Consider the following 55,710-nt stretch of genomic DNA (forward strand, 5'->3'; position numbering starts at 1 on the left):
GAAACCCCAATTGCGAAAGCAGTTGGGGTTTTGTTTTTCCGCGCGAAAAAACCAGCCCCCTCACTCCCGCGCGATCTTTGTTCAGATAAACCCGAGAAACTTCACCGATCCCTTCAAGGGATCGCCCTATCCGGCCGATAACCCGATGGACGGTAGTCTCGTGCGATGCCAAACCGGGTAGCGAAGTCGAGCGCGCCCCAGTGGTTCATCTTTTTAATTGCCTGGAATCTTCGATGCTGGCGTACCACCAAAAGAGCTTTTTGATCGTCGATGATTTTTCGGATTTCCGTAGTTCGGTCCGGTCGATGTTGCGCGAGTTGGGTGTGAAAGAAGTCGATACGGCCGACACGGGCGAGGTCGCGCTGCGCATGTGCTCGCAGAAGCGCTACGACTTCATCCTGCAGGACTACCACCTGGGCGACGGCAAGAAGAACGGCCAACAGGTACTCGAAGACCTGATGATCGAAAAGCTGATCAGCCACGAAAGTATCTTCGTCATGGTCACTGCCGAGAGCAGCCAGGCCATGGTGCTAAGTGCCCTGGAACATGAGCCGGATGCCTATCTGACCAAACCGTTCAACCGCGCCGGCCTGGCCCAGCGCCTGGAGCGGTTGCAGCAGCGCAAGACCTTGCTCAAGCCAATCATGCAGGCGCTGGATCGCGGCAAACCGGTGGAGGTCCTCAACGCCTGCATCGCCCTGTGCAGGCAGGACCCGCGTTACTCGCCGCTGTGCCTGCGCTACCGCGCCGACGCCCTGCGCGACATGAATCAGAACGAAGTGCTCGAACGGTTGTACAACAGCATCCTCGCCGACCGTCCGCTGCCTTGGGCCTATGTGGGGCTGGGGCGCCTGCTGTTCAAGCGCGGCCAGGTCGCCCAGGCCAAGGCGCTGTACGAAAAGGCACTGAAGGTCTTCCCGATGATGCCGGGCCTGTACGACGGGCTGGCTGACGTGCTGGTGGCGCAAGGCAATAGCAAGTCGGCACAACGGGTGCTTGAAGAGGCGGTGCGTCTTTCCCCCCTGGCGGTCCGTCGACAATCGTTGCTGGGCAAGTTGGCCATGAGCAACGAAGACTTCGACACCGCTGCCAAAGCTTATCGCCAGGCTGTCTCGCAAGGTGCGCAGTCGCGCTTCAAGGATCCGGAGAGCAACCTCGGCCTGGCCCATGCGCTGATCAGCAAGGGCAGCGAAAGAGGCCTGGACACCCGTGCCCGCCTGGAGATCAACCAGACCTTGAGCGCGGTCGCCAAGGAAAACCCCAGCGACCCCGGTCTGCAGATTCGCGCGCGGCTGATGAAAGCCACCAGTTTGCTGATCAACGATGCGGAAACGGCTGACAAACTCACCGAGCAGGCCCTGACTCGCCTCGACGGCATGGAGCAGTTCATGAGCGCCGATGCGGCCTTGCTGGTGGCCAAGCAGTTGAAGATGCTGGGGCAGGCCCAGGCCAGCGACTCGATGCTCAAGAACTGTGCGGAAATCTACGGCGATGACCCGGCGGTAATGCGCGGGATCGCCAAGCAGACCGATGATCCGGCGATTCTCAATTCGGGTACGGCCGCCGCAGACCTCAACCGCCAAGGCGTGCGCAGCTACAAGGCCGGCGCCCTGACTGAAGCCCGCGAGCTGTTCCGCGGTGCCCTGTTACTGCAACCGAAAAACATCAGCATCGCCCTGAACATGGCGCAGGCGCTGTTGCACGGGGCCACGGCCGACCTCGATCCGGGATTGCTCGAGGAGTGTCGCAAGTGTTTGAAGATGGTCGGCTTGATGCCAGAGAGCGACTCGCGGTATCCGCGTTATCAGAAGCTGCAGAACAAGGCGTTTGAGCAATGAGTGAGATTGATCAGGGGCTGGATTTCTCCACGGTGATTGCCTCCACCGTACACGACATGAAGAATTCCCTGACGGTGCTGATGCAAGCGCACGGCCAGTGGCTTGCCCGGCTGCCCAGCGCCCAACAGCAAACCGACGAGCAGGGCGTGATCGACTTCGAATTCGCCCACCTGAACGGCATGCTGGTCCAGTTACTGGGACTGTACAAACTCGGCGTCAACCAGTTGCCGGTACGCCCGGACTACCATGAACTGGACGATTTCATCGAGGCCCAGTTGGCCGCGCATCAAGAGGTGTTCAAGAGCCGGGGGATTCTCGTCACCTACGAAGTCGATCCCTTGAGCCCGCTGGGCTTTTTCGACCGAGAGTTGATCGGCACGGTGCTGGCCAATGCCATCAACAACGCGATCCGTTATGCCCGTCAGTCGCTGCTGATCAGTGTCGGTGAAGAAACCGGGCAGTTGGTGCTGACCATCAATGACGACGGCGAAGGCTACCCGGCCCAGATGATCGAGCGCCAGGAGCAGTATGTGCAGGGCATCAACCCGGCCAGCGGCAGTACCGGCCTGGGTCTGTACTTTGCCGCGCGCATCGCCCAGTTGCACCAGCGCAACGGCGTGCCCGGGCGGACCGAAATCAGTAATGGCGGGCCCTTGGGTGGCGGCTTGTTCCGTCTTTATCTGCCGTGAGGCCTGTCAGAGCCAGCGTGCACAACGTCTGACAGAGCTTTTCAGCGGTTGTGCTTGATATTCCGAACGGCTGATGCCTATTTTGTGCGGACCGCCGTTAACGGCCCTCACACTACCAAGGATAGCGTCATGATGACCGATGGCCTGGGTTCTCTCGCACAGCGATTGACCGGCATTGATGAAGTTGAATGTGTCACCCCGGACATCAATGGGGTGCCGCGCGGCAAGGTGATGACTGCCGAAGGATTTCTCGAGGGGCGACGGCTGCAAATGGCTCGGGGGGTGTTGCTGCAATGCATCATGGGCGGTTATCCACCGGCGCGTTTTTACGGCAGCGACGACGGTGACCTCGCGCTCAACGCCGATCCGCAACAGATCCATCGTTTGCCCTGGAGTGCCCAACCTCGCGCGTTGGCGATCTGTGATGCCGACGAATTGAGCGGCGAAAATTCCCGGCTGTCCACCCGCGGCCAGCTCAAGGCCGTGATCGCCCGTTATGCTGCGCAGGGCCTGGCGCCCGTGGTGGCGACCGAGATGGAGTTTTTTGTCTTCGCCCCCAATACCGACCCGACCCAACCCTTCCTGCCGCCCATTGGCCTGGACGGGCGCCGCGAAGACGGCCTTTCGGCGTTCAGTATCAGTTCCAACAATGGCTTGCGCCCGTTCTTCAATGAGGTCTACGCCTCTATGGCGGCGTTGGGGTTGCCGCGGGACACCTTCATGCACGAAATGGGCGTCAGCCAGTTCGAGATCAACCTGCTGCACGGCGATCCCCTGTTGCTGGCTGACCAGACCTTCCTGTTCAAGCACCTGCTCAAGGAAGTGGCACTCAAGCACGGCTTGACCGTGGTCTGCATGGCCAAGCCTCTGGCCCACACGGCTGGCAGCTCGATGCACATTCACCAGAGCGTGGTCGAGCTCGGTACCGGTCGCAACGTGTTCAGTGACGAGTCTGGCGAGCCTACGGCGACGTTCCGTCACTTCATCGGCGGCCAGCAGGCCGGCATGGCCGACTTCACCGCGCTGTTCGCGCCGAACGTCAATTCCTACCAGCGCCTGTGCCATCCCTACGCATCCCCCAACAATGCCTGCTGGTCCCATGACAACCGCGCCGCCGGATTGCGTATTCCCGCCAGTTCGCCAGCGGCGCGCCGGGTCGAAAATCGTCTGCCGGGCGCCGACGCCAACCCCTACCTGGCGATCGCCGCCAGCCTGGCCGCGGGGCTGCACGGCATCGAGCAGCAACTGGAGCCGACACCGGCCATCCAGGGCGAATTCAGCGTGCCGGAAAGTTTGTCTTTGCCATGTACCTTGCATGCGGCTCTGGAACGTCTGAAACGTAGCCAATTGGCGAAGGAACTGTTCGGCATGGAATTCATCGAAGGCTACATCGCTTCGAAGTCCATGGAGTTGACCAGCTTCTTAGATGAAATCACTCCCTGGGAACGGCGCGTTTTAGCTGCCCAGGCCTAACCGACCCGCCGCTGTCGGGCTATCGTTGAAGGTAGCCCGATCCTCACCGCAAGGAGCCGCTCGGAACGCCGATGCGCCAAATCTGGAAATCCTTTCGAGCGCTGTATTTTGCCTCGCTGATGATGTTGATCGGCTCGGGCTTGCTCAGCACCTACCTGGCCCTGCGCCTGGCCGCCGACCAGGTCGACGGCCTGTGGGTCGGTGCGTTGATGGCAGCCAACTATTTCGGCCTGGTCCTGGGCGGCAAGATCGGCCACCGGTTGATTGCCCGGGTCGGGCATATCCGGGCCTATTCCGCCTGTGCCGGGATAGTCGGGGCCGCCGTGCTCGGGCATGGACTGGTGGACTGGCTGCCCGCCTGGCTGATTCTGCGGATGGTGGTGGGCCTGGGCATGATGTGCCAGTACATGGTCATCGAGAGCTGGCTCAACGAACAGGCCGACGCCAAGCAGCGGGGCCTGGTGTTCAGCGGCTACATGATCGCCTCCTACCTGGGCCTGGTGCTCGGCCAGTTGATTCTGGTCATGCACCCGTCCCTGGGGCCTGAATTGCTGATGCTGGTGGCCTTGTGCTTTGCCCTGTGCCTGGTGCCCGTGACCCTGACCCGGCGCATTCACCCGGCCCCCTTGCATCCGGCCCCGATGGAGCCACGCTTCTTCATGAAGCGGGTGCCACAGTCCCTCAGCACGGTGCTGGGGGCGGGGCTGATCGTCGGCTCGTTCTATGGCCTGGCGCCGCTGTATGCCTCCCAGCAAGGGCTGTCCACCGAGCAGGTCGGTCTGTTCATGGGTAGCTGCATCTTTGCCGGCCTGGTGGTGCAGTGGCCGTTGGGCTGGCTATCGGACCGCTATGACCGGGCAGTGCTGATCCGCAGCTTCGCCATTTGCCTGGCGTTGGCCGCGTTGCCTCTGGCGATCATGCCCAAGGTGCCGTTGGAAGTATTGTTCATCGCCGGATTTGCCTGTTCGCTGGTGCAGTTCTGCCTGTACCCGCTGGCGGTAGCGTTCTCCAACGACCACGTCGAGAGCGATCGGCGGGTGTCACTGACCGCGATGTTGCTGGTGACGTACGGAGTCGGGGCAAGCATCGGGCCGTTGGTGGCGGGTGTGCTGATGAAGTTTTTCGGCAGCCAGATGCTCTACGCGTTTTTCAGCTTCTTTGCCCTGGTCCTGGTCTGGCGCATCCGGCCCAAAGCGGTGACCAACCTGCATCAGGTCGATGACGCGCCGCTGCACCACGTGGCAATGCCGGACAGCATGTCCAGTTCGCCACTGGTGGCGGCGCTCGATCCACGGGTCGACGAGCAGGTGGTGCAGGACCAGATGCAGAACGGTGCCAGCCCGGAACCCGAGCCAGAGGAGACCGCAGCGGATACCGAGGCCGAACAGACCCCTACCGACCCGCCGCCGGACGATGAGCATCCCCACACCTTCACTGGGGCCAGGCCTTGATCTGAAGGCAAAAAAAAACGGGCAGTCACCGCAAGGGGCTGCCCGTTTTTTTGCCTGGCGAATCAGAAATCGTCTTTGTCGAAACGCCGGGCTTCACGCTGCAGTTGGTAGACAAAGCGCTCGACCTGACGTTGTACCAGGCCGCTCATGTTGTGAAACCGCACGCCGGCGAAGGTGGTGTCGATCCGCTCTTCGTGATGCAGGTAACGCAGCTCCACCGAGGTGGTCATGCTGCCGAAGGGCAGGGCGGCCAGGAAGCGGTCGTAGACCTGGCCCAATTGCAGCCCGCTGGTGATGTCGCCGTCAAAGCGCAGTTTGCAGCCGGTGGCGGAGATGTCCAGCAGCTTGCCGCTCAGGGGCACCTTGAGCTTCTCGCCCGCCAGTTCGATATTGACCAGCTGCGCCAGCTTCAGGGCCGCGCGAAAGGCATTGCGACGCTGGTGGTAGACCACCTCGTCGGGCAGCGTGCCGCGGTAGCAGCGGCCACCGTTGGATTCGTCGATGGCCAGGGTGCCGTTGCTCTCCCAGGCGATGCGCACGCCTTCGTGAAAGCCTTCGATCCGGAACGGTTCGCCGGCCAGCAGGAAACGCTCGCCATCGCGCGGGATCATCTCGTCGAGGGCAATCATGTTGCTTTCCCGATCGATGTCCACCAGGTAGCTCTGGAAACGCTGGCTGCGCTCATGGAACGTGATGATCAGGGGATCATGGCTCTCTTGCAGCATGCGCAGGGTGCTGACGATTTCCAGAGGTGTCGTGAGCACTTTCGGTGGCTGCGGAGCATCTTCCGCGCTTGAGGCATTGAACACGGTTTATCACTCTCCAGACAGAATACGGTCACACGCAAGAGCCGGCATTCTGCCAGCATGTTTCGCGCCTTGATAGAGCGCGCTGAGGGTCGAGGTCAAGCCTGGCTGAGTGGGCGCGGCTTCACGAGCATCGCGGTTGAGCCGCGTGCGTCATAAAGGGTGGGAGACTCGCCGCCATTGAGGATTCTCAATTGATGGGCAGTGGAGGCTTGTTGCACCTGAATCGAACGGCCGTTGTGCGCGTTGGCGCTCTGGCACTCGTTCAGCAACTGATTCAGCGCCTCGCTCTGGGCCAGCAGTTGCTCGCCCAGGCTGGACTGCGCGGCGAGCTGTTGCAGGCCGCTGCTATCGGTGGGCAGATTGAGGCTGGCGAGTATTTCGCTGCGCCGGCGACCATGCTGATCCAGCAGGACGATCAGGCCTTGCTTGCTGGCCAGGATCTGCTCCAGCCGTTGCATGTCGCGACCGTGCAATGCCAGGGATTCTTGCCCCAGCAAATCGAGCAACTGTTGAGCTGGCTCAAGGTCGTCGGTAATCAGTTGCAGTAAATTGTTATCGTGCATGGCTGGCCTTGGGTTTTAAGCGTCCAAAAGCCTGGCGCAAGCCTGGGGCTAGCGCTGGGCTTCGAAGTTGAGCAGTTTGCTGGCGACGCGGTTGCTGTCGACTTTATAGCTGCCATCGGCAATCGCGGCTTTCAACTCGGCCACACGGGCCTTGTCGACTGCGGGCTGATCGCGCAGCGTGTCGCTGATCTTCTGCAACTGCTGAGCCTCGTTGCTGAAGTGAACCGATTCCCCGCTCTGGCTGGCCGCGACCTGTTGGGTCTCGGTCGACAGCGGCGCGTTTTGCGCGGCGTCAGCAGATTCCTGGCTGGCACTGGTGCGCGTGCTGGTGAGCGTGGGGGCGCTGTTCAAACGGCTGAAATCGATAACCATGATGCAAAAAACCTCTGGGAATTTGGACGCTTGCCATGTTTTCGGCCAAATGGCGAAAAACTTTAGGCTCATTTCTCGATGAGCACGGGCGCGTCGGCATTTGCCCTGCGTGAGGCACAGTTTAGGGAATGGCTGGCAGCTGCGCCAGTTATCTACATGGCCACTTCAACCTGACCGGGGGCCATCACCTGGGCCTTGATCACCCGTTGGGAGTTGAGGTTCTTGACCCGGATCTGTTGATTGAGACCGCCATTGGCCAGGGCTTCCCCGGGCATCCGCACGCTGAGCGTGCCGCTGCGGGCAGTGATCACCACCTGGTCGCCCTTGCGCACCACTTCGGCCTGCTCCAGGTGCACCAGGGTAATGACCTGGTCGTTGACCATTGGTCGGACAATTTTTTGCCCGATCGCCTGGTCGACACTGGTCAGGTAACCCTGGTTGATCAAGCTGATGTCGCGCTCACGCAGGATCACGTCAGCCGGCTCAATGATTCCGGCACGCTTGAGCGGGCGGGTGCTGGTCACGACTTCGCGGAACAGCCGGACTTGCGCGGGCACGAACACGGTCCAGGGCGAGGTGCCGTCGCAACGGACCTTCACCGTCACCCGGCCCACCGGCCTGGCCGGGCTCTCGAGGGACGCTGTCAATTCCTTGTCGCACGTCGGCAGGCGCAGGCGGGGATCGAGCTGCTTGACCTCGATCTCATAACGGCCTTCGGTTTGGCTGGAGGCCAAATAGTCTTCAACAGTGAATTCAAGAAAGCCCTGAGTGACGCCGATAAGTAGATCAGGCAAGGTAAGCGGATCTGCAAGGGCAGGGCTGCCAGCGTTGAAAAGGCACGCCGCCGCAGCCGCGCCGAGCAATCGGCGGCAGGTTGAGGTCAGGCGTCGGAAAAATGTCGTGTTCGCGTTCATAGCGGTTAAAAAGCAAGCGCCGTGCCGTTTAGTGATGAATGTGCGTCGCAACACACTTAGCGTTGGTGTAGGGGGCTGGGCATGGCTGGTGTAATGGATTCGGTAAACCAGCGCACACAACTGGTAGGGCAGAATCGCCTGGAGCTGTTGTTGTTCCGTCTAGACGGTCCGCAGCTCTATGGCATCAATGTGTTCAAGGTTCGGGAGGTGCTGCAATGCCCGAAACTGACGCTGATGCCCAAATCCAATCCTGTCGTGTGCGGTGTGGCAAGTATTCGGGGCGCAACCATTCCGATCATGGACCTGGCAATGGCCACGGGGTCGGGCGGGTTGCAGGACCAGAGCAATCCCTTTGTGATCATCACCGAGTACAACACCAAGACCCAAGGGTTCCTGGTGCGCTCGGTCGAGCGGATCGTCAACATGAACTGGGAGGAGATCCATCCGCCACCCAAGGGCACCGGCCACGATCACTACCTGACGGCGGTGACGCGGGTCGACAATCAGTTGGTGGAAATCATCGACGTCGAGAAGGTCCTGGCCGAAGTGGCACCGGCACCGGAAGCGATTTCCGCCGGGGTGGTGGATGACGAGACGCAGCACAAGGCGCTGTCGTTGCGGGTGCTGACGGTCGATGACTCGTCGGTGGCGCGCAAGCAGGTTTCTCGTTGCCTGCAGACGGTGGGGGTCGAGGTCGTGGCGTTGAACGACGGCCGGCAAGCGCTGGACTACCTGCGCAAGCTGGTGGACGAGGGCAAGAAGCCGGAAGAGGAATTCCTGATGATGATTTCCGACATCGAGATGCCGGAAATGGACGGCTACACCCTCACGGCCGAGATCCGCAACGACCCGCGCATGCAAAAGCTGCACATCATCCTGCATACTTCGTTGTCAGGCGTGTTCAATCAGGCGATGGTCAAGAAAGTCGGTGCCGATGACTTCCTGGCCAAGTTCCGTCCTGATGACCTGGCATCCCGGGTAGTCGACCGGATCAAAGCAGCAGATATCAGCTAGGTGGCCTTTGCCCCTGGCGATCAACACGATTTAAGAGGCGGCATCTTTGTCTACGGGTAATTTGGATTTCGAACAGTTCCGGGTCTTCCTGGAAAAAGCCTGTGGCATTTTGCTCGGTGAAAACAAACAGTATCTGGTCTCGAGCCGTCTCAACAAACTGATGGAACAGCAAGGCATCAAGTCGTTGGGTGAACTGGTCCAGCGCATCCAGGTCCAGCCGCGCGGTGGGTTGCGCGAGATGGTTGTGGATGCGATGACCACCAACGAAACCCTCTGGTTTCGTGACACCTACCCGTTTGAAGTGCTGAAGAACAAGGTCTTGCCCGAGGCGATCAAGGCCAGTCCCGGCCAGCGCCTGCGCATCTGGTCGGCGGCCTGTTCGTCGGGGCAGGAACCCTATTCGCTGTCGATGTCGATTGACGAGTTCGAGCGGAGCAACATGGGCCAGTTGCGGATGGGGGTGCAGATTGTTGCCACCGACCTTTCCGGGACCATGCTGACCAACTGCAAGTCCGGCGAGTACGACAGCCTGGCGATCGGTCGCGGTCTTTCGCCCGAGCGCCTGCAGCGTTACTTCGACCCGAAAGGGCCGGGGCGCTGGGCGGTCAAGGCGCCGATCAAGAGCCGGGTGGAGTTCCGCTCGTTCAACCTGCTGGACAGCTATGCCAGCCTGGGCAAATTCGACATCGTGTTCTGCCGCAACGTGCTGATCTACTTCTCTGCCGAAGTGAAGAAGGACATCCTGTTGCGCATTCACAGTACGCTCAAGCCGGGTGGTTACTTGTTCCTCGGTGCATCCGAAGCCCTCAACGGCCTGCCGGATCACTACCAGATGGTCCAGTGCAGTCCGGGGATCATCTACCAGGCCAAGTGATGGTCAGGTGGTAAAAAAAGCGGGAGTCCTCAGGGGCTCCCGTTTTTTATCGTGCTGCATAATCCTTGTTGCAAGCCTGTCGAGCCGCCCAGGGCGGCAGAAAAGCGGCAGGTGCCGGAAGACGCTTGCCGCTTTTCTGGCATTGCCGCCTTGCCGCTTCCGGCCAGGGCCCCTGTTTGCGGGGGCTGGCAAGCTGGCACGGGGCTTGCTTTGAGCCTGTTACGAAAAATCAGGTCACCCAAAGGTTTCCGACATGAGCATCAGCTTCGATAAAGCGCTCGGTATCCACCAACAAGCCCTCAGCTTCCGCGCCCAGCGCGCCGAAGTGCTGGCCAACAACATCACCAACGCCGACACCCCGAACTACAAGGCGCGGGACCTGGATTTCTCGGCGGTCCTGGCCGCCCAGGCCGACAAGAGCAAGAACGGCAGCTTCGCCTTGAACAAGACCAATAGCCGTCATATCGAAGCCCAGGGCCTGAGCAGTGCTGACGAGTCGTTGCTGTACCGCACGCCGATGCAGCCCTCGATCGACCAGAACACCGTGGACGCCCAGCTGGAACAGGCCAGCTACGCCGAGAACTCGGTGAACTTCCAGGCCAGCTTCACCTTGCTCAATAGCAAATTCAAAGGGCTGGTAGCAGCCCTGCGCGGAGAATAATCCATGTCCCTGTCGAGTGTTTTTAATATTGCCGGTAGTGGCATGAGTGCCCAGACCACGCGCCTGAATACCGTGGCCAGTAACATCGCCAACGCCGAGACCGTCTCCTCGAGCATCGACCAGACCTACCGTGCCCGGCACCCGGTGTTTGCCACCATGTTCCAGGGCGGCCAGGCGGGCGGCGGCGACTCGCTGTTCCAGAATCAGGATGCGGCCGGCCAGGGCGTGCAAGTGCTGGGCGTGGTCGAGGACCAGAGCAATCTGGAAGCCCGCTACTTGCCCAACCACCCGGCAGCTGACGCCAAGGGGTACGTCTACTACCCCAACGTCAACGTGGTTGAAGAGATGGCCGACATGATTTCCGCCAGCCGTTCGTTCCAGACCAACGCGGAAATGATGAACACCGCCAAGACCATGATGCAGAAGGTCCTGACCCTCGGTCAGTGATAAGGGGCAGCTTCGATGAGTGTTACCGATTCCACCAGTGGCCCGAGTCTCAACGACATTCTTGCGAACTCCAAGACCACCGTCACCAAGACCAGCAATGATGGCCTGGCGGCCGCTGCTGGCAGCAAGACTGGCAAGAACGAGCTGGGCAAGGACGCGTTCCTGCAACTGCTGGTGACTCAACTGAAGAACCAGAACCCCCTCGACCCGCAGGACAACAGCGAGTTCGTTGCCCAGTTGGCGCAGTTCAGCAGCCTGGAAGGCATCACCACCCTGAACTCCTCGGTGAACAACATATCGAGCTCGTTCAAATCGTCCCAGGCCCTGCAGGCGTCCTCGCTGGTGGGCCGTTCGGTGGTGGTCCAGACCGGCTCGGCCTATGTCGACAGCACCAAGAGCATGACCGGCTCGGTGGTCATTCCGGCCTCGGTGGCCGGCACCACGGTGACCATCAGCGACAAGGACGGCAAGGCGGTGAAAACCATCGAGCTGGGCAGCCAGGGCCAGGGCAATGCCAGTTTCGTCTGGGACGGCACCAACACCGCGGGCGAGAAAGTCGACCCGGGTACCTACACCTTCAAGGCCAGTGCGCAGATCGACGGCAAGGCCACTGACCTGATCACCTACCTGCCGGCGACCGTCAACAGCGTGACCCTGAGCCAGACCGGCGGCGAGATGATGTTGAACCTCGCCAACATGGGCTCCATCGCCCTGTCCAAAGTACAGACCATCGGTCTATAGAGCCGGCTAGCGCGGCAACAAGGAGTGGAATATGTCTTTTAATATCGGCCTTAGCGGTCTCTATGCGGCCAACAAACAACTCGACGTTACCGGCAACAACATTGCCAACGTCGCCACCACCGGCTTCAAATCCTCCCGGGTGGAGTTCGAAGACGTGTACGCGGCAAGCAAGCTGGGTAACGGCAACAAGTCCATCGGCAGCGGCGTGAGCCTGGCCAACGTCTCCCAGCAATTTCGCCAGGGTGATGTGACCAACACCGGCAACGTGCTGGACATGGCCATCCGCGGTTCGGGCTTCTTCGTGCTCAATGACGGCGGCTCGCTGACCTACACCCGCGCCGGTACCTTCAATGTCGACAAGGACGGCTTCATCACCAACAGTGCCGGCACCGCGCGCTTGCAGGGTTATGCGGTCGATGAGAACGGCAAAATCCTCAAGGATGTGATCGGCGACCTGAAAATCGACCAGTCGAACCTGCAGCCGAAAACCACCGGCAACATTTCCTCGAGCATCAACCTGAACTCCAGCAAGCCGATCATCGATCCGGCGGTCACCCCGTTCGACCCGACCAAGATCGACACCTACACCGACATGTTCACCACCCCGATCTACGACAGCCAGGGCAACCAGCACAACCTGGACCAGTACGTGGTCAAGACCGGCGCCAACACCTGGCAGACCTACACCCTGGTAGGGGGACGCAACCCGGACGGCTCGGCCTTCGTCCCGGCCAGCCTCGGTTCGCCGGCAACGCCGAGCAACCAGGCGGCCATGACCATGAACTTCGGTTCCGACGGCAAGCTGCTGGACATCGACGCACCGGCCAGCGGCAGCCCGTACACCGTCAGCGGCAACTCGATTGTCATGGGGGCGGGCGTCTGGACCCCGGGTACGGTCAAGGATGGCGTGTGGACGGCCAACGGTGCGGTGGGCAATGCCACGGGGGTCACCAACGACCTGGCCCTGACCACCCAGTACAACTCGGCGACCATCCGCAACCTGCCAACCCAGGACGGCTACGCCACCGGCCAGATCACCAACCTGACCATCGACGGTACCGGTACGCTGTTCGCCAACTTCAGCAACAGCAAGTCCAAGGCGATCGGCCAGGTCACCCTGGCCAGCTTCAACAACGAGCAGGGCTTGCAGGCCGCCGGCGGCACGAGCTGGAAGGAGACCTACCTGTCCGGTTTCGCCGCATACGACGCCGGCCAGACGGGCACCCTGGGCTCGGTGGTGTCCAACTCCCTGGAAGACTCCAACGTCAACCTGACCAATGAGCTGGTGGACCTGATCAAGGGCCAGAGCAACTACCAGGCCAACGCCAAGACCATCTCCACCCAGAGCACCATCATGCAGACCATCATTCAGATGGCCTGATGCCGGTGGGTTAAACCTGCGGTACAAAAAAGCCCCTCATCGAGGGGCTTTTTCGTGGGGGCGGGAAGGGTCAGCCCATCATGTCCTTGATCATCCGCTCCTGTTCCATGAGCTCGCGTTGCCGCGCATCGATCCGCGACGACAGCGGGAAATTGCTGCCGGCGCGCCGCTTGGCGAAGTCCAGTTGCTGAATGGCCTGGCGGTAGTCGCCGACCAGCGCGAAATACTCGGCGCGTGCCTGGTGCAGGCCAATGATGTTGCCGGACAGGCCGCGGGTTTCGGCAACCATGTACCAGACATCCGGGTCGTCCGGCCGCGTCTTGAGCAGGGCTTCCAGGGCCTTTTCGGCATCGGCTGGGCGATTCTGCTTGAGCAGCAGGTCAACCCGCACCTGGTTGAGCGGGTAGTTGCGCGGGAACTGGCTGAGCATCCGGTCGACCCGGCTTTGCGCGTCGGGCAGGCGATTGCTGGCCATGTCCAGGTCGACCTGGGCCAGGTTGTAGATGATTTCGTTCGGTGCCTTGGCCAGGAGCGGTTTCAGGCTCTCGCGGGCATCGCTGAGCTGGCCGGCCTTGATCTGGGCAATGGCCAGGCCGTAACGCGCCACGTCGTTTTTCGGGTTTTCGTCCAGCTGCGCGCGAAAACGCTTGGCGGCCAGGCCCGGGGTTTCTTCGTAGTGCAACTGTACGCGGGCGCGAATCAGCTGATAGGTCTGGGTGTCTTCCTTGCCACCGATGGGAGCCTGTTCAGCGCGGTTGCGGGTGTCGGCGATCCGCGATTCGGTCACCGGGTGCGTCAGGAGGAATTCCGGCGGCTTGGCATCGAAGCGGTACTGGCGCCCCAGCCGTTCGAACATGCTCGGCATCGAGCGCGGGTCGTAGCCTGCTTTCTCCAGGTTGACGATGCCGATGCGGTCGGCCTCCTGCTCGTTCTGCCGGGAGAAGCGCCGTTGCTCCTGGATCGCGGCAGCCTGGGTCCCGGCAATTGCCGCGATCCCGGCGTCACCGGCGCCAGCCGCGGCCACGATGATCCCGGCGAGCAGGGCGGCCATCATCGGCACTTGCATGCGTTGCTGGGCTTCTACGCCGCGGGCGAAGTGGCGTTGCGACAAGTGCGCCAATTCGTGGGCCAGTACCGAGGCGTACTCGCCTTCGGTCTGGGCGTTGAGAAACAGGCCACCGTTGACCCCGACAATCCCGCCTGGCGCAGCGAAGGCGTTGAGCTGCGGGCTGTTGATCAGGATGAACTCAAGACGCCGGTCGTTCAACTGACTGGTTTCCACCAGGCGATAGACACTGGTTTCCACGTAGTTTTTCAGTTGGGGGTCATTGAGTTGTGACACCTGGCTGCGCAGCATGGCCAGCCAGGCGCGCCCCAGGTCATGCTCCTGCTGGGGCGAGACGATGGCAGAACTGGCGTCGCCAAGTGACGGCAAGTCGTCGGCGAAGCCTGGTGAGGCAAGCAGGCAAGCGAGCGTCAGCAGCGTGGGGCGCAGAAAATTCATGCACAAAGCCTTAGTCGACAAAGAGCTTACTGTAGCCGGACACTTGCCTCGGGACCAGATATTCTAGGCGGCTCAATCACCTGTGCGGAGTGAAGTCATGACCGACGCTGTAGCCCATGATGCCGAACTGGACGCCAGTGGGCTCAATTGCCCGTTGCCGCTGCTCAAGGCCAAGATGGCGCTCAATGGCCTGCCCAGTGGCGCCGTGCTCAAGGTGATCGCCACCGATGCCGGCTCGCAGCGCGACTTTCGCACCTTTGCCCGTTTGGCCGGTCATACCCTGCTGCGCGAAGAAGACCAAGCCGGTGTCTATCGCTACTGGCTGAAAAAAGCCTGACTGGCTGCCTACCCTTAAGGATCATTGATGTTCAAAGTGCTACGCGACTGGATTCAGCGCTACTTCTCCGACGAAGAAGCGGTGGTACTGGCCGTCCTCCTGATCCTGGCCTTCACCGCCGTGCTGACTCTGGGCGGCATGCTTGCGCCCGTGTTGGCGGGCATGGTCCTGGCGTACCTGATGCAGGGCCTGGTCAGCACCCTGGAGCGCCTGCGCCTGCCTGGCGGGGTCGCGGTGGGGCTGGTGTTCGCGCTGTTCATGGGGGTGTTGCTGGTGTTCATCGTGGTGGTGGTGCCCTTGCTCTGGCATCAGCTCATCACCCTGTTCAACGAACTGCCCGGGATGCTCGCCAAATGGCAGTCGTTGCTGCTGTTGCTGCCTGAGCGATATCCGCACCTGGTGTCGGACGAGCAGGTGCTGCGGGCCATCGAAGTGGCGCGCAGCGAAATCGGCAAGTTCGGCCAGTGGGCGTTGACCTTCTCGCTGTCGAGCCTGCCCCTGCTGGTCAACATCATGATCTACCTGGTGCTGGTGCCGATCCTGGTGTTCTTCTTCCTCAAGGACCGGGCCATGATCGGCCGCTGGGTACTCGGCTACCTGCCGCGTGAGCGGGCGCTGATGACTCGGGTCGGTCAGGAAATGAACCGGCAGATCGCCAACTACATTCGCGGCAAGGTCATGGAAATGGCCATCTGCGGCGGGGTGACCTACATCGGTTTTGTCGCCATGGGCCTCAACTACTCGGCGCTGCTGGCGCTGTTGGTCGGGGTGTCCGTGGTGGTGCCCTATGTCGGCGCGGTGGTGGTGACCGTGCCGGTGATGCTGATTGCCTTGTTCCAGTGGGGCTGGAGCGATCAGTTCATCTACCTGATGGCGGTCTACGGGATCATCCAGATCCTGGATGGCAACGTGCTGGTGCCGTTGCTGTTCTCCGAAGCGGTCAACCTGCACCCGGTGGCGATTATCTGCGCGGTGCTGCTGTTCGGTGGGCTGTGGGGGTTCTGGGGCGTGTTCTTCGCGATTCCCCTGGCGACGCTGTTCAAGGCCGTGCTGGATGCCTGGCCGCGCAAGGAACCGGTGGTTTCGCCGCTGTTGTAGCGTCGGGCCCATCGCGAGCAGGGTTTACACCGATCCTGCTCGCAGTGGCGTCATCCCAGGCGCCGAACAAATCAGCCCTTGGCCAGCGCCTGGGCCGCCGCCAATACGGCATCCACATGCCCCGGCACTTTCACCCCGCGCCATTCCTGACGCAGCACGCCGTGCTGGTCGATCAGGAAGGTGCTGCGATCAACCCCCATGTACTCCTTGCCATACAGCTTCTTCAACTTGATCACGTCGAACAGCTGGCACAGGGCTTCGTCCTTGTCGCTGATCAGCTCGAAGGGGAACTGCTGCTTGCACTTGAAGTTCTCGTGGGACTTCAGGCTGTCGCGGGAAACGCCGAACACTTCGGTGTTGGCCGCGACAAACTGCGGGTACTGGTCACGAAAACCCTGGCCCTCGGTGGTGCAGCCCGGCGTGCTGTCCTTGGGGTAGAAGTAGATCACCACCTGCTTGCCCTTGAGGGCGGCCAGGCTGACGGTCTGCCCGCTGGTAGCGGGGACTTCGAAGTCGGCGACCGGTTGGTCGATAGCGACGGCCATGAAAGCTTCCTTACATTGGGTTCTGTGGGCGCCACGGTTCGATCAGCGCGTCCAGGTTCAGCGCGTCGGCGAAATCGAGGAACTGATCGCGCAACCAACTGATCTGCACACCGGCCGGCAGGGTCACGGTGAAGGTGGCGTTGAGCATGGTGCCGCCAGTCTGGGGGGCCTGATAGGTGTCGCAGGTCAGGTTTTCCAGCTCGACGTTATGGTCGATGAAGAACTGGCACAGCTCATTGACGATGTCCGAGCGGTAGGCGGAACTGACGTAGGCCACATACGGCAGGGCCTGCGGGCGGTTTTCCAGCGCTGCGCTGCGCACCACGTTGACGGTGAAGGCGTGTTTCTTGGCCAGGCTCGGAAGACCGGCTTCCAGGCGCGCCAGGGCGTCCCAGGAACCGGAAATCTCCAGAATGAGTGCACTGCACTCGCCATGGCGAGTCAGGCGGGAGGTGACCACGGCGCAGCGATTTTCATGGCTGGCGCGGCACAGGACGTTAGTCAGCTCCATGGGGTTGGCGCCGAGGGCACTGATGACAAGGAATTGTTCGCGAACTGTGGGGGTGGACATGCAGCATTCCTAAAGCGATGAGCGGTCGGTACGTTTATAGGCTGATTCGTCGGGTGTGGGTCCGGATGCGCTATCAACAAAGCCTGAGCCAGAGGGTTGCTTCGAGCTCAAACAAGGTGAGTTCGGGTAGATGGCAACGCAGGGGCGGGGCTTGTGGAGCCGAAAATGGAGGCTTGAACCCGGCGCACGAGCCTGTCGGTACTGATCAAAGTCTGAAGGGTAGCGAAAAGCGGCGCCAAGGGGAATGGCATGAGCGCAGTACTTCGCTTGTGCAAGCATCTTGGCGCCAGTACCATTACCGCTCTCTTTTTCCGGCAGGAGCGGTTGCATGATTGCGGGCAGTATGGTGGCACTGGTCACACCCATGGATGCACAGGGTCGTCTGGACTGGGACAGCCTCAGCAAACTGGTAGACTTTCACCTGCAAAACGGCACCCACGCCATCGTGGCCGTCGGTACCACGGGTGAGTCGGCAACCCTCGACGTAAACGAACATATCGAAGTGATTCGTTATGTGGTCAAGCAGGTAGCCGGGCGTATCCCGGTGATCGCCGGTACCGGCGCCAACTCGACGCGTGAAGCGATCGAGCTGACCTCCAATGCCAAGACCGCCGGCGCCGATGCCTGCCTGCTGGTGACGCCGTACTACAACAAGCCGACGCAAGAAGGCCTGTACCAGCACTTCAAGGCCATCGCCGAAGCCGTCGACATCCCGCAGATCCTCTACAACGTACCGGGCCGCACGGCGTGCGACATGCAGGCCGAGACCGTGATCCGCCTGTCGACCGTGAACAACATCATCGGGATCAAGGAAGCCACAGGCGACCTGTCCCGCGCCAAGGCCATCCTCGATGGCGTGAGCGAGGACTTCCTGGTGTTCTCCGGTGACGACGCCACTGCCGTGGAACTGATCCTGCTGGGCGGCAAAGGCAACATCTCGGTGACCGCCAACGTTGCCCCGCGCGACATGGCCGACCTGTGCAACGCCGCCCTCAAGGGTGACGCCGTGACCGCACGGGCGATCCACGAAAAACTGATGCCACTCAATAAAACCCTGTTTATCGAGTCCAACCCTATCCCCGTGAAATGGGCGCTGCATGAGATGGGCCTGATGCCGGACGGTATCCGTCTGCCGCTCACCTGGCTCAGCGAAGCCTGTCACGAACCGCTGCGACAGGCCCTGCGCCAGTCCGGCGTATTGGTTTAATTGAGGAAGTAATACGCATGAAGCGACTGGCCGGACTTTCCGCACTTGCCTTGATTATCTCCAGCACCAGTGGCTGTGGATGGGTCTGGGGCCCGGAAGGTTATTTCCGTGACCGTGGTAGCGATTACCTCGAAGCGCAACAGACTGCCCCGATGCAACTGCCGCCGGATGTCCAGACCGCCAAGCGCCTGGACCCACTGCTGCCGATCCCGCGCAACGTGGCCGACGACACCGTCAAGGGCGAGTACGTGGTGCCACGTCCGCAGCCGTTGACGGCAATTGCCGAGGCCAGCGACTACAGCCTGCAGAAAAGCGGCGACTCGCGCTGGGTGATGGCGCAGCGTCCACCGGCCGAAGTCTGGCCAGTGGCGGTGCAGTTCTTCCAGGACAACGGTTTCCGCCTGGACCAGCAGCGTCCGCAAACCGGCGAATTCACCACCACCTGGCAGCGTTCCGACGAACTGTCGGCAACCATGACCAAACGCCTGGCCAGCGCCGGCGTGGCCTCCGATGCCGAAACCCGCGTACGGGTGCGCATCGAGCCAGGCGTGCAGCGCAACACCAGTGAAGTCTACGTGGTCAGCGCCGAGCGTCCTGCCGGCAGCAGCGACGACGTGGCCTTCACCAACCGTTCGGTCAACACTGGCCTGGACGCTGCGCTGGTCGACGACATGCTGGTCAGCATGAGCCGCATCTCCGAGAAGGGCGGTTCGGTGTCGATGCTCGCTTCCCGTGATTTCGATACCCCAAGCCGTGTCAGCCTGATCGAAGACGGCAGCGGCAACCCGGTGCTCAACGTCGGCAACGATCTGGACCGTGCCTGGTCGAGCGTGGGTCGCGCGCTGGAGCAAGGCGAATGGCGCGTCGAAGACATCAACCGCAGCCTGGGCCTGTACTACATCAACCTGGCCGAAAAAGCCGAGCGCAAAGACGAGAAGCCTGGCTTCTTCGCCAGCCTGTTCGGCAGCTCTCCGGTCAAGGAAGAAGTCGAGGCCCGCGCCGAGCGTTACCAGGTGCGCCTGAGCAAGGTCGGCGAGAACGTCCAGGTGACCGTCGAGAAAGACATCAACACCGTTGCGCCGGCTGAAGTGGCGCGCAAAGTGTTGGGCGTGATTCAGGACAACCTGGGCTGATCTGATGCGTTTTGCCGTTCTCGGCAGCGGTAGCCAAGGGAACGGCACGCTGATAGCCAGTGACGACACCGTCGTGCTGGTCGATTGTGGTTTCTCCCTGCGAGAAACCGAAAAACGCCTGCTGCGCCTGGGGATAAACCCGGCGCAACTGAGCGCGATACTGGTGACCCACGAACATGCCGACCACGTGCATGGCGTGGGTTTGCTGTCTCGGCGCTACAATATTCCGGTTTACCTCAGTCGTGGCACCTTGCGCGGGATGCGCAAGCCGGTTGATCCGGCAGGGTTCGTGGCCGGGGGAGACCATCTGCAGATCGGCGGGCTGGACATTGGCGTGATCGCCGTGGCCCACGACGCGCAGGAGCCGACGCAGTACGTCTTCAGTGACGGCACCCGGCGTTTTGGTCTGCTGACCGACCTGGGTTCGTACTGCGCCACCGTGCTGGACGGCTACAAGGACCTCGATGCGTTGATGATCGAGTCCAACCACTGCCGCGACCGTTTGGCTCGTGGTCACTACCCGACCTTTCTCAAGCAGCGGGTGGGGGGTGAGCTGGGACATTTGAACAACCACCAGGCGGCATTCCTGGTGTCCGAGTTGGGCTGGAAAGACCTGCAACACCTGGTACTGGCCCATCTGAGCAGCAAGAACAACCTGCCGCAGCTGGCCCGGCAATGTTTTGTCGACACCCTCGGGTGCGACCCGGACTGGCTGCAACTGGCCGATCAAGATTCAGGGCTCGACTGGCGACATATCGCCTAGCCCATCTACTTAGCAAGCGGAGCCCATCATGGAAAAACGTGAAGAACTCTACCGCGGCAAAGCCAAGTCGGTTTACCAGACCGACGACGCTAACCGTTTGATCCTGCTGTTTCGCAACGACACCTCGGCGTTCGACGGCAAGCGCATCGAACAGCTTGACCGCAAAGGCATGGTGAACAACAAGTTCAACGCCTTCATCATGCAGAAACTCGAAGCCGCCGGCGTGCCGACCCAATTCGACAAACTGCTGGGCGACAACGAGTGCCTGGTGAAGAAGCTGGACATGATCCCGGTTGAATGCGTCGTGCGTAACTACGCCGCCGGCAGCCTGGTCAAGCGCCTGGGTGTGGAGGAGGGCATGAAGCTCAACCCTTACACCTTCGAACTGTTCCTCAAGGACGACGCCAAGGGCGACCCGTTCATCAACGAATCCCACGTCGTGGCGTTCGGTTGGGGCACTGCCGAGCAACTGGTTCGCATGAAAGAACTGTCGCTCAAGGTCAACGAAGTGCTGAGCAAACTGTTCGACGACGCCGGCCTGCTGCTGGTCGACTTCAAGCTCGAATTCGGCGTATTCCATGACGGCAGCATCGTCCTGGGCGACGAATTCAGCCCGGACGGCTGCCGCCTGTGGGACAAAGCCACCGGCAAGAAAATGGACAAGGACCGCTTCCGCCAGGGTCTGGGCGACGTCATCGAAGCCTACGAAGAAGTCGCCAACCGCCTTGGCGTACCGCTGTAATCGACGCAAGCATCTGATAGCACGGAAAAAAATTCACTTTAGGGTTTGCATTCGGTGAAGCTGCTGTTATGATGCGCGCCGTTGGAGAGATGCCAGAGTGGCCGAATGGGACGGATTCGAAATCCGTTGTACCTTCACCGGTACCTAGGGTTCGAATCCCTATCTCTCCGCCATTACATAGAAAAAGCCCCCGTCGCTGAAAAGCACGGGGGCTTTTTCGTTCTGTGTTTTTTATCTTCGGGACGCTGCCAGCGTAGTTAAGGACTACTCATCACTGAATGAGCGAGCTTGCTCGCGATGGTCCCAAGAGCGCCACGTTTCACCGGTGAGCAGGGGGTTATGCTCGCGGCCATAGCAAGCAGACGGCTCTCACATAAGACTCGAGGTGACTCAGTGCTTTCTTGGCATACCGATCACGCCGAAACCACCACCCCACCCGCCAACGGCACCGCTCCCGCCACCTTGCACAACTCCACTCCCGCCGCGGCAAAGCGGATGGCGCTGCGCATGTACATCACCCCACTCGTGGTGCTGCACACCACCTGGGTCGTGCCGCTGATGGGGTCAATGATGTGGACCAACGGTTGATCGCGCTCGATCCAGGCGCCCGGGCTGTGCAGGAACACCACCAGCCCGGCGCACGGGGCGCGCAGGGTCAGGGAGCCGTCGAAGGGGGTGATGGGCTGGAGCAGGGCGGGTAGTGGCGGCGGGGTGCCGGCGAGCAGGCCCCGGTGTTGAAGGAAGGCGTAGAGCGCGGCGGCGTCCTGGCGGGCCAGTGGGTGTTCGACTTGTGCTTCGCCGCGCAACTCGACGGTGGCGGCGACGCAGCCGGAGGGGATCGGGAAGCGGCCGGCGAACTGTTGTGCCAGACGCCACCAGGGTTGACCGCAGGCTTCGTCGAACGAGCCGGCACCGGTGCCGCTGGCCAGCAGGGTGGCCTGGGCGCCGATGTAGCGGGCCAGCGGTTCGAGTTGGGCCTGATAGGGGGTTTCGCCGTACAGGTGGACCACCGCCTGGGCGTCGCAATGCAGGTCGAGGACGAAATCGGCGTCGTGGGCCAGCAGCAGTTGGGCCTGGCGCAGGGAGTCGAGCTCGCTGCCCGGCAACATTCGCTTCAAGGCTGCGGCCATGGCGCGGCGAATGAGCTGCTGGTTGTGTTGCGGGTCGTCGTTCAGCTCAGCGCCAAGCTGCGCCTGGATCATCTGCGCCAGGTCCGGGTAACGCCGGTTGAAGTTCTCGCCGCTGTTGAAGTCAAAACGACCCATGGCATCGTGCATCAGGGTCTGTTCCAGGCCGATCGGGTTGGCGATCGGCACCAGCACGATTTCCCCGAGGACCTCGCCACGGGCCTCAGCCTCGTCCAGCAGCAAACGCAAATGATGCAGCGCCAGCATGCCGGGCAACTCGTCGGCGTGCAGGCTGGCTTGCAGGTACACCTTGCCGGCGCCCCCGGGCTGACCGTAATGCAGGCTGATCAGCTGGCGCTGGGTGCAGGGATTGCGGGTCAAGAGGGGGTGGTGCCGGACGTGCATGGGGTCTTCCTTATGGGGGCCGTCGCAGCATCTTTATGAAAAACACCGACCCCCACAATCGAATAATTTGCCCGCCACTGGTGAGCAATATGATCCTTTCGCCCCGTCATCGACGGCCGCTCTGTTCAATTAAATTGGACAAAGACGCAAATTTATTTCGATTGATGTAATTGTTTTGTCACCAATACTAGAGCCCTCGAATCAGGCCGCGCATGCCTGACATAACCATAACAATACAGAGGTGCTCGCATGACCAGTTGTGCCCAGGCGCTCGTCCAGTTACTCGAAGGCTACGGCGTGGAGTCGGTGTTCGGCATTCCCGGCGTGCACACGGTCGAGCTGTATCGCGGATTGCACGGCAGTTCGCTGCGCCACATCAGCCCACGGCACGAGCAGGGTGCCGGGTTCATGGCCGACGGTTATGCCCGCGCCAGCGGCAAGCCGGGAGTGTGCTTCATCATTACCGGCCCCGGCATGACCAATATCCTCACCGCCATGGGCCAGGCCTACGCCGACTCGGTGCCGATGCTGGTGATCTCCACCACCAGCCGCCGCGAGCACCAGCGCCTGGGCCACGGCTACCTGCATGAAATGCCCGACCAGCGTGCCGTCGTCTCCGGGGTCTGCGCCTTCAGCCATACCCTGCAGCGCCCACAGGAATTGCCCGAACTGCTGGCCCGCGCCTTTGCGCTGTTCAGTTGTGCGCGGCCGCGGCCGGTGCACATCGAAATCCCCCTCGACGTGCTGGAGATGCCAGCTGATGGCCTCGACCTGCGCCCGCGCACCTTGCCGCAAGCCCCGGCTCCGGCCGCGGTGAATATCGACGCGGCGGTGCAACTGCTGGCCGCCGCGCGCAAGCCATTGATCCTCGCAGGTGGCGGCGCCCGACGTGCCGGCCCGGTGCTGCAAGCGCTGGCCGAGCGGCTGCAGGCCCCCGTCGCCCTGACCACCAATGCCCGTGGCCTGCTGGCGCCGGAGCATCCGTTGCTGCTCGATGGCGTGCAGTCGTCGGCCCATGGCCGGGCGTTGTTTGCCGAGGCCGATGTGGTCCTGGCGGTCGGCACCGAGCTGGGCGAAACCGACTACGACTTCTTTGGCCTCGGGCCGCTGGTCTTGAATGCGCCGCTGATTCGCCTGGACATCGACCCGCTGCAGATTCTCGGCGCGGCCCGTGCCGATGTCGGTTTGCTGGGCGACGCCGGGCAAGGTCTGCAGGCGCTCCTCAATGCCGTGCCTGAACGCTCCGCCTGCGACTGGGCCGGCCTCAGCGTGGCGCGGGTCAATGCCGCCGAGCGGGCGAGCTGGAGCCCCAAGCAAAACGTTATGCAGCACATGCTCGACACCCTGCGCGACAGCCTGCCGGCACCGATTGTGGTCGGCGACTCGACCCAGCCGGTGTACCAGGGCGCGCTCGGCTACCGGGCGCCGCAAGCCAACAGCTGGTTCAACGCCGGCACCGGTTTCGGCACCCTGGGCTACGGCTTGCCGGCGGCGATCGGCGCCAAGCTGGCGATGCCCGAGCGCCCGGTGCTGGCGGTGGTGGGGGACGGCGGGGTGCAGTTCTCCAGCGCCGAGCTGATCGCTGCGCGTGAGGCCGAGGCGGGGGTGATCGTGGTGCTGTGGAACAACCATTGCTACGCCGAGATCCGCGACTACATGACCGCCCGCGAAATCCCGCCGCTGGGTGTCGACATCCTGCCGCCGGACTTCGCCGCGCTGGCCAAGTCCTGCCACGTCCAGCACCAGTCGGTGAGCAGCCGCGAGCAGTTGCGCGAAGCACTGATCCGCCTGGCCGACACCCGCCAGCCGGTCCTGCTGGAACTGGACGCCGCAGCCTTCCTGTCTGCCTGAGCACCCCTTTGCCGAATCCCTTGGGAGAGAGCCGCATGGAATTGCAGAAACGATTTGCCCGTAAATGGATCGACCAGCACCGCCAGCAGTTGTCCGATTGGCACCAGATCATCTGGCACTACGCGGAACCGGCGTTTCGCGAGTACAAGTCCTGCGCCTGGTATGTAGAGCTGCTGCGCAAGGAAGGCTTCACCGTGGAAGAGGGCAGTGGCGGCATGCCGACCGCCTTCTGCGCCACCTTCAGCAACGGCAATGGCCCGGTGTTGGCGACCTACGCCGAGTACGACGCGGTCCCCGGCAATTGCCAGGCGGCGACCACCCGCAAGATGCCGCGTGAGGGTCTGTCGCGGTTTGCCCCCGGGCACACCGATCCGCATTCGGCGCTGGGCATCAGTGCCCTGGGTGGGGTGCTGGCGGCCAAGGCGGCGATGCTCGAGTTCGGCATCCAGGGCACCATCCGCTTCTTCGGCGAGCCGGCCGAAAAGCTGCGCGCCTCCAAGCCGGTGCACGCCGCCAAGGGGTACTACGACAACCTGGATGCGGCCATCAGCTTTCACCCCACCTATATGTTGCCGCTGAACAACACCACCACCTGGGATACCCATTGCGGGATCGCCTACGCCTACATCTACAGCTTCACCTGCGAAGATCCCGAGAACTGGATCGCCGCCGACCGCTACAGCCCCATCCCGCAGAACCACCTGGCCGCCCGCGCGCCCGGGGCCAACGATGCGCTGATGCACTTCTACAACCTCAACGAAAGCCTGCGTCGTTCGACCCTGCCGTTCACCGGCCTGTGGAGCTACAACGAAGCCATCCTCACCGCCGGCCAGGCCACCGCCGATAACCTGCCGCCGCATCTGTCGCAGATCCAGTACCTGCTGCGCTGCGATTCGATCGAGCAGGCCGAAACCATCTCCTCGGTGATGGACAACAATGCCGCCGCCGCTGCGATGGCCACCGGTTGCCAGTGGAAAAAGACCTGGGTGTGCAAGTCCCGTGGTGGCCTGGCCAACCATGTACTGGCCCAGGCCACCTACGACAACCTGGCCGCCATCGGCGCGCCGCAATGGGGCCTGGAAGCCTGCGAGATCGCCCGGGAAATCCAGCGCAACCTGGGCCTGGAACCGATGGCCGAACCCTTCCTGCCGGCCATCGAACAATTGATCGAGCCGCAGGAATGCGAACGTCAGATGCGCCTGCAAATGCCGGCCTGGCAGAAGTACCTGACCTCCGACGACTACCCCGAATACACCTGGCATTGCCCGACCGTGCGCCTGCTCGTCGCGCGGCCGATGCTCGCCGCGCCCGCCGGCCATGTCTACCCGGACTGGGTCTCGAACGCCCTGGGCGGCATTCCGCAGACCATCGACCCGATGATCGACGTGGCGGCCAAAACCATCGCCAGCACTTTGCTCGACCTGTTCTGCAACGACGACCTGCTGGCGGCGGCCAAGGCCGAGTTCGACCAGCGCACCGGCGGTGGCATCGGTGGCGAACACTGGCAGGCGCCCCTGCTGCCCGCCGACTTCCAGGCGCCGCACCGTTTCCGCTGGCCGGAGTACATCACCACCGTGCGCGGCGAGGAGTGGTGGATCCCGGCGCGCGAGGACGAGTAATGCCCCGCCGCCCTGCGTACCGCAACCCCCAGTCTTCGAGGAGCCAGACGTGCAAGCACTCACCAACGTGAACATCCCGCAGCCGGCAGCAGACACCTCGGTCGTCGCCATTGACGACCTGCATAAAAGCTACGCCGACCACCACGTGCTCAAGGGCATTTCGATGCGCGCCAAGGAGGGCGAGGTGGTCTCGCTGATCGGCTCCAGCGGCTCGGGCAAGAGCACGCTGCTGCGCTGCATCAACCTGCTGGAAATCCCCTGCAGTGGCAGCCTGCGCATCAATGGCGAGGAAGTGCGCCTCAAGACCGGGCGCCACGGGGTCGCGCAGGTCGCCGATCCGCGTCAGGTCGAGCGCCTGCGCACCCGCCTGAGCATGGTGTTCCAGAGCTTCAACCTGTGGCCCCACCGCACGGTGCTGGAGAACGTCATCGAAGCCCCGGTCTATGTGCTCGGCGAGGACCGCAAGGAAGCCACCGCCCACGCCGAGCAACTGCTGGAAAAGGTCGGCCTGATCGACAAACGCAATGTCTACCCGGCGTTTTTGTCCGGTGGCCAGCAACAGCGCGTGGCCATCGCCCGGGCCCTGGCCATGCGCCCGCAAGTGATGCTGTTCGATGAACCAACCTCGGCCCTCGACCCGGAACTGGTGGGCGAAGTGTTGCGGGTGATCCAGGGCATCGCCGAGGAAGGCCGCACGATGATTCTGGTGACCCACGAAATGGCCTTTGCCCGTGATGTGTCGAGCAAGGTGATTTACCTGCACCAGGGCCGGGTCGAGGAAGAAGGCCCGCCGCAACAGGTACTGCTGGATCCGCGCAGCGAACGCTGCCGGCAATTTGTCATGGCCCAGGACAACCGCGGGTAATCACCTCGGTTTTTTCAACCTCGATAACAACAACCTGAAAGAGGCACCCTGCATGAAAAAAACTCTGTTGGTTACCCTGCAAGCCTGCTTGCTGGCCGGCATCGCGAGCAGCGCGATGGCCGCGGACAAACTGGTGTTCGGCATCGCCCTGGAACCCTATCCGCCGTTCTCGTTCAAGAGCGGCAAGGGCGACTGGAGCGGCTTCGAGCCGGAGATGATCACCGCCGTCTGCGCCCGTATGCAGGCCGAATGCACCCTCAATGAAATGTCCTGGGACGGTCTGATCCCGGCGCTCAAGTCGCAGCAGGTCGACGTGGTGCTCAACTCCCTGTCGATCACCCCCGAGCGCCAGCAGGTGATCGACTTCACCCAGCCGTACTTCTTCACCCGCGCCCTGTGGATCGGCGAGCGCAACCTGGAACTGGACCCAACCCCGGCCGGCCTCAAGGGCAAGATCATCGGCGTGCAGGGTTCCACCACCCACGCCGCCTTCGTCAAGAAGTACTACGCCGAGGACTCGACCATCCGTTACTACAACGACCAGGACGACCTGCTCGCCGACCTGCGCAGCGGGCGTGTCGATATCATGCTGGCCGACCAGTTGGTGGTCGAGCCGCTGCTCGAACTGCCGGACAACGCCATGCTCGCGAGCAAAGGCGTGGCTCCGCTCGACCCCTTGTTCGGTGACGGCGTGGGGGCGGGTGTGCGCAAGGGCAACGATGCGCTGCGTGAGCGCCTGAACGTCGCCCTGCAAGCGCTGCGTACCGACGGCAGCTACGAAAAAATTCGTGAGCGCTACTTCAAGACCGACATCTCGGCCCTCGAGTAAGCCGGTACTTCAAGCAAACCCAGCGAAGGTGTGCTCATGACTGTTTCTGAAATTTCCCGGCTGTTTTTTACCGACGGCTGGCTCCAGGCCCTGGCGCAGGGCATGGTGAAAACCCTGGGTATTTCCCTGGGCGCCTTTGTCCTGGGCCTGTCGATCGGCTTGATCGTGGCCATGGTCAAACTCAAGGGACCACGCTGGATGGTGGTCTGCGCCAATTGCTACACCACCTTGTACCGCGCGGTGCCGGAGCTGTTGCTGATCCTGCTGCTGTATTACGCCGGTGCCGACCTGATCAACCTGACGATGGCGGCGCTCGGTCAACCGAGTGTCGAAATCAACGGCTTCATGGCCGCCGTGGTGGTGCTGGGCATTGTGCAGGGCGCGTACTCGGGGGAGATCATCCGCGGGGCGATCGAGTCGATTCCCCACGGCCAGATCGAAGCCGCGCGCTCCTATGGCATCAACCGCTTGATGCTGGTACGCCGGGTGATCCTGCCGAGCATGCTGCCGTTCGCCATCGCCGGGCTGTCCAATCTGTGGCTGGTGCTGGTCAAGGAAAGCGCGCTGATCAGCGTGGTCGGCTACAGCGAACTGCTGACCGCCGGGCGCCAGGCCGCGGCCTCGACCAAACACTACTTGCTGTTCTACCTCGCGGTCGCGGCGTTCTATTACCTGATCACGCTGGTTTCCAGTTCGGTGTTCCGGCAGGTCGAAGTTCGCTTCGAACGCTGGATGCCACGGCACTCATAGGGAAGGGCAGGCATGGACTTTCAGTGGTTGAGCAGTTTTTACAACGAGTTGGTCAAGGGGGCAGGGCTGACCCTGCAACTGTTGCTGATCTCGGGTTTTTTCGGGTTCCTGATGGCGGTGGGCGTGGCCCTGGGGCGCTTGTCGAAGAACCGCTTCCTGGCCAACGGCCTGCGGTTCTACACCAGCGTCCTGCGGGGCACGCCCTTGCTGGTGCAGATCTACGTGCTTTACTACGGCGTGGGTAGCCTGTTCGCCACCTTCCCGTTGATTCGCGGCAGCATGTTCTGGCCGTACTTGCGTGAAGGTTTCTGGTACGTTGCGTTCGCCCTGACCCTGAGCGTTTCGGCCTATGTCGGCGAAGTGCTGCGCGGTGGCTTGCGCGCGGTTCCGCGTGGCGAGCTGGAAGCGGGGCGGGCCTATGGCATGCGGCCCTGGCTGGTACTGCGGCGAGTGTGGATGCCGCGTGCCTTGCAGATGCTGCGCCCGACCCTGGCGGGGGAGAGCGTGATGCTGCTCAAGGCCACGGCGCTGGCCTCCACCGTCGCGGTCACCGACTTGCTCGGTGCAGCCAACCTGGTGCGTGCGCAAACGTTGCGGGTTTATGAGCCGCTGCTGGTGGTAGCGGTGATTTACATCATTCTGGCGATCTTGATCGAACAAGGCTTTGCCCGTATCGGCAAAACGCCCCAACGACAGGCCTGACTTCACACTGTGTTGATACGTCGGCCCGAGGGCTCACAAGGAGTTATTCATGAAATATTCGTCCATGGTCCAGCGCATCAGCGGTGAGACGGTCAGTGCCTGGGACATTCACTACGCCGCGTGTGATGCGCAGGCCCGGGGTGAAGATGCCATCGTCCTGAGTATCGGCGATCCGGACTTCGCCACCGCCGACGAGATCTGCGCGGCGGCGATCCAGGCCTTGAACGAAGGCGACACCCACTACTGCCACGTGATCGGCCGCCCGGCCCTGCGCGAGGCGATTGCCGCCAAGCAGACGGCCTTGCTCGGCCAGCCGGTGTCCGCCGCCAACGTGGCCCTGGTGGCCGGTGCGCAGAATGGTTTGTACGCCACCGCCATGTGCCTGTTCGAAACCGGCGATGAAGTGCTGGTGCCGGCGCCGATGTACCTGACCTACGAGGCCAGCATCCAGGCCAGCGGTGCCCGCCTGGTGCCGATTGCCCAGCCGGCGGAAAACGATTTCCGCTTGACCCTGGCCGCCATCGAGGCGGTGGTGACCGACAAGACCCGCGGCATCGCCCTGGCCACGCCCAACAACCCCACCGGCAACGTCTACACCCGCGAGGAACTGGAGGCGGTGGCCCTGGTCGCCCAGCGGCACAACCTGTGGGTGATCAGTGATGAGGTCTACGGCCAGCTCACCTACGATCGAGAACACCAGAGCGTGGCGACCCTGGAAGGCATGGGCGAGCGCACCGTGGTGCTCAACAGCCTGTCCAAATCCCATGCCATGACCGGTTGGCGGGTCGGCTGGGTGGTGGGGCCACAGGAACTGATCGGCCACCTGGATAACCTGCTGCTGTGCATGCTCTATGGCTTGCCGGGCTTCATCCAGGCCGCCGCGTTGAAGGCGCTGGAACTGGATGAGCAGGTGGTCGGCCAGGCACGTGAGTTGTATCGCCGTCGGCGTGACCTGGTGGTCGCCGAGTTGCGCAACGTGCCGCTGCTCAAGTGCAAGGTGCCCGAGGCTGGCATGTTCATGCTGGTGGATGTGCGGGATACCGGCCTGTCGAGCACCGATTTCGCCTGGCAGCTGTTCCGCGCCACCGGTGTCTCGGTCCTCGATGCCAGCGCCTTCGGGGCCAGCACCGCCGGCTTCGTGCGCATTTCCTTCACTGTCTCAGATGCCGCGTTGAGCGACGCCTGTGGGCGAATCGCCGGCTTTATCGAAGGGCTTCAAGCCCGCAACTGACGGTGGCTCATGGCACCCGGCGCCCCGAGTGAAGGGGCCGCCGGGCGTCATTCGTCTCAAGCCTGTTTGTAGCCCAACTGCTTGTCGATCAGGTCATACACCTGCTGGTGGGTGGCGTTGTTCAGCAGCTTGGTGCGGCAAGCCCGTTCCAGGAAATCTTTGACTTCTTTCTTCGCGGTCGCGGGGTAAAGCCCTGCCACATACTCGGCTTCATGGTCCTGGGTGCAGTTGAAGTACAGGTCGTCTTTAGCTTTGTCTCTGGCCACGGGTAGCTCCTTGATGGATGACGGTTTCGCGCAGAGGCGGCGAAACTCCCTTGAGGGTAACCAGGTTTTTTCTGTGGACCAGCCCTGCTGGCGAAAAAGGAAAAGGCTGTACGACGTGGGTGGACTCGCGCGATTTATTAAACGCGGGTGTGCAATCAATCGTCGATGCCGATGGACGGCGCTCCCCACGGCTTCATAAACTGTCGCCAGGCTTGGGGACTGGGGGCGGTAGATGAATCGCAATGAACTGCGCAAGGCCGACATCAACCTGATGGTGGTGTTTGAAACGCTGATGCTCGAACGCAACGTGACACGCGCGGCGGAAAAGCTGTTTCTCGGCCAGCCCACAATCAGCTCGGCCCTCAACCGCCTGCGAACCATGCTCAACGACCCGCTGTTTATCCGGGTCGGTCACCGCATGGAACCCACGGCGCGGGCCGAAGAGCTGATCCAGCACCTGTCTCCGGCGCTCGACGCCTTGTCGTCGGCCCTGAGCCTGACCCGCGAGTTCGATCCCGCCAGCAGCACCATGACCTTTCGCATCGGCCTGTCCGATGACGTCGAGTTTGGCCTGCTGCCCCCGCTGTTGCGCGCCTTGCGCCAGGAAGCGCCGCAGGTGGTGTTCGTGGTCCAGCATGTCGACTACTGGCGGATTCCCGACTTGCTCGCCTCAGGCGATATCACCGTGGGCATCAGCCAGACCCGTGGCCTGCCGGCCAACGCCAAGCGCAAATTACTGCGCCACATCCAGCCCAGCATCCTGCGCGCCGACGCCTCGGACACGCCGTTGACCCTCGACGAATACTGCGCCCGGCCCCACGTGCTGGTCTCGCACACAGCCAACGTCAGCGGCTTTGCCGATGAGTGGCTGGCCGAGATTGGCCGGACCCGCCAGGTGGTGTTGTCGGTGCCGCAATACAGTGCCTTGCCGGCCTTGCTGGCGGGCACCGACCTGATCGCCAGCCTGCCGGACTACACCGCCGCAGCCATGGCCGCCTCGGGGCAATTGTTCAAGGAGCCGTTCCCGTTCCACACCCCGACCCTGGACCTGTCCATGGTCTGGCTCAGCCACGTCGACACCGACCCGGCCGAACGCTGGCTGCGCGCGCGCCTGGAAACCTTCATGAGTGACCGCAGCGCACCGCAGATCTAGGCTTATGTCGCAGAGGGTGGCAGGAGCGGTCTGTGCTATATGTAGGCACTTTGATCGACACCCCAAGGAGCACAGTAATGCCTCACCTGCACATGGAATACACCGACAACCTGCCAGGGCTCAACGCGGACGTGGCGCTGCTGCGTTTCAACCACGCGCTGGCCGGTTCCGGGCAGTTTGCCGACGAGTTCGACATCAAGAGTCGGGCCGTGCAGGTGGGCGCATTCCGCGTGGGGACCGGCATGGGTGAGCGGGGCTTTGTGGCGGTGCGGCTGGCGATACTCAGCGGCCGTTCACCGGCGATCAAGAAGCAATTGTCCGATAGCCTGCTGGCGGTCCTGCAGGACGTGTGCGAATGGCCGGCCGGGGTCGAGGTGCAGCTGTGCGTCGAGGTCCTGGACATCGACCGCGAGTCCTACACCAAGACCGCCATCGGTCGCTGAGACCCGCCGCACACGTCAATCCAGCGCTTGCGCGGCGCAGGCCTTGGTCACCTGCTCGCGCAGCCAGGTATTGGCGCTGTCCAAATCGCTGGCCTCGCTCCACAGCATATCCAGGCTGAACCCCGGCAACCCCTGGGGCGCCTCGTAATGGCTGAAGCCGGGTTCGTTGGCCAGCAACTGCTGGATACGCCGTGGCATGGCCAGCAGGTAATCAGTGCCGACAATCAACTTCAGCGCCGCACTGTAGCTATTGGCCCGCGCGACAACCTGCCGTTTATGGGCCTGTTGCGCGAGCCAGCCATCGACCATGTTGGTACTGGACGTCCAGGGCGTGGGAAAGACATGCCGGCGCTGGGCGAAATCCTGCAGGCTGAAGCGCGGCGTCGGGTGGGGCGCGTGGTGGTCGACCACGCACACCAGGTCATCGGTGAGCAGCACCTGGGACTTGAAGTCACGGTGGTTCTGATGAAAGTTCGGGCCGAAGCCGATCACCAGGTCGATGCGCCCGGCGCGCAGGTCCTCGGCGGGAATGTCACTTTCGAGTTTGTGCACATTGATGGTCACCGGCAGGTCGACCTGGGCGAAGCGTTGCAGCAGGCGCGGCAGGATCAACTGTTCGAAATACTCCGGGGCGCAGAGGTTGAAGGTCACGGCCCGGCGAGTCGGGTCGAACGCCTGGACCCCGGCATGGCACAGGTTAATGCTCTCGATGATCTGCAGCACATGGGGGTACATGCTGCTGGCCCTGTCGGTCGCCCGCATGCCGGTCCGGGTGTTGATGAACAGCTCGTCCTCGAAGCTGGTGCGCAGTTTCTTCAGGCAGTAACTCACGGTGGATTGGCTGACGCACAGGGCGTCGGACACGCCGCTGACATTGCACTGTTCATACACCGCGATGAACACCATGAGGTCCTGCATATCGAGCTTGCGCAGCAAGTTACTGTTGAGCATCCATCGCATCCGTTCAGCGGCGTGCGCAGGTTGCGCACACGCCTGAACCGGGAATGCTAACGGAAGGCGCCGCTCAGGACCATGCGCCGCGGATCCGCTTGCTCAGTCGATGTGCCTGGCGTAGTGGCGCGGGTCAAAGCGCAGGACCATCACCATCATGACCAGCACCACCGCCGTCAGCGCCCACCAGGCCCATTCGAAACTGCCCAGTTGGTCGCGGATCATCCCGGCAATCAGCGGCGAAACACCGGCAATCAGGTAGCCGATACCTTGCACGAAGGCCGTCAGGCCGCCGGCGCGCTGGGGATGGTCGAGGTGGTCCAGCGAGACGATCAGGCTCATTGGAAACAGCCCGCCGATGCCCAGTCCCAACAGGCACGGCCAGAGCAGGCTCAGGGACTCGGGGCTGAGGATCAACCCGCAGAAACCGGCGACGATCAGGCCCAGCAACACCATCAGCACCAGGCGTTTGTCGCGGCTGCGGTTGGCCAGGGCCGGGGCCAGCAGGCCGGAGATCACTTCCATAGCCGTCAGGAACCCCAGCAGCAGGCCGGCGTTCTGTTCGCTCCAGCCTTTCTCCACGTAATACGGTGCCAGCCATGCCAGCACGCAGGTGTAGGAGGCCGTGCCCAGGCCGAAGAAAATGGCCAGCAACCAGGCGCGGGGATTGCCGGCAAAAGCTGGGTTGTTGACGGTTGGGCGGGCCTGGGGGGCGATGGCTGAACGTTGCGCGTACCAGAACAGCAAGGCGACTACCGCCAGTGCCGCCCAGATCGCCAGGCCGATGCGCCAATTGCCGGTGCGCACCATCACCAGGGGCGCGAATGACGCGGCAATGGCTGCACCGGCCATGATCGAGGTGACGTACAGGCCCATGAACAGCGAGACGTTATCGCTGAAGCGGGACTTGATCAGTGCCGGCAGCAGTGCCTGGATCAGGGCGATGCCGATGCCGGCCAGGACGGCGCTCAAGATCAGTTCGGCGGCCGAGTCGAGGAACAGCCTCGAGGCGGTGGCCAGGCCGATGATGATCAGCGACAGGACCACGGTGCGATGTTCACCCAGGTGGTGGCTGATGCGCATGCCGAAGAACATTGCCAGCCCCATGGCCATGACGGGCAGCATGGTGAGCAGGGCGGCGAGGCTGAAGCTCAGGGGGATGTCGCTGCGGATGCCGGTCAGCAGCGGGCCGATGGCGGCCATGGACGGGCGCAGGTTCAGGGCGACCAGGACGACGGCGAGTATCAGCCAGATGGCGGGGCGGGCGGTGGCGCGTACGGTTTGCATAATCGGACCTTTGAGGGGGCGTGGGTTGGATTAGGCGGGTAGGGGGTGGGCGGCGGCAAATCAGAAAGTCTGGGGGGGGATTTAGAAATTAAATGTGTTGGGGGGGCAGTTCGTTGCTTCGCTGCGCCTCCCCCCCCAGATGCATATCTTCGCTCAGCCTGCCGTACCTGGAAGAATGCGCCGCCCGCAAGATTATCGCTGGCAGGCTGCAAGCGGGCGCCAGCTCCCACAGGTTCGGCGTGCCCCTGCACAAATTCTGTGGGAGCGGGCTTGCCCGCGATGGCGATCTGCGCCACACCACAGATCTCAGCAATACCCCAATCTCCCGTAGCAGCTGTCGAGCCTGCGAGGCTGCGTTCGAGGACGCAGTCCTCGCAGGATTGCAGTGAGGGAATGTTTAGCCAGTCTGCAACCAAGGTTCTTCAAGTGTGGATTTAACGACTTATTGCCCCGTGTGACGCTGTTCGCCCTCTGTGTTCTGCGGTTTACCTTATGGACGGTTGCTCGATCGACACTCACCCCGCGGCTGTGCCTGGCGCTAGTGCGTCATGCCGTCAGCCTCGGCGTCGATTCTTGCCCGCCAGCGCATTGAACCTGTCTGCCCTGCCTTCGGAATTGGCCTTTTGGGCGCTATGGCACTGCCGCCATGCGCGCCCACCGGATGTGCGTATTTCCCGTTGAAGCATTTCAACGGCCCTGGTGTTGCGCCGGGGCCTGACTGGTGGTGCCTGCGCGCCGCCTGACCCGGACATACGAGCGTTCCCATGAGTGTTGCCACGAGCCCCTTTGCCTCTCTGCAAGAAGCCAGCGATTTTCTGCAAGGCAACCCGGATATCGAGATGTTCGAGCTGTTCATTGTCGACAACAACGGCGTGCCCCGGGGCAAGTTGTTGCACCGCGATGAGTTGCTGGCGGTCTACCAGAGCGGGCGGCCGCTGCCGAGCACCATTTTGGGCCTGACCATCAATGGCGACGACGTGGAAAACTCCGGGCTGGTCTGGGAAGTCGGCGACATCGACTGCCGCGCTTACCCGGTCAGTGGCAGTTTGCAGCGCATGCCATGGCGCCAGATTCCGACGGCGGCGGTGCAGGTCAGCATGCATCCGCAAGAAGGCATGCCGGCGACCGTGGCCGATCCCCGGCATTTGCTCGCCAACGTGATCGACGGACTCAAGGCCGATGGTTATTACCCGGTGATGGCCGCGGAGCTGGAGTTCTACTTGCTCGACCAGCAGCGTGACAGCCAGGGTCGCCCGCAACCGGCGCGGGACGTCGACGGCGGGCGTCCACGTTCGACCCAGGTCTACGGTTTGCGCGAGCTGGAGCAGATCGAGCCATTTCTCGCCGACCTCTACGCCGCCTGCAAGCTGCAGGGGATTCCGGCGCGCACGGCGATTTCCGAATACGCGCCGGGCCAGGTCGAGATCACCCTGGAGCATCGCGCAGATGCCCTGCAGGCCATGGACGAGGCGGTGCGCTACAAGCGCCTGGTCAAGGGCGTGGCCCACAAGCATGGGATGAGTGCGTGTTTCATGGCCAAGCCATTCGATGACCTGGCCGGCACGGGCATGCACATGCACGTCAGCATCGCCGACAAGGACGGCAACAACCTGTTTGCCAGTGAGGCCCCCGATGGCACGCCGCTGCTGCGCCAGGCGGTCGGTGGCATGCTCAGCACCTTGCTCGACTCCCTGCTGTTGTTCTGCCCCAACGCCAACTCCTATCGCCGCTTCCAGACCAACAGCTACGCGCCGCTGGCCGCCACCTGGGGCGTCGACAACCGCACCGTGAGCCTGCGGGTGCCCGGTGGGCCGGCGTTCTCGCGGCATATCGAGCACCGCATCTGCGGCGCCGATGCCAACCCCTATCTCGCCGCTGCGGCGATCCTGGCGGGCATTCATCGCGGCATTCGCGAGCAGCGCGACCCGGGAGCGCCGGTCGAGGGCAACGGTTACGCCCAGGCCAAGGAATTGCTGCCCACCGACTGGCTGACCACCCTGCGTGCACTGGAAAGTTCGGCCTGGGCCCGGGATGCCTTTGGCGCGCCGTTCCTCGGGGTCTACCTGGCAGTCAAGCGCGCCGAGTACCGCCAGTTCATGGGCGAAGTTGGCGAGCAGGACTGGCGCTGGTATTTGCATCAGGCGTGAGATAGGAATAATTAACAAACAGGACGCCAACAAATAGTGGTTAATCCACTATTTGTTGGCGTCTTTTTCACGAAACATTGATGCCGGGCTGCTTAGAGTTTGTGCTGTGTTCAGGAAAGAATAGTTCGTTCTTTGCTGGCGGCACTGACTTCAGGAACAAGCAGACCTCCCATGTTTAAAATTAAAGCCGTGCGCCCGGAATGGGTGACGTTGATTGCCAGTGTATTGCTGTTGGCGGGCTACAACGCTGTCCTCTGGCAACACCTGTTCGACATTACCGCCAGCGATGCCCGGGGTATCGGCATGCGGGTGGCGTTCGGCGTAATGATTGCCTGTGCTTTCAACTTGATCCTGACCCTGCTGGCCTTCCGTCCTTTGTTCAAACCCTTGCTGACCCTGATCTTCATGATCAGTGCCGGTGTCGCGTATTTCATGAGTCAGTATGGTGTGCTGATCGATGCCGCCATGTTACGCAACTTCGCCGAGACCAATGCCACCGAAGTGCGCGATCTATTGTCGCTGAAGTTACTGGCGTACAACTTGTTATTGGGTGTACTGCCGTCGTTTATTCTGTGGAAAACCCCAATTAGTTATCGTCGCTGGCACCGTGAGTTGTTCAGCAAAGTGTTGGTTGTTGGCGCCTCTGCCGTGGTGATCGGTGGCGTGGCACTGCTTAACTATCAAGGCCTGTCTTCGTTGTTTCGCAATCACCACGAATTGCGCTTGATGGTGGTGCCGAGCAATTACATCGGCGCCTCCTTCGGTTATGTGCGCGAACAAGTGAAGTCGGCGCAGCAACCGTTCGCCAAACTCGGCGAAGATGCCCAGCGTAATCCGAGCTGGCAAACCCACGGGCGCAAATCCCTGACAGTACTGGTGGTGGGCGAAAGTGCCCGCGCCGAGAACTTCGGCATTCTTGGCTATGGGCGTGACACCACGCCAAAACTGGACAAGGAAGCGGGGCTGATCGCCTTCACCGACGTGCATTCCTGCGGCACGGAAACCGCGGTCTCGGTGCCTTGCATGTTCTCCAACATGGGCCGCAAGGACTACGACGCCAGCAAGGCGAAGAATGAAGAAGGCCTGCTGGATGTGCTCAAGCATGCCGGGCTGGACGTGATCTGGCGGGACAACCAGTCGGGCTGCAAGGGCACCTGCGACCGGGTGACCCTGGAAGATGTCAGCAACTTCAAGGACCCGGTGCTCTGCGCCAACAGTGAGTGCCGCGATGAAATCCTCCTGCAGGGCCTGCAGCACTTCATCGACACCCTGGACAAGGACACGGTGCTGGTCCTGCACCAGATGGGCAGCCACGGTCCCGAGTACTTCAAGCGTTATCCCAAGGAATACGAGCGCTTCACCCCGGTGTGCGAGAGCAACGCGCTGAACACGTGCAGCCGGGAAAGCATCGTCAATGGCTACGACAACACCCTGGTCTACACCGACCATGTGCTGTCGACCCTGATCGACCTGTTGCGCAACAACCAGGACAAAGTCGACACGGCCATGCTGTACCTGTCGGACCACGGCGAATCCCTGGGCGAGTACAACCTGTTCCTGCATGGCACGCCCTACATGCTTGCCCCCGATCAGCAAAAGCATGTGGCGATGCTCGCCTGGTTCTCCGACAGCTATCAGAAGGCCTTCTCGGTCGACACCCACTGCTTGCAACTGAGTCGGGAAAAACCCTTGAGCCAGGACAACCTGTTTCATTCGATGCTGGGGTTGCTGGAGGTCAACAGCAAGGTCTACAACCCTGACCTGGACTTGTTCACCGGCTGCCGAGGGGCCGTGGTCGACGGCGTTCTGGCCAAGGATTGAACGCCAGCCACCTGATCACTACGCCAGCCCCCAGGCTGGCCCCAGCTGACACCTTATAAGAGTCGCCCCCATGTCCGCCCACCCCCCATCTTCCATCGAGCGCGAATCCGCTGAGCGCCATGGCCAGCAGTACGCCTGTGCCTGTGTCGAGCCCCAGCCACCGGGCTGGCGCCAGCGCCTGGCGCAGTGGCGCCGCGAGCAGTTGCTGCGCAACGCGCTCAACAAGGCCGGGGAGCCTGGCCTGGTGTTGGATGTGGCCTGTGGCGTCGGGCGTTACTGGCCGGTACTGGGGGAACACAGCAACCGGGTGATCCTGGCGGCCGACCCGTCCCCGGACACGCTCAAGCATGGCCGTACGCACCAGTCGGCGAGCCTGCTGGCGCGTATCCGGACCTTCCAGAGTTCGGCCTTCTCCATCGGCCTGTCGGCCAACGCGGTGGATTGCATCGTCTGTTCGACGCTGTTCCAGCAGCTGCCGAGCGCCGAGCACCGCATGGCGCTGCTCCAGGAGTTCCAGCGGGTGAGCCGGGACACCCTGATTGTGGTCGTGCGCCTGGCGGGTCGCGGCAACTGGACGGCCGCCCTGACGGCGCAAGTGGAACCCGGGGTAGGCAAAAGCCAGCTGGAGACCGAGTTCAAGGCGGCCGGCTTCGAGGTCCTCATGCACCAGGATGTGTTGCCGGGCATTGCGGCAACCCGGGTGTACGTGCTGCGCAAACTCAACCAGGACTGATCCGGCGAGCGCCTGGCCGCGTGCCGTAGATCATTTCGCCTACGCTCTTGCTCAGTGGATGCGCGGAAATCGCCGGGGGCGATATATACTGCGCGCCATTCTTCAAGGGAGAGCCGTGTGGCCATCGATATTCACTGGATTCGCGACAACGATAGCCTCGGTCAGTTTTGCGCCCAATGGCAGCAGTTGCCGTTCGTCGCCCTCGACACAGAATTCATGCGGGTCGACACCTTCTATCCGATTGCAGGCTTGCTGCAGATCGGTGATGGCGTGCGCGCTTACCTGATTGACCCTTTGACCATCGACAACTGGCAGCCCCTGGCCGCATTGCTGGAAAACCCGGCCGTGCTCAAGGTGCTGCATGCCTGCAGCGAAGACCTCGAAGTCCTGTTGCGCCTGACCGGCAGCCTGCCGGCGCCGCTGTTCGATACCCAACTGGCCGCCGCCTACCTGAACCTGGGCTTCTCCATGGGGTACTCGCGCCTGGTCTCGCAAGTGCTGGACATCGACCTGCCCAAGGGGGAAACCCGCTCGGACTGGCTGCAGCGTCCGCTGTCGGAGACCCAGATCAGCTACGCCGCCGAAGACGCCCTGCACCTGGCAGAAGTGTTCGTGCGCCTGCGGCCCAAGTTGTCGGACGACAAGTTCGCCTGGGTCCTGGAGGATGGCGCCGAACTGGTGGCCAACCTGCGCCGCGAAACCGACCCATACGAGGTCTACCGCGAGGCCAAGCTGGCCTGGAAACTGTCCCGCGCCCAACTGGCCGTGCTGCGCGAGCTGTGTGCCTGGCGTGAGCTTGAAGCCCGGGCCCGTGACCTGCCGCGCAACCGTATCGTGCGTGAGCATTCGTTGTGGCCGTTGGCCCGGACCCAGCCGGACAATCTCGCCGCGCTGGCGAAAATCGAAGACATGCACCCGCGCACCGTGCGCCAGGACGGCGAGTTCCTGCTGGACCTGATCAAACGGGCCGCCAGCGTACCGCCGGAGCAATGGCCAGCGGCGGTGCCCGAGCCGTTGCCGATCGAAGCCGCCGCCCTGGTCAAGCGCCTGCGCGCACTGGGCCAGGCCGAAGCGGAGCGCTTGAACATCGCCCCCGAACTGATGTTGCGCAAGAAGACCCTGGAGGCCTTGCTCAAGAGCGGCTTCCCGGACGGTCCCTACCAATTGCCTGAATCGCTGCGTGGCTGGCGCCGCGAATTGATGGGCCAGGCCCTGCTCGACAGCCTGGCCACTGCCGGAGAACAGCCTTGAAACGTATCTGCTCGATCTACCGAAGCCTGAAGAAAAACGAAATGTACCTCTACGTGCTCAAGAGCGATGCTCTGGAGCGCGTACCGGAAAGCCTGTTGCTGGCCTTCGGCAAACCCCATCACGCCTTCGACCTGGTGCTGACCCCGGAGCGCAAGCTCTCGCGCGAAGACATTACCCAGGTCCTGGAAAACCTCGACAAGCAGGGCTACCACCTGCAAATGCCGCCAGCCGAAGACGAGTACATCGAGCACTTGCCCGAAGAGTTGCTGCGACGTAACGATCCGATCTGACGGCGACCGGTTCAGGCTCGGTCCCGGGCCTGCCGGCCCACCACGATGGATTTTCTGGCGGTGGCCGCAAACGGGGGAGCGCACTCCCTCGGCGGCCTTGTGCACTGTTTTTTAAGGTTTGAACCATGCGCGTTCTGATTGCCGAACACGACCACGCTGTGTATGCACAACTCCTGGGTCAGCTGGCGCCCGAGCTGCAGGTCATGACCAGCGGCGACTCCGCCGAGCTGGCCAGCCTGGCGGCCGATTGCCCGGTGTGGCTGGGGCAGCCCGACCTGCTGGCGACCCTGTTGCGCCAAGGCCATAAGCCCCAGTGGCTGCAGTCGACCTGGGCCGGCATCACGCCGCTGCTGGTCGAAGGACTGCCACGGCATTATCGCCTGACGCGCGCCGTGGGGATTTTTGGCCAGGTGATGGCCGAGTACGTCCTGACCTACATGCTCGGGCATGAGCGCGAAGTGTTGCCGCGCCTGGTCAGCCAGGTCGAGCGCAAGTGGGACAGCCGCCAGGGCCAGAGCCTGGTAGGGCGCAAGGTGCTGATCGTCGGCACCGGGGACATCGGCCAGAGCGTTGCCGAGTTCCTCAAGCCCTTTGGTGTGCAGTTGTACGGCATTGCCAGCACGCCCCGTGAGCAGGCGCCGTTCATCGAAGTGGCCGGGTTGCAGGACCTCGGGCGCCTGGTGGGTGAAGTCGACTACGTGGTCAACCTGCTGCCCAACACCCCGAGCACCCATGATCTGTACGACGCCGCGCTGTTCAAGCAGTTCAAGCCAACGGGCCTGCTGATCAACGCCGGGCGCGGTGTGGCGGTGGTCGATGCCGACCTGGTGGAGGCCTTGAAAGAAGGGCACCTGGCCGGCGCGGTCATCGATGTCTGCCGCCAGGAACCGCTCCCCCAGCGCCACCCATTCTGGACCGCCTGGGGCCTGCTCTTGACCGGCCACAGCTCGGCACCGACTTCACCGGTGCTGATGGCACAACTGTTTCTCGACAACATGCGCGCCTTTCAGACCGGCCAAGCGCTGCGCGGCGAAGTGGATTTCAACCGCGGCTATTGAGACAACCCCAGTAACCCCAACCCCCACTGTGGGTGTGCGCAGCACCAGGCGAACACCCAGAATCACTGTAGGCGCTCGCTCCCACACGGGTTTTGTGGGTATGTGGGGGATTAGCAACCCCCCGGAATGACTGTGCTTACAGGGTGAAATCACCCTCGGCTGCCAGTTCGCTCAACGGCCGGCGTGGGCTTGGGACTTCCCGGGCTTGCAGGTATTCGGCCAGGGTGGCCTTGTCGCCCAGCTTGCCGATCGCCACGGCAGCATGCAGTGCGTAGCCTTCTGGAATATTCAGTTCCTTGCGAGTCAGCTCCTGATCGAAGCCGGCCATGCCGTGGGTGTGCCAGCCGCTGATGGACGCTTGCAAGGCCAGGTGGCCCCAGGCCGAGCCGGTGTCGAAGGTGTGCCACAAGGCCGGGGTTTCGGCATCGGCACCTGGCGCGGTAAAGGTGGTTTTCGAGATCACGATGACCAGCGCCGAAGCGTGCTGGGCCCAACCCCGGTTGAACTCATTCAGCAGGCCAAGGAAACGCTCCCAGTTCGGCGTGTCCCGGCGGGCGTATAGAAACCGCCAGGGTTGCGAGTTGTAGGCCGAGGGCGCCCAGCGTGCCGCTTCAAAGAAACTCAGCAGGGTGGATTCCGGGATGGCTTCACCGGTAAACGCCCGTGGCGACCAGCGCTCGGTGAACTGTGGGTGGATGGCATATTCGGCAACGCGGGGGTTGGCGCTCATGAAAGAGATTCCTGGCAAGGTTGATGAGGGAGCACAGCAACAAAAACCGGGGGCGCACAGTTGGCTGGGCAGTGGAGTTTTTGCGACCTGCAAAACTACTGCGCCCCGGGAAAACTGACAAGCACTGGCGTACCGGCAGTCGCCAGCGCTTGGCCCGCGGGGGCTGGGGCACTAGACTGGCGGCCTTTTCTACCGCTGATGCAGATGCTCGAACCATGGCCGCCAAAGTTGAACCGTTCTGGATACGCAAGACCCTCGCCCAACTCGACCAGCAGGAGTGGGAGTCGTTGTGCGATGGCTGTGGCCTGTGCTGCCTGCAAAAGCTTGAGGATGAAGACGACAACAGCGTCTATTACACGCGGATCGCCTGCAAATTGCTGGACCTCAAGACCTGCCAGTGCACCGACTACCCGAACCGCCGCGAATCGGTGCCAGACTGCATCCAGCTGACGCCGGGAAAGGCCGATGAGTTCAAGTGGTTGCCGCCTACCTGCGGTTATCGCCTGGTCAGTGAAGGCAAGGACTTGCCGCTCTGGCATCACCTGGTGTGCGGCGATCGCGACGCGGTGCACCATGAGCGAATCTCCCAATCCGGGCGCATGCTCGCCGAGGGCAGTGTGGCCGAGGATGATTGGGAAGATCATCTGATTTTCCGCGCAGGTTAAGCGCCGCGCGTTGTCCAAGTGAATCACGAAGGAGTGTGTATGGCTGTGCGCTTGCCATTGGCATTGTCGCTGCTGGTGCTGAGTTCATCGGTGTGGGCGGCCAAGAAGGTCGATCTGGACTACCACGTGCGCCTGCTGCCGCAAAGCGACCAGGCCGAAGTGCGCCTGACCCTGGCCCAGGGCTCGGCGGTGCGCAGCCTGGATTTCGATCTGGCGGACGGCAGCCGATACAGCGATTTCAAGGCCGACGGCCAGTGGCAATTGACCCCGGGCAAAGCTGTGCGCGGGGTCTGGCGACCCGCTGCCGACAAAGCCAGCCTGACCTACCGAGTGCGAATCAGCCAGGCGCGCAAGAACACCACCTTCGAGACTCGCATGACGCCGAGCTGGGCCTTGATGCGCGGTGATGACCTGGTGCCGGCAGCGCGCCTGGATCAACAGGATGGCATCGAGCTGGTGTCGCGCCTGGCGTTCGAATTGCCGGCGGGCTGGAAAAGCATCGAGACGGCCTGGCCGCGCATCGGCAAGAACCGCTTTCGCATCGACAACGTTTCCCGACTGTTTGACCGGCCCACCGGCTGGATGCTCGCCGGCAACCTGGGAACGCGCCGGACCCGCCTGGGCGAGACCCAAGTCACGGTTGCCTCGCCACGCGGGCAGGGCATGCGCCGCATGGACGTGCTGACCCTGCTGACGTTCGTCTGGCCGCAGGTACAGGCGCTGTACCCTCGGCACCCGGGCAAGCTGCTGATCGTCGGCGCCACCGACCCGATGTGGCGCGGCAGCACCGCCGGGCACGAGTCAATCTACCTGCACAGCCGTCTGCCGTTGATCAGCGAAAGCGGCAACAGTCCGTTGCTGCGTGAGCTGGCGCAGATGTTTGCGCGGATCAGCGACGAAGAGCGCAGTGACTGGATCAGCGAAGGATTTGCCGAGTACTACGCCATCGAACTGCTGCGCCGGGCTGGCGGCATGAGTGATGAGCGCTATCAGATGCTGGGAAACAACCTGGCCAAGGCCGGCCATGGGGTCAGCAGCCTGCGGGGCGAACAGGCCAACCCGGCCCAGGTGGCCAGGGCGGTATTGCTGATGCAGGAGTTGGATCGCGAGATTCGCCTGAAAACCCGCAACAAGCGCTCACTCGACGACATGCTCCGCGGCGCCATGCACCTGGAGCGGGTCAGCACCCAGGAGTTCGTGGCACTGGCCGAAAGCATCATCGGCGAGCCCTCGAAGGTCCTGGGGAGCGAGTTGTTGCACTAGCGCATGGGTCGCGGGGTTCTACGCCCCGGCCTTGGGTGACTTCAACGAGTCGTTAGCGGTCGCGGTGTGGGTCGCGGCCTCGGCATTGGCCTTGAGGGTTTTCAGGTCTTCACCGGCCCGTTCGATTTTCGCGCGGACGTTGTCCAGGTCCTGGCGGCTTTTTTCCAGGAAGCTTTTTGCCGAGCTATGGCCGGTGATGCCCCGCGCCAGGGCGACGCCACCGAGCGCCACCTGGATCAGGCCGAACACGCCGCCACGGCGCAGGCCCTTGCCCACCATTACCACGCCACCCGCCAGCGAGCCGATACGCTCCCAGCCTTGCACATTTTGGGTCGGCTGGGTCTGGAAGGGAGTGGAGTTGATACGTTCTACGCGTTTGAGTTCGTTCATCATCTGTCTCCTCAAGGGGCAATGGATACAAAACTGACTGCGCCAGGGCTCGAGTCGTTCCGTCGGGCGTGGGGCCGATCAGCGGAATTTTGGTCCGGAGCGGGTATTCAGGCCCTTGGCCATGCGGTCGTACAGCACCACGTTGACGGTGGCAGCCAGGTTCATGCAGCCGGTGGTGGGAATGTAGACCACGTCTTCGCACCAGTCGCGGATCTCTTTGTCCAGCGACCCGTCTTCGGGGCCGAAGATGTACAGCGCGCGGTCCGGGTGGGTGTACTCGGGCAGCGAGCGGGCGCCTTCCACCAGTTCGACCGCAACCGGGACGCAGCCCAGCGGGAGGATTTTTTTCAGGTCGTCGATGCCGATCAGCGGAATGTCGTAGTGCACGCGCTTGGTGTCGGTGACGAAGTCGGCGGCGCGTTCATAGCGCTTGCCGGTGTAGAACACCGACGCCACGCCATAACAGCCAGCGGCGCGCATCACCGAGCCAACGTTCTCCGGTGATTTGGGGTTATACAAACCAATGCAGCTGTACCGTTTGTCTGCCACGAGCGGGGTGCCTTCGGGAAAAAGAGGGCGATTATACGGGGAATGGGGGAGGGTGTCTGATTTGCGGATTGCTGGTGTTTGCGGCATCACCATCGCGAGCAGACGGAGCGCTGCTCGCGATGAAGCAACCTTTTCAATCGTCTTTTTTCATCAACCCAGCCAGCGCGGCAAACGGGTTGTGGGTCGCCTTGGCGATTTTCGGGGTGCTCAGGGAGCCTTCGCTGAAGTACTGCTGGTCGGTGTAGCGCGAGTGTTCGTTGTCGTGGCAATACAGGCACAACAGCTCCCAGTTGGAACCGTCCTGCGGGTTGTTGTCGTGGTTGTGGTCGCGGTGGTGCACGGTCAGCTCGCTCAGGCGCTTGCCAGAGAACTCGCGGGTGCAGCGCCCGCAGACGTGCGGATACATCTTGAGGGCCTTGTCGCGGTAACCCATTTCCTTGTCGCGCTGGTTGTCAGCGAGGATTCGGTCCAGTTTCGAGGTGTTGGTTGGGGTGGACGAACTCATGGGTTCACCTTTGTAGAAGACGAATGACGGTTATCAGCAGAGTTTAGCTCAGCCCTTGAGCTTCTCGGCAATCCAGATGGTGTGGCGTGTGCCCTTGTTGCCATGGGCGAACACCTGCACCTCTTCGGCCTTGAAGCCGGCTTTTTTCAGTTTGTCGGAAAACTGCCGGTCGGCACTGGCCGACCACACGGCCAGCACGCCCTTGGGGCGCAGGGCCTTGGCGCAGGCGGCCAGGCCACCGGCGGAGTACAGCCAGCTGTTGGCTTTCTGGGTCAGGCCTTCGGGGCCGTTGTCGACGTCGAGCATGATCGCGTCGAAGCCCTGGGGTTCGGCCTGCAGGACCTTGGCCACGTCTTCCATGCGGATCACTGTGCGCGGGTCCAGTAGCGGCTTGCCGGCTTTCTCGCCCAGCGGGCCACGGTTCCACTCCACCACCCCCGGCACCAGCTCGGCGACCACCACTTGCGCACTCTTGCCCAGGTGCTTGAGCGCCGAGGCGAGGGTGAAGCCCATGCCCAGGCCGCCGATCAGCACACGTGAGTTCGGTCGACCGGCGACTTTGCGGCAGGGAATCTCTGCCAGGGCATCTTCAGAGCCGTGCATGCGGGTGTTCATCAGTTGCCCGCCATCGCCGCCCTGGATCTTGATGACGAAATCTTCGCCGTACTCGAACAGGCACAGGGCTCCGCCGTTTTCGGGGATTGGGGTGGTGTCGAGCAGAACGAAACGTTTCATGGGAATCTCATTGGGAAAACTGGCATTGATCAGGGCATTCTTGCGCGGTTGGGAGTAGCCTTGAAGCATCAAGCAAGGGCAATGGAGCCATTGATGAAGCGCACCATTCTAACGGTCATTGTGCTGGCCGCGCTCTCGATTAGTGCGGGTCACGCGCAAGAGTTGCAGGCAATCCCGGTCACACCTTCGGCGGCTCCCGGCTCACCCGGCACCGCAACCCCCACGCCCTACCCACAGATCACCCCCACGCCAGTGCCCAAGGCCGGCAGTGGCAGCAGCCGTGAGCTACTGCTGCCGCCTATCGAAAAGCCCAATCCACCCAAGGACCAGACCTTGCCGGGGCTGGAACCAACCCCGGCAAAGAGCAAGACCCCGGGCGGTTGAAACGCCGATAGGGCGTCTCAGGCGATCCCCAATACCTTGAACACAAAGGCGTATTCCAGGGCCACGTCGCGCAGGCCCTGGTAGCGCCCGCTCATGCCGCCGTGCCCGGCACCCAGTTCGGTCTTGAGCAGCAACAGGTTGTCGTCGGTCTTGGTCACCCGCAGTTTCGCCACCCACTTGGCCGCTTCCCAGTACTGCACGCGGCTGTCGTTGTAGCCGGCGATCACCAGGGTTGCCGGGTAAGCTTGCGCGCGGACGTTTTCGTAAGGGGCGTAGGCCTTGATCCGTGCATGGACCTCGGGCTCCTGCGGGTTGCCCCACTCGTCGTATTCGGTGACGGTCAGCGGCAGGTCCGGGTCGAGCATGGTGTTGAGCACGTCGACAAAGGGCACTTCGGCAATGGCCGCGGCGAACAGCTCCGGGCGCTGGTTGAGCACCGCGCCGATCAGCAGGCCGCCGGCGCTGCCACCGCTGATCGCCAGTTGCGCCGCGCTGGTGAAGCCGTGGGCGATCAGGTGTTCGGCGCAGGCGATGAAGTCATCGAAGCTGTTCTGCTTGTGTTCCTGCTTGCCGGCGCGGTACCAGGCCTCGCCCAGCTCACCGCCGCCGCGCACATGGGCGATGGCAAAGGCCACGCCACGGTCGAGCAGGCTCAGGCGCGCATGGGAGAACCACGGGTCGAGGCTTTCACCGTAGGCACCGTAGCCATAGAGGTAGAGCGGGGTCGGCTGACCGAGCATCTCCCGCTTGACCACCAGGCTGATCGGCACCTGGGTGCCATCCGGGGCCGTCGCCCACAGGCGCTGGCTGACGTAGGCGTCGGCATCGAATGGGCCGAGCACCGGGGTTTCCTTGAGGACTTGCTGCGCGCCGCTGGCCAGTTCCAGCTGCCGGACCTGGGCCGGACGATTCAGCGCTTCATAACGCAGGCGGATTCTGTCGCTGACAAACTCCAGGCTGTTCTGCACATACAGGCTGTAGGCCGCGTCCGGCAGTTGCACGCGATACGTCGGCAGGCCCTGTGGGTGCACCTCGATTATCGGCAAGCCGCCGATCCGCAGGCTCAGGGTCATGGCGCTGGCGTTCAGGCTCAGGCCTTCGAACATCACCTCGTCACTGTGGGGGATCAGGTTCTGCCACTGGGACTCGCTCGGCACTCGCCCGGTGTCCGGGGCCTGGTACAGGGCGAAGTTGATGCCATCGCGGTTGGTGCGGATCAGCCAGCTCCATTGGCCGTCGAGCAGGCCATGGTCGACGTCGTATTCATGGTCTTCGACCCGCGGCGCCAGGCAGCTGAAGGCTTGCTGCGGCTGCGATGCGTCGAGAGCCCAGACTTCACTGGTGGTCTTGCTGCCCAGCGACAGCAGCAATTGGCGCTCGGAGCTGGCGCGGTAGCAGTGCAGGAAAAAACGCCCGTCCGGCTCATGGAACACTTCTTCGGCGGCGGTGCCGTCCAGGCGGTAGCGGTACAGCTTGTGCGGGCGATGGGTGTCGTCGAGCTCGGCGAAAAACAGCGTCAGGCTGTCGTTGGCCCAGGTCATGCTGCCGTCGCAGTCCTCGAACGCAAGCTCGCTGACCTTGCCGCTGGCCAGTTCCTTGACGAACAGGGTGTAAACCTCCTCGCCCGTGGTGTCCAGGCTGTAGGCCAGGCGCTGGTGGTCGGGGCTGATGCTGAAGGCACCCAGGGAGAAAAAGCCGCCATTGGCCAGCACGTTGGGGTCCAGCAGCAACTCTTCGGCGCTTTCATCGACCTGCAGGCCGTCATCGGCCGGGCGCGGGCAGCGGTAATGCCGGGCGTACTCGTCACCGGCGGTGGTGCGGGTGTAGTACAGGTACGGACCCCAAGGGGAGGGCAGCGACAGGTCGGTTTCCAGAATCCGTCCCTTGATTTCGTTGAACAGGTTTTCCCGCAGCTCAGCCTGGTCGGCCAGCATGGCCTCCTGGTAGGCGTTTTCGGCCTTGAGGTAGTCGAGCACGGGCGCCGTGTCCCGTTCCTGCAGCCAGGCGTACGGGTCATTCCCGTCGGCCTTGTGGGCAATCGGGGCGCTGCTGGCGTGGGCGGAGTGGGGCATGGGCGGTTCTCGACGAGTGTGCAAAAAGGGCTTCACGGACAGCGTTGCAGCCTGATCAGTGAAAAGCCGTTATCATAAGCGCCTCTTTGCCTGCCATGCCATGGACACCATGACCGAGAACGACTATCTGATCGCTTGGGGCCTTTACGCCTTTGCCGCTTTGGGCTGCCTGTTGGTGTGGATGCGCATGACCCGCTGGATGTGGCGCTACCTGCGTGAGCCGCTGCGCCTGATCGTGGCGGTGCTGCTGTTCAGCCCGACCATCATCGACCCGGTAAAGGAAAAATTCGCCCCGGCCATCGCCATTACCGCCCTGGACCTGCTGTTCAAGGTCGGCAACAACGCCTGGCGCGCGATCTCCGACCTGTTCATGTACGGCATCATCGCCCTCGGGTTGTACCTGGTGTTCGTGCTGATCCGCCTGCCGATCGAACGTGCCGCCAAGGCGCGCAAGCAGCAGTCCGCTGCCGCCCAGGCCGCGGCCCAGGCGGCTGATCCCGATGACGACCAACCCTTCGGCGGGGCGGGTGATGATCGTTATGGTCGCCCCCCTGTGCCGAGCAATCCCCAGCGTTCGCGAGTCGAACCCCGTCTCTGACAGCCCTGCATTGAAGCGAGAGTCCCGGCATGTGTGAGTTATTGGGCATGAGCGCCAATGTCCCGACCGATATCGTGTTCAGCTTCACCGGGCTGATGCAGCGCGGCGGGCGCACCGGTCCGCACCGCGATGGCTGGGGCATCGCCTTTTACGAAGGCCGTGGCCTGCGTCTGTTCCAGGACCCGGCGGCGAGTTGTGATTCGCAGGTCGCGCAACTGGTGCAGCGTTATCCGATCAAGAGCGAAGTGGTGATCGGCCATATCCGCCAGGCCAACGTCGGCAAGGTCTGCCTGTCCAACACCCACCCGTTCGTGCGTGAGTTGTGGGGGCGCAACTGGTGTTTTGCCCATAACGGCCAGCTCGCCGAGTTCCAGCCGACGGCCAGTTTTTATCGGCCGGTGGGCGATACCGACAGCGAAGCGGCGTTCTGCGATTTGCTCAACCGCGTGCGCGAGGCCTTCCCCGAGCCGGTGGAGGTCGAGCAGTTGCTGCCCAGCCTGGTGGCCGCTTGCGCCGAGTACCGCAGCAAGGGCGTGTTCAACTGCCTGCTGAGCGACGGTGACTGGCTGTTCTGCTATTGCTCCACCAAGCTGGCACAGATCACCCGCCGCGCCCCTTTTGGCCCGGCGCGCCTGAAGGACGTGGACGTGATCGTCGACTTCCAGGCCGAGACCACCCCCAATGATGTGGTGACCGTGATCGCCACCGAACCGTTGACCGAAAACGAAACCTGGACCCGCTACGAACCGGGCCAATGGAGCCTGTGGCGGCGCGGCGAATGCGTCAGCCACGGCCAGACCGAATAGGGATCCGCCGCTATGTTGCTCAGTTATGTGCGTCTGGTGTTGTTTGCCATCGGCCTGTTGGTGGGCGTCCAGGTGCCAGGTTTCATCAATGACTACGCCAAGCGGGTCGAAGCCCACCTGATCGAGTCGCAGACCGGCCTGCAGGGGTTCCAGAACACTGCCGAGCAGTTCTTCAAGGGCGACCTGCAAGCGCTGGTGGCCCACTACCGCGCCAGCGAAGACCCGATCTTTCGCAGCGACGCCGACAGCCTGAACACCTTGCTCACCCGCCAGGTGGCGTTGGACAAGCAATTCCAGGCCATGCAAGGCCCGTGGTACATCCGCGTCCTGCAAGTGGCGCTGGCGGCCGACCCGGACATTCGCAAGGAGACCTGGAACGGCTACAGCTACCAGATCCTGCTGACCCCCGAAGCCATGGCCTGGGGCCTGGGCGGGGCGATGTTGCTGTCGTTCGGCCTGGAATGCCTGTTCCGCCTGATCGACTGGGTGGTGCTGGGCGGCAAGCGCCTGCGCCAGAGCCGGCCGATCGAAGAGCGGGATTTGCGCGGGCTGTAATGCCGAAGTCAAACCGATCGCCCGCGCAGGAAACCGTTCCTGTGCGGGCGAAGGTTTACCAGTCGAGCGAGTAGCTCATGCTGAACGTACGGCCTTCGGCGTTGGCATAGGGGGCCTTGGCGTTGGACTGGGCGAACAGGTTCTGGTAGTTACGATCGGTCAGGTTGAACACCCCACCTTCAAGCCGGCCGACCGGCAGTTCCACGGAGCCGAGCAGGTCCACCAGGGTGTAGCCATTGATGTCGCGTCCGTTGTCATCCTTGAGGGCTGCGTCGTAGCTGGCCAACTGCATGCCTTGCAGGCGTAGTGTGTAATCGTCCTCGGTATAACCGACGAACAGGGTGGTTTTTGCTGGTGAGATACGCGTGGCTGGCAGGTCGATCCATTTGCCGTTCTGCTGAGTCTCGCCCTTGGCCCAGGCATAAGTGCCCCCCACCGACCAGCGATCGGTTGCGCGATAGGTCAGGCTGTTTTCGATGCCGCGAACCCGTTCCTTCTGATCGATCAGGCGCAACACGCGCTCATTGGCATCGTAGAACTGGGTCACGTCCGAGGTGTTTTCATACACAGTGACATCGGCTTGCCATTGGTCCCAGTCGCCACGCCAGCCCAGCTCGTAGCTGTCGACCTTGATGGCTTGGGCGTCGAGGGTCTGGATGTTAAAGGAGCTGTTCACATCACGCAGGAAGCGCTGGATGTCCGGCAGTGAAAACCCCTGGCTGTAGTTGACGAAAACATCCTGGTTCTCGCTCAGGTGATAGACCGCCCCCAGGTTGTACAGGGTGGCGTCGTATTTAAGGGTTTCGCCGGGCAGGGTCGCATAATTGCCGGTCTGGACGATCTCCCCATAAGCGATGCTGTCGGAGACGTCGCTTTCGATCCATTCACGGCGAATACCGCCGCGCACTGTCCAGTCGGCGATGTCCCAGGACATTTGCCCGTAGATGGCCTTGGTGGTGGTCTCGGTATCCGGGCCCAGTTCGAAGGTGGTGCCGGTCTTGGTGTAGTCCAGGCCCTTGACGCTGTACTGGTCGCCTCGTTGAGTGGAGCGCTCGTTATCGTAGTCGGCCCCCCAGACCAGGTTGCCCGTGGCACTGCCGATGGCTGGTAGCGGTGTGTCGATGGCCGCGCGCAGGCCATAGACATTCTGCACGCTATTGTTGTCGGAGATGCCCGCGAAGCCTCGCGACACGTCAGGGAAAAACAGCGCGTCGGCGCGGCGCCAGTAGCTTTCCAGTTGCAGGCCCTGACCGTGGAAGTCCTTGTCGGTGTAATTGAGGTTGACCGCCTGGTTATGGGTATAGGGTTGATCGTCGAGGCGCAGCCCTTTGATTGCGACGGCTTCTTGCTTGTTTTTCGGGTCCTTGGTGTAGCCGGTGTCCTGTTCGTCCTTGTAGTCCTGCAGCGACAGGCTGACTTTCTTGTTCTCGTCCAGCTCGTAACCGAAACGACCTTGCAGGTCATAGGTCTCGGTGTCCATGCTGCTGCCCTGGGAGGTGTCCTGAGGGATACGGTGACCGTTGCCGTCAAACTGATCGTTGCGTTGCGTCAGGTCGGCGGACACATACCAGTCCAGGGCATCCTTGCGCCCGGTGGCACTCTGGAAGGCCTCGTAGGCGAAGCCTTTGCGGTTGAAGTTGTTGCCTGTGGTCATGCCCAGTTTGCTGCTGTAGGCCGCTTCCTGGCCCTGGTTACGCTTGGTGATGATGTTGATGATGCCGCCTGAAGCGCCGGCACCGTAGACACTGCTGGCACCGGAGACCACTTCGATGCGTTCGATGCTGGCTGGGGAGATGCTGTTGAGCTGGCGGAAATTGTCGCGCGTGGCGTTCTGCGACACACCGTCGATCAATACCAGCACGCTGCGCCCGCGCAGGGTCTGGCCGTAGTTGCTCATCCCGCCGGTAGACGGTGCAAGGCCGGGAACCAATTGCCCAAGAATGTCGGAGACCCGACGACCCGCGCCGCTCTGCTCACGGATTTGCTGTTCGTCGATCACCTGGACCGAGCCCGGGATCGAGGCAATGCTCGCTTCACTGCGGGTCGCGGAAACGACCGTGGCCTGGATGTTCAGGGCGTCGGACTGCTGTTCGGTGTCATCGGCCCAGCTGTAGGCACTGAAGCCACCGAGCAATGGAATCAACAGGGAGAGTTTGGTTCGGGTCATGAGGTCGTCTTTTTCTAGTTTTGATTAGCGTGGGTAGATAAAGGTGTGGGAGCGGGTGTCACGGTGAATGCCCGCACCCAACGGATTCCGAGGGCCGCCAGTGCGTAGGTCAGGGCCACCAGCCAGAAGCTGTGGGCCAGGCCGATCACACCCATGCCGACTCCGCCGAGCACAGTGCCGAGCAAGGCACCGGCCTTGGCCGCGCTGTTGCCCAGGCCGAGGGCAAAACCCTGCTGGCTGGCGCACACGGTATTGGCGATCAATGCATAGGCAACGGGAAGCAGGGCGCCTTGCCAGATGCCCCAGACCAGCCGGCTGGCGAGAAACCCCAGCCATTCGTTGGCCAGTGCCGTGGCGGCCAGCGTCAGGGCACACAGCCAGGCGACACCCTCGATGACGCGCAAGGTGTAGGCCGGTTGCCAGCGGTCGAACAAACGTCCCCACAGCGGTGCGGAAATCGCCAGGGTCGCGGCACTCGCGGCGTAGGTGGCGCCGATCAGCCAGCCCGGAGCGTGCAGGATGTTGGCGACGTACAGGGCGTAGAACGGCTGCGGGATCATCTTCGCGGCCTGGATCAACACGATCACCAACAAGATTGCATTCAGCCAGCCTTTGGGCAGGGCCACTGGCGCGGCGTTTTTTTTCGGTGAGGCCCGCGCCCTGTCGGCCGGCAGGAAAAAACTGCCCAGCGCGCATAACAGGCAAATCGCCGTTGCGCCGTAACAGAGCAAGGCGAAGCCCGAGATGTCCATCAGCCAGCCGCCCAGTACCGGGCCGATCAGCGAGCCGACGGCGGTCGCCGATTGCAGGCGGGCCAGGGTATGGCCCCGCCGGGAACTGTCGCAGCAGGCCAGGGCATAGGCTTGGGCCGCTGCGAGGAAACCGGCCAGCGCGCCTTGCATCACGCGAATGGCCACCAGCAGCCAGGGATCATTGGTGATCGCCGCGAGCCCTTGGCAGAGCGCCAGCGCCAGCAGCGCACGAATGATCATCGGCTTGTGTCCGGTGCGGTCGCCCAGGCGACCCCACACAGGCGTCAGGAGCATGGCCGCGAGCATCGGGCCGGCATAGACCAGTGCCGATAGCATCGCGGTGTAGCCGGCACCCTCTGGCCCAAGCAGATGCTGGATCTGCAAGGGCCAGAACGGGCCGCTCATTTCCATGGCGCCCATGGAGACAAACTGGATGACGATCAGCAGTCGCAATGCGCGCCCGTCAGCGAGCATCGGCGCTGGCTCGCAGTGGGTTGCCGAGGCGTCCGACAATGTCGGCATGACTGTCGAGCAAGCGCATGCGCATGAACGACTTTGCCGGCCAGTCTTGCTCCAGCAAGGCCTGGCGTTCGCTTTCCCAGCGTGCCGGCTCGACGCGCTCGCGCACGCTGTCAAAACACTGTGCAACCTGCGTTGCCAGGCGATCCCAAAGGATGTCTTGCGGCACACTCCAGTGGCGGGCACAGAGCAATGTCAGCTCGCCCAAGTGGCACATGAACGTGGTGTGCAGGAGTTTGTCGCGGACAAAACCCGTGTCGTCGTACAGGGTCATTTTCGGATCGTGCAACTGGATATCCAGGCCCTGTGCATGCAGGGTTTTACGGTCGATGCGAATGTCACCAAAGTCACGCAGCAACAGGCGATTCAACTGACCGTCAGCACCCATGACCATGAAGCTGTTTTGCTGGTGCGCTTCGAACGCCACGCCATACATCAGGTAGATGCCCAGCAGCGCCGGCACGGCAATCGACAGGTAATCATCGAAGAACGCCAGCATGGCCTCGCTGTCATCACGACCCTGAGCCAGTTGGACCCAATCGCGCAGTAGCGGTTGTTCGAATTCGTTGACGGCGAACAGGCTGCCGACCGGTACCGCCAACTCGCCTGCTTGCAGCAACGTCAGAGGGTTGTCGCGGTACAACACGCCGGCATGCCGGGAGCGATCCTCGTCTACCGGTTGTGCGGCGTAGTGCACGCCGATGCGCTCCGGCACGATGTTCAGCAGGCGCTGAATCTGTGGCTCCTGGTCGAGAATCTGCAGCATCAACTGGCTGATGCGCGGGCCCATCCGGGCCGAGCGTGGTGACACCGTGCGTTGCACGCTGGTCAGGCGCAATGCCACGGGCAGCTTGACCATCGGCGCAACACGGCTGGCCTGGGGTAAAACCGTGCGCAAGGACATGGTTGGGTGACCGGTGAAGGCGACGATGTCAGTGATGATCAGCAGGTTGTCCGCGATCTCGTTGGCGAACGAATGTGGCAGTTCCTCATGGGCTTGCCAGGGGTGCGATGGCAGCGGTAGGTAGTCCGCTGCGTCCAGGCCCCGCTGGTGCAAGTGGCGCTGCAATTGTTCGGCGGCCTGGGGGAAGTGGCCCTGCCACCAGTCCCAGTA

At 62.6% G+C, this 55,710-nt stretch carries 57 protein-coding genes and 1 tRNA gene (1 of these 58 only partly in view); 38 read left to right on the plus strand and 20 right to left on the minus strand.

Annotated elements, in window-relative coordinates; all coding sequences use genetic code 11:
• The first annotated feature begins 233 nt into the window (after positions 1-233).
• The 4 genes from H7995_RS17555 (at position 234) to H7995_RS17570 (ending at position 5,451) form a co-directional block, all read left to right on the plus strand.
• Positions 234-1,838 (plus strand): tetratricopeptide repeat-containing response regulator, encoded by a 1,605-nt coding sequence (locus H7995_RS17555; protein WP_166592292.1) that lies wholly within the window; start codon positions 234-236, stop codon positions 1,836-1,838.
• A complete protein-coding gene (locus tag H7995_RS17560) occupies positions 1,835-2,527 on the plus strand; it encodes a sensor histidine kinase (protein WP_166592291.1) in 693 nt (230 codons plus the stop codon). Before H7995_RS17555 ends, H7995_RS17560 begins: the two co-directional genes overlap by 4 nt.
• A 231-nt stretch (positions 2,528-2,758) precedes the next feature.
• Entirely contained in the window at positions 2,759-4,000 is a 1,242-nt protein-coding gene (locus H7995_RS17565) for a glutamine synthetase family protein (protein WP_166592294.1), read from the plus strand.
• Positions 4,001-4,071: 71 nt separating this feature from the next.
• A complete protein-coding gene (locus tag H7995_RS17570) occupies positions 4,072-5,451 on the plus strand; it encodes an MFS transporter (protein ID WP_166592290.1) in 1,380 nt (459 codons plus the stop codon).
• Between the two features lie 62 nt (positions 5,452-5,513).
• Here the strand turns inward: H7995_RS17570 and H7995_RS17575 are convergent, their stop codons facing one another.
• The 4 genes from H7995_RS17575 to flgA form a co-directional block, all read right to left on the minus strand.
• Entirely contained in the window at positions 5,514-6,260 is a 747-nt protein-coding gene (locus H7995_RS17575; RefSeq protein ID WP_166592289.1) for a flagellar brake protein, read from the minus strand.
• Between the two features lie 95 nt (positions 6,261-6,355).
• Positions 6,356-6,823 carry a flagella synthesis protein FlgN gene (locus H7995_RS17580; protein ID WP_166592288.1) on the minus strand — a complete coding sequence of 156 codons (468 nt, stop codon included), beginning with the start codon at positions 6,821-6,823 and terminating at the stop codon, positions 6,356-6,358.
• 48 nt (positions 6,824-6,871) lie between these two features.
• Positions 6,872-7,195 (minus strand): flagellar biosynthesis anti-sigma factor FlgM, encoded by a 324-nt coding sequence (gene flgM, locus H7995_RS17585; RefSeq protein ID WP_166592287.1) that lies wholly within the window; start codon positions 7,193-7,195, stop codon positions 6,872-6,874.
• 152 nt (positions 7,196-7,347) lie between these two features.
• The gene (flgA, locus tag H7995_RS17590; RefSeq protein WP_166592286.1) at positions 7,348-8,109 is read right to left on the minus strand and encodes a flagellar basal body P-ring formation chaperone FlgA; all 762 of its coding nucleotides are present in this window, start codon (positions 8,107-8,109) and stop codon (positions 7,348-7,350) included.
• Positions 8,110-8,190: 81 nt separating this feature from the next.
• Here flgA and H7995_RS17595 point away from each other — a divergent pair, with 81 nt between their 5' ends.
• The 6 genes from H7995_RS17595 (at position 8,191) to flgE (ending at position 13,227) form a co-directional block, all read left to right on the plus strand.
• Positions 8,191-9,123: a chemotaxis protein CheV gene (locus tag H7995_RS17595; protein ID WP_166592285.1), complete on the plus strand. Its 933-nt coding sequence runs from the start codon at positions 8,191-8,193 to the stop codon at positions 9,121-9,123.
• Between the two features lie 46 nt (positions 9,124-9,169).
• On the plus strand, positions 9,170-9,997 hold the full coding sequence (gene cheR, locus H7995_RS17600) for a protein-glutamate O-methyltransferase CheR (RefSeq protein ID WP_166592284.1): 828 nt from the start codon (positions 9,170-9,172) through the stop codon (positions 9,995-9,997).
• Between the two features lie 253 nt (positions 9,998-10,250).
• Positions 10,251-10,658, plus strand: a complete 408-nt coding sequence (flgB, locus tag H7995_RS17605) for a flagellar basal body rod protein FlgB (protein ID WP_166592283.1) — start codon at positions 10,251-10,253, stop codon at positions 10,656-10,658.
• Positions 10,659-10,661: 3 nt separating this feature from the next.
• Positions 10,662-11,105 (plus strand): flagellar basal body rod protein FlgC, encoded by a 444-nt coding sequence (flgC, locus tag H7995_RS17610; RefSeq protein ID WP_166592282.1) that lies wholly within the window; start codon positions 10,662-10,664, stop codon positions 11,103-11,105.
• A gap of 15 nt (positions 11,106-11,120) precedes the next feature.
• Entirely contained in the window at positions 11,121-11,846 is a 726-nt protein-coding gene (gene flgD, locus H7995_RS17615; protein WP_166592281.1) for a flagellar hook assembly protein FlgD, read from the plus strand.
• A gap of 31 nt (positions 11,847-11,877) precedes the next feature.
• The gene (gene flgE / locus H7995_RS17620; protein WP_166592280.1) at positions 11,878-13,227 is read left to right on the plus strand and encodes a flagellar hook protein FlgE; all 1,350 of its coding nucleotides are present in this window, start codon (positions 11,878-11,880) and stop codon (positions 13,225-13,227) included.
• Between the two features lie 70 nt (positions 13,228-13,297).
• Here the strand turns inward: flgE and H7995_RS17625 are convergent, their stop codons facing one another.
• Positions 13,298-14,731, minus strand: coding sequence for a M48 family metalloprotease (locus H7995_RS17625; protein WP_166592279.1), 1,434 nt, complete (start codon positions 14,729-14,731; stop codon positions 13,298-13,300).
• A gap of 97 nt (positions 14,732-14,828) precedes the next feature.
• On the opposite strand from H7995_RS17625, the gene H7995_RS17630 reads away from it, so the two are divergent.
• Positions 14,829-15,068, plus strand: coding sequence for a sulfurtransferase TusA family protein (locus tag H7995_RS17630; protein WP_166592278.1), 240 nt, complete (start codon positions 14,829-14,831; stop codon positions 15,066-15,068).
• A gap of 27 nt (positions 15,069-15,095) precedes the next feature.
• A complete protein-coding gene (locus H7995_RS17635) occupies positions 15,096-16,166 on the plus strand; it encodes an AI-2E family transporter (protein WP_166592277.1) in 1,071 nt (356 codons plus the stop codon).
• 71 nt (positions 16,167-16,237) lie between these two features.
• On the opposite strand, the gene H7995_RS17640 is transcribed toward H7995_RS17635, so the two are convergent.
• Both H7995_RS17640 and H7995_RS17645 read right to left on the minus strand, forming a co-directional pair.
• Positions 16,238-16,711, minus strand: coding sequence for a peroxiredoxin (locus H7995_RS17640; protein WP_166592276.1), 474 nt, complete (start codon positions 16,709-16,711; stop codon positions 16,238-16,240).
• Positions 16,712-16,721: 10 nt separating this feature from the next.
• Positions 16,722-17,282, minus strand: coding sequence for a glycine cleavage system transcriptional repressor (locus H7995_RS17645; RefSeq protein ID WP_095080353.1), 561 nt, complete (start codon positions 17,280-17,282; stop codon positions 16,722-16,724).
• Positions 17,283-17,610: 328 nt separating this feature from the next.
• Between H7995_RS17645 and dapA the strand changes: the two genes are divergently transcribed.
• The 5 genes from dapA (at position 17,611) to H7995_RS17670 (ending at position 21,300) form a co-directional block, all read left to right on the plus strand.
• On the plus strand, positions 17,611-18,489 hold the full coding sequence (gene dapA, locus H7995_RS17650) for a 4-hydroxy-tetrahydrodipicolinate synthase (protein WP_185818680.1): 879 nt from the start codon (positions 17,611-17,613) through the stop codon (positions 18,487-18,489).
• A gap of 17 nt (positions 18,490-18,506) precedes the next feature.
• Complete coding sequence (bamC, locus tag H7995_RS17655) at positions 18,507-19,622, plus strand: outer membrane protein assembly factor BamC (protein WP_166592274.1); 1,116 nt, start codon at positions 18,507-18,509, stop codon at positions 19,620-19,622.
• Between the two features lie 4 nt (positions 19,623-19,626).
• Complete coding sequence (locus H7995_RS17660; protein WP_166592273.1) at positions 19,627-20,385, plus strand: MBL fold metallo-hydrolase; 759 nt, start codon at positions 19,627-19,629, stop codon at positions 20,383-20,385.
• Positions 20,386-20,413: 28 nt separating this feature from the next.
• The gene (gene purC, locus H7995_RS17665) at positions 20,414-21,127 is read left to right on the plus strand and encodes a phosphoribosylaminoimidazolesuccinocarboxamide synthase (RefSeq protein ID WP_095171833.1); all 714 of its coding nucleotides are present in this window, start codon (positions 20,414-20,416) and stop codon (positions 21,125-21,127) included.
• 83 nt (positions 21,128-21,210) lie between these two features.
• Positions 21,211-21,300 (plus strand) — tRNA-Ser (locus tag H7995_RS17670).
• 240 nt (positions 21,301-21,540) lie between these two features.
• Here H7995_RS17670 and H7995_RS17675 read toward each other — a convergent pair.
• Positions 21,541-22,659, minus strand: a complete 1,119-nt coding sequence (locus H7995_RS17675; RefSeq protein ID WP_185818681.1) for a succinylglutamate desuccinylase/aspartoacylase family protein — start codon at positions 22,657-22,659, stop codon at positions 21,541-21,543.
• A 249-nt stretch (positions 22,660-22,908) separates the two neighbouring features.
• Between H7995_RS17675 and H7995_RS17680 the strand changes: the two genes are divergently transcribed.
• From H7995_RS17680 to H7995_RS17710, 7 genes are read left to right on the plus strand one after another with little or no spacing between them, the layout of a single operon-like run.
• Positions 22,909-24,510: a 5-guanidino-2-oxopentanoate decarboxylase gene (locus H7995_RS17680; RefSeq protein WP_185818682.1), complete on the plus strand. Its 1,602-nt coding sequence runs from the start codon at positions 22,909-22,911 to the stop codon at positions 24,508-24,510.
• A 35-nt stretch (positions 24,511-24,545) separates the two neighbouring features.
• The gene (locus H7995_RS17685) at positions 24,546-26,129 is read left to right on the plus strand and encodes an amidohydrolase (RefSeq protein WP_166592263.1); all 1,584 of its coding nucleotides are present in this window, start codon (positions 24,546-24,548) and stop codon (positions 26,127-26,129) included.
• Positions 26,130-26,178: 49 nt separating this feature from the next.
• A complete protein-coding gene (locus tag H7995_RS17690) occupies positions 26,179-26,994 on the plus strand; it encodes an ABC transporter ATP-binding protein (RefSeq protein ID WP_269780236.1) in 816 nt (271 codons plus the stop codon).
• Between the two features lie 52 nt (positions 26,995-27,046).
• Positions 27,047-27,823, plus strand: coding sequence for a transporter substrate-binding domain-containing protein (locus tag H7995_RS17695; RefSeq protein WP_166592262.1), 777 nt, complete (start codon positions 27,047-27,049; stop codon positions 27,821-27,823).
• A gap of 36 nt (positions 27,824-27,859) precedes the next feature.
• Positions 27,860-28,573: an ABC transporter permease gene (locus H7995_RS17700; RefSeq protein ID WP_166592261.1), complete on the plus strand. Its 714-nt coding sequence runs from the start codon at positions 27,860-27,862 to the stop codon at positions 28,571-28,573.
• A 12-nt stretch (positions 28,574-28,585) separates the two neighbouring features.
• The gene (locus H7995_RS17705; protein ID WP_095171708.1) at positions 28,586-29,275 is read left to right on the plus strand and encodes an ABC transporter permease; all 690 of its coding nucleotides are present in this window, start codon (positions 28,586-28,588) and stop codon (positions 29,273-29,275) included.
• Positions 29,276-29,324: 49 nt separating this feature from the next.
• Complete coding sequence (locus tag H7995_RS17710) at positions 29,325-30,506, plus strand: pyridoxal phosphate-dependent aminotransferase (protein WP_185818683.1); 1,182 nt, start codon at positions 29,325-29,327, stop codon at positions 30,504-30,506.
• Between the two features lie 56 nt (positions 30,507-30,562).
• On the opposite strand, the gene H7995_RS17715 is transcribed toward H7995_RS17710, so the two are convergent.
• Positions 30,563-30,772: a hypothetical protein gene (locus H7995_RS17715; protein ID WP_166592259.1), complete on the minus strand. Its 210-nt coding sequence runs from the start codon at positions 30,770-30,772 to the stop codon at positions 30,563-30,565.
• A 232-nt stretch (positions 30,773-31,004) separates the two neighbouring features.
• On the opposite strand from H7995_RS17715, the gene H7995_RS17720 reads away from it, so the two are divergent.
• Complete coding sequence (locus tag H7995_RS17720) at positions 31,005-31,925, plus strand: LysR substrate-binding domain-containing protein (protein WP_185818684.1); 921 nt, start codon at positions 31,005-31,007, stop codon at positions 31,923-31,925.
• A gap of 77 nt (positions 31,926-32,002) precedes the next feature.
• A complete protein-coding gene (locus H7995_RS17725) occupies positions 32,003-32,368 on the plus strand; it encodes a 5-carboxymethyl-2-hydroxymuconate Delta-isomerase (protein WP_166592257.1) in 366 nt (121 codons plus the stop codon).
• A gap of 15 nt (positions 32,369-32,383) precedes the next feature.
• On the opposite strand, the gene H7995_RS17730 is transcribed toward H7995_RS17725, so the two are convergent.
• Both H7995_RS17730 and H7995_RS17735 read right to left on the minus strand, forming a co-directional pair.
• Positions 32,384-33,319, minus strand: coding sequence for a LysR family transcriptional regulator (locus tag H7995_RS17730; protein ID WP_185818685.1), 936 nt, complete (start codon positions 33,317-33,319; stop codon positions 32,384-32,386).
• A 102-nt stretch (positions 33,320-33,421) separates the two neighbouring features.
• Complete coding sequence (locus tag H7995_RS17735) at positions 33,422-34,606, minus strand: cyanate transporter (RefSeq protein WP_185818686.1); 1,185 nt, start codon at positions 34,604-34,606, stop codon at positions 33,422-33,424.
• A 764-nt stretch (positions 34,607-35,370) separates the two neighbouring features.
• Here H7995_RS17735 and H7995_RS17740 point away from each other — a divergent pair.
• From H7995_RS17740 to H7995_RS17765, 6 genes are all read left to right on the plus strand, one after another.
• Positions 35,371-36,753 (plus strand): glutamine synthetase family protein, encoded by a 1,383-nt coding sequence (locus H7995_RS17740; RefSeq protein ID WP_185818687.1) that lies wholly within the window; start codon positions 35,371-35,373, stop codon positions 36,751-36,753.
• Between the two features lie 171 nt (positions 36,754-36,924).
• Positions 36,925-38,574, plus strand: a complete 1,650-nt coding sequence (locus H7995_RS17745) for a phosphoethanolamine transferase (protein ID WP_166593171.1) — start codon at positions 36,925-36,927, stop codon at positions 38,572-38,574.
• Positions 38,575-38,644: 70 nt separating this feature from the next.
• Positions 38,645-39,307: a class I SAM-dependent methyltransferase gene (locus H7995_RS17750; RefSeq protein WP_185818688.1), complete on the plus strand. Its 663-nt coding sequence runs from the start codon at positions 38,645-38,647 to the stop codon at positions 39,305-39,307.
• 117 nt (positions 39,308-39,424) lie between these two features.
• On the plus strand, positions 39,425-40,558 hold the full coding sequence (rnd, locus tag H7995_RS17755; protein WP_166592142.1) for a ribonuclease D: 1,134 nt from the start codon (positions 39,425-39,427) through the stop codon (positions 40,556-40,558).
• Positions 40,555-40,848: a YcgL domain-containing protein gene (locus H7995_RS17760; protein WP_095171651.1), complete on the plus strand. Its 294-nt coding sequence runs from the start codon at positions 40,555-40,557 to the stop codon at positions 40,846-40,848. The genes rnd and H7995_RS17760 overlap by 4 nt, the downstream gene beginning before the upstream one ends.
• Positions 40,849-40,973: 125 nt before the next feature.
• The gene (locus H7995_RS17765; RefSeq protein WP_166592141.1) at positions 40,974-41,906 is read left to right on the plus strand and encodes a D-2-hydroxyacid dehydrogenase; all 933 of its coding nucleotides are present in this window, start codon (positions 40,974-40,976) and stop codon (positions 41,904-41,906) included.
• A 136-nt stretch (positions 41,907-42,042) separates the two neighbouring features.
• Here H7995_RS17765 and H7995_RS17770 read toward each other — a convergent pair whose 3' ends face one another.
• Entirely contained in the window at positions 42,043-42,636 is a 594-nt protein-coding gene (locus tag H7995_RS17770) for a nitroreductase family protein (RefSeq protein ID WP_166592140.1), read from the minus strand.
• 215 nt (positions 42,637-42,851) lie between these two features.
• On the opposite strand from H7995_RS17770, the gene H7995_RS17775 reads away from it, so the two are divergent.
• Both H7995_RS17775 and H7995_RS17780 read left to right on the plus strand, forming a co-directional pair.
• The gene (locus tag H7995_RS17775; RefSeq protein ID WP_166592139.1) at positions 42,852-43,301 is read left to right on the plus strand and encodes a YcgN family cysteine cluster protein; all 450 of its coding nucleotides are present in this window, start codon (positions 42,852-42,854) and stop codon (positions 43,299-43,301) included.
• Positions 43,302-43,340: 39 nt separating this feature from the next.
• Complete coding sequence (locus H7995_RS17780) at positions 43,341-44,564, plus strand: hypothetical protein (RefSeq protein WP_185818689.1); 1,224 nt, start codon at positions 43,341-43,343, stop codon at positions 44,562-44,564.
• A gap of 18 nt (positions 44,565-44,582) precedes the next feature.
• Here the strand turns inward: H7995_RS17780 and H7995_RS17785 are convergent, their stop codons facing one another.
• The 4 genes from H7995_RS17785 to H7995_RS17800 form a co-directional block, all read right to left on the minus strand.
• The gene (locus H7995_RS17785) at positions 44,583-44,954 is read right to left on the minus strand and encodes a YgaP family membrane protein (protein WP_166592137.1); all 372 of its coding nucleotides are present in this window, start codon (positions 44,952-44,954) and stop codon (positions 44,583-44,585) included.
• 78 nt (positions 44,955-45,032) lie between these two features.
• Positions 45,033-45,503: an RNA methyltransferase gene (locus H7995_RS17790; RefSeq protein ID WP_095171660.1), complete on the minus strand. Its 471-nt coding sequence runs from the start codon at positions 45,501-45,503 to the stop codon at positions 45,033-45,035.
• 133 nt (positions 45,504-45,636) lie between these two features.
• Positions 45,637-46,008 carry a YajD family HNH nuclease gene (locus tag H7995_RS17795; protein ID WP_095171662.1) on the minus strand — a complete coding sequence of 124 codons (372 nt, stop codon included), beginning with the start codon at positions 46,006-46,008 and terminating at the stop codon, positions 45,637-45,639.
• Positions 46,009-46,056: 48 nt separating this feature from the next.
• Positions 46,057-46,743 (minus strand): spermidine synthase, encoded by a 687-nt coding sequence (locus tag H7995_RS17800; protein ID WP_166592136.1) that lies wholly within the window; start codon positions 46,741-46,743, stop codon positions 46,057-46,059.
• A 93-nt stretch (positions 46,744-46,836) separates the two neighbouring features.
• Between H7995_RS17800 and H7995_RS17805 the strand changes: the two genes are divergently transcribed.
• Entirely contained in the window at positions 46,837-47,127 is a 291-nt protein-coding gene (locus tag H7995_RS17805) for a hypothetical protein (protein WP_166592135.1), read from the plus strand.
• A 17-nt stretch (positions 47,128-47,144) separates the two neighbouring features.
• Here the strand turns inward: H7995_RS17805 and H7995_RS17810 are convergent, their stop codons facing one another.
• Positions 47,145-49,199: a S9 family peptidase gene (locus H7995_RS17810; RefSeq protein ID WP_185818690.1), complete on the minus strand. Its 2,055-nt coding sequence runs from the start codon at positions 49,197-49,199 to the stop codon at positions 47,145-47,147.
• A gap of 100 nt (positions 49,200-49,299) precedes the next feature.
• On the opposite strand from H7995_RS17810, the gene H7995_RS17815 reads away from it, so the two are divergent.
• The 3 genes from H7995_RS17815 to H7995_RS17825 are packed head-to-tail and all read left to right on the plus strand — an operon-like array spanning position 49,300 to position 51,158.
• Positions 49,300-49,797 (plus strand): MFS transporter, encoded by a 498-nt coding sequence (locus H7995_RS17815; protein ID WP_166592133.1) that lies wholly within the window; start codon positions 49,300-49,302, stop codon positions 49,795-49,797.
• Between the two features lie 29 nt (positions 49,798-49,826).
• On the plus strand, positions 49,827-50,603 hold the full coding sequence (locus H7995_RS17820; RefSeq protein ID WP_166592132.1) for a class II glutamine amidotransferase: 777 nt from the start codon (positions 49,827-49,829) through the stop codon (positions 50,601-50,603).
• 12 nt (positions 50,604-50,615) lie between these two features.
• On the plus strand, positions 50,616-51,158 hold the full coding sequence (locus H7995_RS17825; RefSeq protein ID WP_166592131.1) for a DUF2937 family protein: 543 nt from the start codon (positions 50,616-50,618) through the stop codon (positions 51,156-51,158).
• Positions 51,159-51,213: 55 nt separating this feature from the next.
• Here the strand turns inward: H7995_RS17825 and H7995_RS17830 are convergent, their stop codons facing one another.
• The 3 genes in view from H7995_RS17830 to H7995_RS17840 are tightly spaced (at most 14 nt apart) and all read right to left on the minus strand, a layout consistent with a single transcriptional unit that may run on beyond the window.
• Positions 51,214-53,325 carry a TonB-dependent receptor gene (locus H7995_RS17830; protein WP_166592130.1) on the minus strand — a complete coding sequence of 704 codons (2,112 nt, stop codon included), beginning with the start codon at positions 53,323-53,325 and terminating at the stop codon, positions 51,214-51,216.
• 14 nt (positions 53,326-53,339) lie between these two features.
• Positions 53,340-54,551, minus strand: coding sequence for an MFS transporter (locus H7995_RS17835; RefSeq protein ID WP_166592144.1), 1,212 nt, complete (start codon positions 54,549-54,551; stop codon positions 53,340-53,342).
• A protein-coding gene (locus tag H7995_RS17840) for an IucA/IucC family protein (RefSeq protein WP_166592129.1) crosses the window boundary here: on the minus strand, positions 54,541-55,710 show its 3' portion. Its footprint extends 753 nt past the window's final position; only the last 1,170 of its 1,923 coding nucleotides appear in the window; its start codon lies off the right edge, out of view — the gene reads right to left on this strand; it ends in the stop codon at positions 54,541-54,543. The genes H7995_RS17835 and H7995_RS17840 overlap by 11 nt, the downstream gene beginning before the upstream one ends.

The sequence above is a fragment of the Pseudomonas kielensis genome (assembly GCF_014236655.1).
In the GTDB taxonomy this organism is placed as follows: domain Bacteria; phylum Pseudomonadota; class Gammaproteobacteria; order Pseudomonadales; family Pseudomonadaceae; genus Aquipseudomonas; species Aquipseudomonas kielensis.

Excerpts from the sequence above, each read along its gene's own strand:
- H7995_RS17810 (WP_185818690.1), bottom strand. The coding sequence starts at position 49,199 with ATGCCCCACTCCGCCCACGCCAGCAGCGCCCCGATTGCCCACAAGGCC.
- H7995_RS17695 (WP_166592262.1), top strand. The coding sequence starts at position 27,047 with ATGAAAAAAACTCTGTTGGTTACCCTGCAAGCCTGCTTGCTGGCCGGC.
- H7995_RS17570 (WP_166592290.1), top strand. The coding sequence starts at position 4,072 with ATGCGCCAAATCTGGAAATCCTTTCGAGCGCTGTATTTTGCCTCGCTG.
- H7995_RS17835 (WP_166592144.1), bottom strand. The coding sequence starts at position 54,551 with ATGCTCGCTGACGGGCGCGCATTGCGACTGCTGATCGTCATCCAGTTT.
- H7995_RS17580 (WP_166592288.1), bottom strand. The coding sequence starts at position 6,823 with ATGCACGATAACAATTTACTGCAACTGATTACCGACGACCTTGAGCCA.
- H7995_RS17745 (WP_166593171.1), top strand. The coding sequence starts at position 36,925 with ATGTTTAAAATTAAAGCCGTGCGCCCGGAATGGGTGACGTTGATTGCC.
- H7995_RS17680 (WP_185818682.1), top strand. The coding sequence starts at position 22,909 with ATGACCAGTTGTGCCCAGGCGCTCGTCCAGTTACTCGAAGGCTACGGC.
- flgA (WP_166592286.1), bottom strand. The coding sequence starts at position 8,109 with ATGAACGCGAACACGACATTTTTCCGACGCCTGACCTCAACCTGCCGC.
- H7995_RS17645 (WP_095080353.1), bottom strand. The coding sequence starts at position 17,282 with ATGTCCACCCCCACAGTTCGCGAACAATTCCTTGTCATCAGTGCCCTC.
- H7995_RS17780 (WP_185818689.1), top strand. The coding sequence starts at position 43,341 with ATGGCTGTGCGCTTGCCATTGGCATTGTCGCTGCTGGTGCTGAGTTCA.
- H7995_RS17560 (WP_166592291.1), top strand. The coding sequence starts at position 1,835 with ATGAGTGAGATTGATCAGGGGCTGGATTTCTCCACGGTGATTGCCTCC.
- bamC (WP_166592274.1), top strand. The coding sequence starts at position 18,507 with ATGAAGCGACTGGCCGGACTTTCCGCACTTGCCTTGATTATCTCCAGC.
- H7995_RS17750 (WP_185818688.1), top strand. The coding sequence starts at position 38,645 with ATGTCCGCCCACCCCCCATCTTCCATCGAGCGCGAATCCGCTGAGCGC.
- H7995_RS17565 (WP_166592294.1), top strand. The coding sequence starts at position 2,759 with ATGACTGCCGAAGGATTTCTCGAGGGGCGACGGCTGCAAATGGCTCGG.
- H7995_RS17675 (WP_185818681.1), bottom strand. The coding sequence starts at position 22,659 with ATGCACGTCCGGCACCACCCCCTCTTGACCCGCAATCCCTGCACCCAG.
- H7995_RS17720 (WP_185818684.1), top strand. The coding sequence starts at position 31,005 with ATGAATCGCAATGAACTGCGCAAGGCCGACATCAACCTGATGGTGGTG.
- flgM (WP_166592287.1), bottom strand. The coding sequence starts at position 7,195 with ATGGTTATCGATTTCAGCCGTTTGAACAGCGCCCCCACGCTCACCAGC.
- H7995_RS17775 (WP_166592139.1), top strand. The coding sequence starts at position 42,852 with ATGGCCGCCAAAGTTGAACCGTTCTGGATACGCAAGACCCTCGCCCAA.
- H7995_RS17725 (WP_166592257.1), top strand. The coding sequence starts at position 32,003 with ATGCCTCACCTGCACATGGAATACACCGACAACCTGCCAGGGCTCAAC.
- H7995_RS17630 (WP_166592278.1), top strand. The coding sequence starts at position 14,829 with ATGACCGACGCTGTAGCCCATGATGCCGAACTGGACGCCAGTGGGCTC.
- flgC (WP_166592282.1), top strand. The coding sequence starts at position 10,662 with ATGTCCCTGTCGAGTGTTTTTAATATTGCCGGTAGTGGCATGAGTGCC.
- H7995_RS17825 (WP_166592131.1), top strand. The coding sequence starts at position 50,616 with ATGTTGCTCAGTTATGTGCGTCTGGTGTTGTTTGCCATCGGCCTGTTG.
- H7995_RS17805 (WP_166592135.1), top strand. The coding sequence starts at position 46,837 with ATGAAGCGCACCATTCTAACGGTCATTGTGCTGGCCGCGCTCTCGATT.
- H7995_RS17555 (WP_166592292.1), top strand. The coding sequence starts at position 234 with ATGCTGGCGTACCACCAAAAGAGCTTTTTGATCGTCGATGATTTTTCG.
- H7995_RS17765 (WP_166592141.1), top strand. The coding sequence starts at position 40,974 with ATGCGCGTTCTGATTGCCGAACACGACCACGCTGTGTATGCACAACTC.
- H7995_RS17635 (WP_166592277.1), top strand. The coding sequence starts at position 15,096 with ATGTTCAAAGTGCTACGCGACTGGATTCAGCGCTACTTCTCCGACGAA.
- flgD (WP_166592281.1), top strand. The coding sequence starts at position 11,121 with ATGAGTGTTACCGATTCCACCAGTGGCCCGAGTCTCAACGACATTCTT.
- H7995_RS17595 (WP_166592285.1), top strand. The coding sequence starts at position 8,191 with ATGGCTGGTGTAATGGATTCGGTAAACCAGCGCACACAACTGGTAGGG.
- H7995_RS17730 (WP_185818685.1), bottom strand. The coding sequence starts at position 33,319 with ATGCTCAACAGTAACTTGCTGCGCAAGCTCGATATGCAGGACCTCATG.
- H7995_RS17800 (WP_166592136.1), bottom strand. The coding sequence starts at position 46,743 with ATGAAACGTTTCGTTCTGCTCGACACCACCCCAATCCCCGAAAACGGC.
- H7995_RS17700 (WP_166592261.1), top strand. The coding sequence starts at position 27,860 with ATGACTGTTTCTGAAATTTCCCGGCTGTTTTTTACCGACGGCTGGCTC.
- purC (WP_095171833.1), top strand. The coding sequence starts at position 20,414 with ATGGAAAAACGTGAAGAACTCTACCGCGGCAAAGCCAAGTCGGTTTAC.
- H7995_RS17660 (WP_166592273.1), top strand. The coding sequence starts at position 19,627 with ATGCGTTTTGCCGTTCTCGGCAGCGGTAGCCAAGGGAACGGCACGCTG.
- flgE (WP_166592280.1), top strand. The coding sequence starts at position 11,878 with ATGTCTTTTAATATCGGCCTTAGCGGTCTCTATGCGGCCAACAAACAA.
- H7995_RS17735 (WP_185818686.1), bottom strand. The coding sequence starts at position 34,606 with ATGCAAACCGTACGCGCCACCGCCCGCCCCGCCATCTGGCTGATACTC.
- H7995_RS17820 (WP_166592132.1), top strand. The coding sequence starts at position 49,827 with ATGTGTGAGTTATTGGGCATGAGCGCCAATGTCCCGACCGATATCGTG.
- H7995_RS17705 (WP_095171708.1), top strand. The coding sequence starts at position 28,586 with ATGGACTTTCAGTGGTTGAGCAGTTTTTACAACGAGTTGGTCAAGGGG.
- dapA (WP_185818680.1), top strand. The coding sequence starts at position 17,611 with ATGATTGCGGGCAGTATGGTGGCACTGGTCACACCCATGGATGCACAG.
- H7995_RS17815 (WP_166592133.1), top strand. The coding sequence starts at position 49,300 with ATGGACACCATGACCGAGAACGACTATCTGATCGCTTGGGGCCTTTAC.
- H7995_RS17685 (WP_166592263.1), top strand. The coding sequence starts at position 24,546 with ATGGAATTGCAGAAACGATTTGCCCGTAAATGGATCGACCAGCACCGC.
- H7995_RS17795 (WP_095171662.1), bottom strand. The coding sequence starts at position 46,008 with ATGAGTTCGTCCACCCCAACCAACACCTCGAAACTGGACCGAATCCTC.
- H7995_RS17770 (WP_166592140.1), bottom strand. The coding sequence starts at position 42,636 with ATGAGCGCCAACCCCCGCGTTGCCGAATATGCCATCCACCCACAGTTC.
- H7995_RS17710 (WP_185818683.1), top strand. The coding sequence starts at position 29,325 with ATGAAATATTCGTCCATGGTCCAGCGCATCAGCGGTGAGACGGTCAGT.
- H7995_RS17740 (WP_185818687.1), top strand. The coding sequence starts at position 35,371 with ATGAGTGTTGCCACGAGCCCCTTTGCCTCTCTGCAAGAAGCCAGCGAT.
- H7995_RS17625 (WP_166592279.1), bottom strand. The coding sequence starts at position 14,731 with ATGAATTTTCTGCGCCCCACGCTGCTGACGCTCGCTTGCCTGCTTGCC.
- flgB (WP_166592283.1), top strand. The coding sequence starts at position 10,251 with ATGAGCATCAGCTTCGATAAAGCGCTCGGTATCCACCAACAAGCCCTC.
- H7995_RS17640 (WP_166592276.1), bottom strand. The coding sequence starts at position 16,711 with ATGGCCGTCGCTATCGACCAACCGGTCGCCGACTTCGAAGTCCCCGCT.
- H7995_RS17785 (WP_166592137.1), bottom strand. The coding sequence starts at position 44,954 with ATGAACGAACTCAAACGCGTAGAACGTATCAACTCCACTCCCTTCCAG.
- H7995_RS17830 (WP_166592130.1), bottom strand. The coding sequence starts at position 53,325 with ATGACCCGAACCAAACTCTCCCTGTTGATTCCATTGCTCGGTGGCTTC.